Source organism: Streptomyces sp. NPDC059897 (assembly GCF_042730865.1).
GTDB lineage: Bacteria > Actinomycetota > Actinomycetes > Streptomycetales > Streptomycetaceae > Streptomyces.
Genome location: NZ_JBHWKQ010000040.1, coordinates 1 through 51,930, shown reverse-complemented (window position 1 = coordinate 51,930; position 51,930 = coordinate 1). Strand labels below are relative to the sequence as shown.

The window sequence follows — 51,930 nt, the reverse complement described above, 5'->3', positions numbered from 1 at the left end:
GGGGGGGGGGGGCCGGGGGCGGCGGGGCGGGGGGGGGGGGGGGGGGGGGCCCCCCCCCCCCCCCCCCCCCCCACCGCCCTCCGAACCCTTCGAGCGTTGGGGGGGTGAGCTGGTACCCCCCACAAACCCGACCTGCCACGACTGCCGCGCAGACGGTCTCCTGGAACCGCGCCCCGGCCGAGACACCACCGGCCGTAGCGCCTCCCTTCTCCCGTCCCTCACCGATCGGATATGAGGTCACTCCATGGAACGTCGCAAAGCGCTCGGCCTGATCGCCGGTGGCGGTGCTGCCGCCGCCGCGTCCTTCACGGCGCTGCCCGCCTTCGGCGAGGAGACCGGCCGCAGCACCGGCGCCACGAGGCGGGGCACCACCGCGGCCAAGGGCGGCCACACCTTCGCGCTGGACAGGAACGTCGAGCGCACCCCGGTACGGTTCAAGAACCGGTACGGCATCACGGTCGCCGCGGACCTCTACGTGCCGAAGAACGCCAGGGGCAGGCTGCCCGCCCTGGCGCTCAGCGGCCCGTTCGGCGCCGTCAAGGAGCAGTCCTCGGGGCTCTACGCCAACGAGTTCGCCCGCCGCGGCTACGCGGCCCTCGCCTTCGACCCGTCCTTCACCGGGGAGAGCGGCGGCACGGTGCGCGACGTGGCCTCGCCCGACGTCTTCACCGAGGACTTCAGCGCCGCCGTCGACTTCCTCGGCCTGCAACGGACCGTCGACCGCGAACGGATCGGCGTGCAGGCCGTCTGCGGCCTGAGCGGCATGGCGCTCACCGCCGCGGCCGCGGACAGCCGCATCAAGGCGGTCGCCACGGCCTCGATGTACGACATGTCGCGCAGCATGTCCCGCGGCCACGAGGACTCCTACACACGTGAGCAGCGCCAGAAGGTCGTCGACCACCTCAGCCGGCAGCGCTGGACCGACGCCGAGAAGGGCACCTTCGCCCGGGGGTCCCACGAGGTCCCCTTCGACGAGAACGGCGAAGTCGCCCCCTCGAACCGCGTCCTGCCCAAGACCCTCCCCGCCGACGCCGACCCGATCACGAAGATCTTCTTCGACTACTACCGCACCGAACGCGGCTACCACCCGCGCTCGATCAACTCGACCACCGCGTGGACGGCGACCACACCCATGTCGTTCTTCGCCTTCGAGCAGCTGACGAACATCGACATGCTGGCGCCTCGCAAGGCCCTCCTGGTGGCCGGCGCCGAAGCACACTCCCTCTATTACTCCCAGGACGTCCAGAAGAAGGCCCCCGACAGCATCGACCTCGCGGTCGTACCTGGCGCGGACCACGTCGACCTGTACGACCGCAAGGACCTCATCCCGTTCGACAAGCTCGACGCGTTCTTCACCAAGGAACTCGCGTAGCCGGGGAGTTCGGGCGGGGGCTGCTTCAGGGGTAGGCCCGCGTGGGTCAGCCGGCCGTCCGGTGGAGCGTCGTCCGGCCCAGGCGGGGCTCCGCGCGGGACGCGAGGACCTTGATGCGTACGCGGCTCGCGGTGACGGGGGTGTCCAGCGGCAGGATTCGCTGATAGCCGATGGTGGTACCGGTGGCGATCTGCTTCCAGGCCCCGCCGATCTCCGCCTCGACGGCGAACTTCTCCACCCGTTGCCCGTGCTCGATGTCCTCGCGGACCGCGACCCGGTCGAAGGTGGTCGTCCCGTCGGCGTTCGGGGCGACCGGCGCGCCGTACACCTTCCGGACCCGTTGACCGAACGCCGTCAGCTCGGCGACATCCGCTGCGTCGATCGTCCCGGCCTTCGAGGGCGGCACGTTGAGCAGCAGCGTCGCGTTGCGTCCGACGCTCTTCTCGTACAGGTCGAAGAGCTGCGCCGCCGTCTTCGGCTTCTGGTCCGGGTGGTGGAACCAGCCCGGCCGGTTGGAGACGTCGGCCTCCGCGGGGAACCAGGACAGGTGGGTCACGCCGGACTCGGTGAGCCGGGCCCGGGAGCCGATGTCGTCGACGGTCGCGCCGTGCGGCAGCAGCCACTCACCGTGGAACGTCCGCGGGTCGGCGGTCGTCGGAATGACACTCCACTCGGTCTCGCGGGCGACCCCGCTCTCGTTGCCGACCCAGCGCACGCCCGCCGGGCCGCCGAAGACGACGGTGTCCGGCGACAGCGCGTCGATGACGCGGAACCACTCCTCGAAGCGGTACTCCTGGGTGATCCCGGCGTCGGCCCACGGGTTGGCGCCGTCGAGCCAGAACTCGTCCAACGGCCCGTATTCGGTGAACAGTTCGTAGACCAGGTTCAGGTAGTAGGCGTCGTAGTCGTTGACGTGCACGGTGAACGTGGGAAGCTCGCCCGACCGCACCGCGTCGGCCCGGTCGTCGCCCTCCACGAGGGTGGGAATGGTGTGCTTCTTGACGGCGCTGCCGTTGCCGAACCGTCCGAGGCCGCCGGGCGCGCGGTCACCGTCGTCGACCGCGGTCTGCTCCACCGAGGTCAGCTTCCCGCCCTCGGCCTGCTTCTTCCGCAGCGACTCGATCCACGTGGCGTGCCATGCGTGCGGCAGCTCGCCGCCGTCTGAGGGCGAGAGGTAGATCCCGACGCGCATCCCTTGAGCGCGGGCCGCGTCCACGTACGTGCGGACGATGTTCGGCTGCCCGGGGCTCTTGAGGATCGAATGCGGTGTGTACCGGCTGGGGAACAGCGTGAACCCGTCGTGATGCTTGGCGGTGATCATCGCGAGCTCGGCGCCCATGGCCTTGTACGTGCGGATCCACTGGTCGGCGTCGACAGCGGTCGGCGCGAACGTCGCCGGGTCCTCGGCGCCCGACCCCCACTCGCGGTCGGTGAACGTGTTCATCCCGAAGTGCGTGAACGCCGTGATCTCCCGCCGCTGCCACGCCAACTGCCCTTTCCTGGGCACGACGTTCGCCGCCTTGGCGACGATCTGCTCCGGGGTGTCGTCCCCGCCGACCGGGATGATCGACGCGGTACGGACCCGGGCCCTGCTCCCGGCCGACTCCCCCACCGGCGCGGCAGCGGCCGCGTACGCGCCGGTGCCGCCGAGGGCGGCGATCGCGGGGACGGCGCCCAGGGCACCGAGGATCTGACGACGAGACGGCATCAATCACTCCTACAGGCACATTCGCTCGGATTTCTCTTCGCTGCGCTTCTGTGGATCATGACGCAGTAACAAGTTTTCGGTAAGAGCTGTGACGGCAGTGATCCCATGCGCTCCGCGACGGGCCTGAGCCCCGCCGCGATTCAGCCTCGACGCCCTGGGCACTCCTACTCATCGGCGCGTTTCCGCGCCTCCCGTTCACGCTGCGTCACGACGCGCTCCGAGTGGCCGATCGTGGCGTGACGTCGCAAGGTGAGAGGAAGGCCCGGCTCTGATCTCCGTGATCCCCAGTGTGGTGAGCACCGCATGACGACACATCCCACGGCGGGAGACACGGCACCGCTGCCCCGCCGACGCCGTCTGCTGGCACCGCGGGGCGTGTACAAGCCCTGCGAGGACACCGGGCTGCTGCTGCGGGCCCTCGGCCACGAAGCCGTCGCCCCGTACACCGCCGTGCTCGACCTGGGCACCGGATCGGGCGCGCTGGCCCTCGCCGCCGCGCGGCACGGAGCGCGGGTGACCGCGGTCGACATCTCGTGGCGGGCGGTGTGGACCACCCGCCTGAACGCCCTGCTCGACCGCGCCACCGTCACCGTCCGCCACGGCGACCTCGGAGCGGTACCGGACCTCGGCGCCTACGATCTGGCCCTGAGCAATCCGCCCTATGTGCCCTCCCCCGGGACGCTGCCGCCGCGTGGTGCCGCGCGGGCGTGGGACGGCGGGCTCCGCGGCCGCAGGGTCGTCGACCGTGTCTGCGTCGCCGCGGCACGGGCCCTGCGCCCCGGCGGCACCCTGCTGATGGTCCACTCCACGCTGTGCGGCGAGGACGAAACCCTGGAGCACCTTGCCGGACTCGGCATGAAGGCGGCGGTGGTCGACCGGGCCTTCGTGCCCTTCGGCCCGGTGGTGCGGGCACATCACAGCTGGCTCTGCGCCCAAGGTCTGCTCGACAGAGAAGCAACGAAGGAAGAGTTGGTGGTCATCCGTGCCGAACTCGTCTGAGCCTCCGCGTCGCATCAGGATCGACCGCGAGGGGCCCCTCCTCGTGGAGGGACCCGTCGAGGTGACCGACGGCGACGGCGCGGTGCACGAGTCCGACCGTTTTCAGGTCGCGATCTGCACCTGCCGACGCAGCCGCACCTTCCCCTGGTGCGACACGAGCCACCGCCGCAAAGCCTCCAAGGGAGAGGAGACATGACACCTACGCCGCGCCTGGAACCCTCGTCACGTCCTCCGGAGTCGGAGTCGCACACCCGGCAGCCCGAAATCCCCTCCCCCCGAGGCGACTTGTCCAGCCAGGTGATCGCCGCGCTGCGCGACGGCACCCCTCCTGACGCCCTGGTGCCGCAGCAAGACGCGATCACCACCGTCGAGCCGTACGGCGAAGATCTCCAGCTCGCCCTGTACGTGCTCTACGAGCTCCACTACCGGGGGTTTCACGGGGTTGATCCGGAACTGGAGTGGGACCCGGGCCTGCTCGCTCTGCGGCGCCTGCTCGAGCAACGGTTCCTCACCGCGCTGCGCACCGACGCGGCGCCACACACCGACGCCGCCCAGGCGCTGGCCGACCTGCAGATCGAACCCGTCGGCCACCAGGACTCCAGCGTGAGCCACCACCTCGAACGCGACGGCGACACACGGCAGTTCCGGGAGTATGCCGCCCTGCGCTCCCTGTACCACCTCAAGGAGGCCGACCCGCACGCCTGGGTCATCCCGCGCCTGACCGGACGGGCGAAGGCCGCGATGGTGGCCATCGAGTACGACGAGTTCGGGGCCGGCCGGGCCGAGGACATTCATGCCGGTCTGTTCGCCGCCCTGATGAAGGACCTTGGCCTGGAGACCGCTTATGGGCACTATCTCGACGCCGCCCCCGCGGCCGCCCTCGCGACGGTCAACCTCATGTCGCTGTTCGGCCTGCACCGCAGCCTGCGCGGCGCCCTGGTGGGCCACTTCGCGACGGTCGAGATCACGTCGTCGCCCGGCTCGCGGCGACTGGCCAACGCCCTGCGGCGGCTGGGCGCCGGACCGGCGGCCCAGCGGTTCTACGACGAGCACGTGGAAGCCGACGCGGTACACGAACAGGTGGTCCGCCACGAGGTCGTCGACGGCCTGCTCGCCGTCGACCCCTCCCTCGACGGTGACGTCGCCTTCGGCGTGAGCGGCACCGGATTCCTCGAAGAACGCCTCGGTGAACACCTGTTGGCGCGCTGGCGCCGGGGCGAGAGCGCACTGCTGCGCCCCCTGCCGCCGGACCCGGACGACACACCGCCGCAAGGAGGTACACCGTGAGTACGCATGCCGCCGTCTTCGACGTGGACGGCACCCTCGTGGACACCAATCACGTGCACACCGTGTGCTGGTGGGAGGCGCTGCGCCAGGCGGGTCACCGCGTCTCCATGACCGCCGTGCACGGCGCCATCGGGCTCGGCTCGTCCGACCTGTTGGAGCATCTGCTGGGCGCGGACCGGGACCGGGACGAGGACTCCGCGATCAGCGCGGCACACAAGGCCCTGTACGGCACCTGGCACGAGCACCTCGCCCCCTTCGACGGGGCCCGCGATCTGCTGCGGCGCCTGCACGCGGACGGCCGGCCCGTCGTCCTCGCCACCTCGGCGAGCGGGCCCGAACTCAAGGCCCTCAGGGCGGCGATCGACGCTGACGAGGCGATCACCGCCACCGCGAGCGCCGACGACGTGGACGCCGGCAAGCCCGCGCCCGACCCGGTGCACCACGCCCTGGAGTTGGTGGGTGCCCCGGCCGAGGGCAGCGTCTTCGTCGGGGACTCGGTCTGGGACATGCGGGCGGGGCGCCGCGCGGGTGTCGTCCCCATCGCCGTACTGAGCGGCGGAGTGTGCCGCGCCGAACTGGAGGACGCGGGCGCCGCGGAGGTGTACGCCGACACGGCCGACCTGCTGCGGAACCTCGACAGCAGCGCGCTCGGACGCGGCTGAGCCCCGGGAGGATCGCCGCCCGCTCAGAGGTGGTCGCGCGGCACGGACTCGTTCCACGTCCGGGAGAAGACACGTCGCCGCCCCTCGAAGGCGTCGAGCGTCGCCGACAGGTGGAACTCCTCCTCGTCGCAGGTGAGTTCCGTGCTGGTGACGATCTCCGTGTCCCAGTCGCCGCGGCAAAAACGCATCGTCCAGGTGGACTCGCCGGTCGCCGATGTGAAGTCGTCGGCCACGGCGCCGTAGCGCTCGACCGCACGGCGTCCCACGTCCAGGTCGATGTCGTCGAAGCGGATCGTCCCGGTGTCCTTGACGACCTCCAGGGCCCACCCGTACGTGACGAGTTCGCGTCGCACCTCCCATCGCTGCTCCGGCGGTGTGAGCTGAGTGGTGGAGAGCGCCGGGGTCCCCTCCGGATGGCCGAACGGTTCGGAGTGCGTGTCGCCCAGGGGCCGGGGCGGACGCACCGGCAGGGACAGGCTGCTGCTGCCCTCGTGAACGCCGACCAGCGCCGGCCGGGGCGGTGGCCAGGCCAGCGGCCAGTACGAGGTGGACAGGGACAGGCGGATGCGGTGCCCGGCGGGGAACGCCTGGGCGACGCTGTTGAGGTGCACACTGGCGCGGTAGGGGCGGCCGGGCTCCAGTGCCTCGGGGTCGTCGCCGCCGTTGCGCCGGGTCAGGTTGAGCAGTCCGTACGTGACGCGTGTCGCGCGTCCGTCGGGTGCCACGTCGGAGAGGCGGGCCGCGAGCATGGTGACCGGTTCGTCGGCCGACACGTCCAGGTCCACCCGGGGCGAGCCGAGGATCTCCACCGTCTCGGGCAGCGGCTCCGTCTCGAAGACGAGGGAGCCGCCGTCCTCCTCGCGCTGGTCGTAGGGCAGGTCGGGCGGGGCGTTGTAGGAGGCCCACTTCCCGCCGAACTGGCCCACGGACAGGGGTGATTGGATGGTCAGCACGCCGCGCGGGGCGCCGTCGTCGGGCTCCGGTGCGCCGATGCGGTGCCGGGTGAGCGGGTGGACGCGTTCCTGTACGTGGGGCGAGGGCCACGACGGCTCGGCGATCCAGCGTCCCGGCCGCTCGGCGTAGGAGGTGGAGGGGGGCACGCTCTCCTGCATCCAGGTGTGCAGCATGGGGCCGTCCATCACCCCGTTGTCCGCGCCCTTGAGCCAGTGGTCCCACCAGCGCACGAGTTCCTGCAAGTAGCCGATGGCGGGGCCCGGTTCACCGAGGTGGGGGAACTTGTGCGACCACGGTCCGATCAGTCCCTTGCGGGGCACGTCGAGGTGGGCGAGCAGGCGGGTGACGGCGTTCGAGTAGCCGTCGGCCCAGCCGCTGGAGGCCAGTACGGGGCACTGGACGGCCGCGTAGTCCTCGCAGACCGAGGCGTGCCGCCAGTAGTCGTCGCGGCGCTGGTGCCGCAGCCATTCGAGGACCCAGGGCTGCGCGCTCTCCAGGCGTTCGCGCCACATGTCGCGCCACCGGTCGCCGACCACCTCGGGGTCGGGTGGGCAGGTGGCGTAGGCGAACATGGTGCCCGCTTCGGCGAGGCTGTCGGAGAGCAGTGCCCCGCCCATGTAGTGCATGTCGTCGGCGTAGCGGTCGTCGGTGAAGGAGGCGATGGCGATCGCCTTGAGGGACGGCGGTCGGCGCGCGGCGACCTGGAGTGCGGCGAACGCTCCCCAGGAGATGCCCATCATGCCCGTGCCGCCGTCGCACCAGGGTTGCCGTGCGATCCAGGCGAGGACCTCTTCGGCGTCCCGCTGTTCGCGTTCCAGGTATTCGTCGGTCAGGACGCCTTCGGAGTCGCCGGTGCCGCGCAGATCGACGCGGACGCACGCGTATCCGTGTCCGGCGAGGTAGGGGTGGTGGACGGAGTCGCGTACGGAGGACAGGTCGCGCTTGCGGTAGGGGATGTACTCAAGGACCGCCGGTACCGGGTCCCCGTCGCTGGAGGCGGGGCGCCAGATGTGGGCGGAGAGGTGCACGCCGTCGGACATCGGAATGCGGACGTGGGCTTCCTCGCGGATCTTGTGCGGGAGGTCGGTCACGGTGCGCATAGAGGAGGTCGGGCCTCCTTCCTCGCGTGGGGGGCAGGGTGTGCGGTCGCTCAGGCCGGGTCGGGCTGTCGGTCGGGGGCAGGCGTGGTGTCCTCGAACGAGAGGTCCAGGGCGGCCACGCAGCGGTCGTACTTCTCGCGCAGTTCGTCCTCGCTGTCGCCCGCGGTGAAGATGTGCGCCAACTCGTAGCTGTAGCTGTCCTGTTGCGGCAGATCGGAGAGGCGCTGGCACTGGCTGGGCGCCACGTCGATACGGACGCCCGGCAGTTCACTTTCGATCCGGTCCAGTTGCTCGCGGCTGGGCACGTCGCTCACCACGCCGTCGGCGAACCAGCGGTGGTACCACTTGGCGGCCATCGCGTAGCGGCCCTCGCCGTGCGGCATCCGCGGGTCCTCGCCGCGGGCCAGGGCGAGCATGCAGTGGTGGTTGGGCACACCGTCGACGAAGTGGAACAGCTCGGCGTGCGACTGGGAGTGGCGCGGGTTGATCTCCAGGATGCGGACGTCCTGCGTGCCCGGGTCGTAGAAGAACTCGATGGAGAAGGTCGCCCCCTCCATGCCGATGCGGCGCATCACCTTCGCGGAGACATCGTGCAGGCGGCCGATCACCGGCTGCGGGAGCATGGACGGGTACTGGTGGCGCAGGAACGAGGGGCTGCCCGGGTAGTTGATGGAGTCGAGGACGCCGTAGACGGTCACCTCGCCCTGGTGCACGTAGCCCTCCACCGCCACCTGGATCCCGGTGAGGCGCTCCTCGGCGAGGCAGACGAGGCTTCCGACGTCGGCCATCTCGGGCGACAGTTCCACCTGTTCCATGACGGACTCGAAGGGGCGGCCGATGCGGCCGATGCCCTCGCGGATCTCCTGCACGGCGGCGCGGAAGCTCTCCCGGTCCTTGACGCCGAAGGCCAGTTCGGAGGAGTACGAGAGGGCGGGCTTGAGCCACACCGGGTAGGTGAGCCCGTCGGGGAGTTCGGGCTCGGCCGCGTCGAGATCCACGCGGCCGAACGCGGGCACCGCCTCCGGGGCCGCCGAGCGCTGCTCCAGGCGGCTCCAGTACTTGTGCTCGCATTTGACGACCGAGGCGAGATCGGTGGCGCGGGTGCCGTACTCGCGGGCGAGGATCGGCACCATGGTGGAGACCGGGAAGTCCCAGTAGCCGGTGATCGCGTCGATCGTGCCGTCGAAGGCGTCGAGCACGCGGCGGGCGCGGTCGAGCAGATCGGGCACCGAGACTTCTCCGCCCTGCAGTTCTTCGACGGTCAGGAGACCGTGGAACCGGCATGCGCGGCCGGCGCCGGCCGCGCGCAGTGTCGGCAGGTTCGCCTCGTCCATGCCGATGACGAAGATGTCCTCGCTCACAAGTACTCCTTCGGGGCGGGGGATTCACGACCCGGCACCGGGTGCCCCTGAGGAGTTGTGCCTATGCATGGCGGGCGTGTCCCTCGCCCGCACGGGGCAAGTCATGTCGATACGAGCATCGGGCGGCGGAAAATGGTCTATTTGGGCCGTGGTGTCCCAAGCGCCCCGCGCCCGAGCGTGGCATGCACGCACGCCTGTGAGGTACCCGTCCGCGGGACGTCCCACCGACCACACGGACCCGTGAGAGCAGGAGAACGTCATGGCCGTTGCCGAGTACAGCCTCGTCGCCGTCGACTGCCCCGATCCCGCCGCGCTCGCCGGCTTCTACGCCGCGCTGCTCGGCGGCGAGATCAAGCACGACAACGACGACTGGTACGACCTGTACGTCCCCGGCGGCCACCGCATCGCCTTCCAGCGGGCTCCCGGCCACCGCCCGCCCCGCTGGCCGCACGCCGAGGACAACTCGCAGCAGCTGCACCTGGACTTCGACGTCACGGACATGGCCGCGGCGGAGTCCGAGGCGCTGGCGCTCGGCGCGATGCCGCTGGACCTCGACGACGAGGACGGCCGGCGCGGTTTCCGGGTGTACGCGGACCCGGCCGGGCACCCGTTCTGCCTGTGTCGCGCCTGATCCGCGGCGCGGAGTTCGCCGCCTGGTGGCTCGGCCTCACCGCCCTGTGGCTGGTGCTCGTCACCTCGGTCGACCTGCTGACGTCGGTCGTCGGGGTGTGCTGCGCGGCGGCCGGCGCCTGGGCCGCGACCGCGGCGCGGCGCGCGGCGGGCTCCCGGTGAACGGGTGGCTCGGGTGCGCCGCCGCGTTCCTCGGCATCGGGGGGCCGCTGGTGCTGTGGGGTGTGGTCTCCGGTTCGACGGACCGGCGGATCCTCGCACAGAACGCGGGCGGCACCGTGGTCGCGCTGGCCCTGCTGCTCATGGCGCAGGGGTACGCCCGTCCCTCCTACGTCGACCTCGCGCTGGTCCTGGCGCTGCTCGGGCCCGCGGGAACGCTGGTGTGCGTGCGTCTGCTGGCCGACGACCTGGGGCCGGGAGCGCCGCGCGGTTCGACGGTGGTCACGTACGCGTGTGTGGCGGCGAGCGCCGCCGTGACCGTCGCCGTGTGCGTGGCCGCGACGCCGGGCCGGTCGACCGTCAAGACGGCCGTCATCGGAGTGCTGGTCGCCGCCGGGAACGTGATCGCCTCCCGCAGCCTGTCGGTGGGAGTTGTGGACGAGGCGGACGCGGACGAATGAGGCGAGGTTCCGAAGTGAAGAGCGACCAGCCGGGAGTGAGGCGTCGTTGAACGACGAGGTGCTGATCGCCGTGTCGCTGCTGCTGGTCGCCGCGGCGACCACCGCGGCGGTCGTGGTGCGCGACCCGGCCCGGCAGGCCCTGGTCCTCGCCGTCCTCGGCCTGACACTCGCCGCGCTGTTCACCGTCCTCCAGGCGCCCGACGTGGCGCTGTCCCAGCTCGCCGTGGGCTCGGTCCTCACCCCGTTGCTCATCCTGCTGTCGGTGCGCAAGGTCCGGCGCCGCAAGCGGGCGGCGCCGGAGGAGAAGGAGAAGGGGGCGGGCCGATGAGTGTCCGGTTCCGGCTGTGGGTGCTCGGCGTCGGCGCCCTGGGGCTCGCCGCCCTGCTCACGGCCGCGTTCCTGGCGCTCCCCGAGTTCGGGACCTGGCATCCCTACGGGGAGCGGGCCACCGGGGCCGCGCTCGCCCGGCACACCGCGAACGCCGTCGCCTCGGTCAACTTCGACCAGCGGGCCTTCGACACCCTCGGGGAGGAGTCGATCCTGCTCACCGCGGTGCTCGGCACCGTCGTCCTGCTCCGGCAGACCCGCGACGAGGACCGCGTCCCGCCCCGTTCCGCGCGCGTCGATCCCTGGGTCGAGCGGTACGCCCTGGTCCTGCTGCCGATCGCCCTGGTGGTCGGCCTGTACGTCGTCTCCAGCGGGCAGCTCAGCCCCGGCGGCGGCTTCCAGGGCGGCGTCGTCGTGGCCACCTCGGTGCACCTCCTCTACATCGGCGCCGACTACCGGGCCCTGGAGCGGATCCGGCCCATCACCCCGTACGCGATCGGGGATGCGGTGGGTGAGGCGGCCTATCTGCTCGTCGGGGTGGCCGGGCTGATCGGCGGCGGGTCGTTCCTCGCCAACACCCTCCCGTACGGCACCTTCAACACGCTCGCCTCCGGAGGCATCGTGCCCCTGCTGAACTTCGCGGTCGGCATCGAAGTGGCCTGTGCGGTCGTGGTGCTGGTGAGCCGCTTCCTGGATCAGGCCGTCGAGATCACGGACGCGCCGCGCGGCGGCCGGGCGAAGCGGGGAGCCGAGTCATGAGCGTCCTCGCGTACCTCGTGTCCGGCTGGATCTTCCTGGTGGGCTGTTACGGGCTGGCCACCAGCCGGCATCTGGTGCACGCCGTCGGCTGCCTGGCGGTGTGTCAGTCGGCGACGTACGTGCTGCTGCTCGCCGTCGGATACCGGGCGGGCGGCACCGCTCCCGTGCACTCCGACCTGGAGCCGGGCACCCGCCCGCTGGTCGATCCCGTGGTCCAGGCCCTGGCGCTGACCGATGTCGTGGTGGGCGCGACGGTGACGGCGCTGCTGCTCGCCCTGGTCATCCAGGTGGCCAAGCGGCACGGCACCGCCGACCCCGACGAGCTGTCCGAGCTGCGCGGATGAGCCGGCTGCTGCCCCTCGTCGTGGTCCTGCCGCTGCTGGGCGGCGCGCTGCTCGTCGCGCTGGGCCGGGTGCTGCCGCGCGTCGCGGCCGACGCGATCGCCGCCGCCGTGGCCGTCGCGACGGCCGTGCTGGCGGCCGTCCTGCTCGGGCACGCGGCGCCGGGCGCCGTGGAGTGGGTGGGCGGCTGGGAGCCGGTGCAGGGCCGGAGCGTGGGCATCGTGCTGAGCGGCGACGCGCCGGGCACGGGGCTCGCCACGCTCGTCTCGCTGCTGACCGTCGCCGTCCTCGTCTACTCCTGGCGGTACTTCGACGAGGTGCCGCACGGCACGGCGGCCTTGTTCTGCGAGGTCTCCCCCGGCCTGGCCGCCGAGCGCGGCCTGGAGCACGGGGGCTGGGCGACGGTCGTCACCGCGCGCAACGCCATCGAGGCGCGGGTCCTGGTCACCGACCGCATCAGGCCCCTGACCGTGCAGGGGCGCACGCTGCACCAGATCGGACTGCCCTTCCACTGGGGCCCGAACGGGACGGCCACCGGCGACGCCGCCAACGAACTCGTCGCCATCGCCCTCGACCCCAACGCGCACATCCAGGAGGACAAAGCCCTCACCGCCGACATCCGCCCAGGCCGCCGCCCGCGCGGGGCCGATCTGCCCCGGCTCGTCGCCGAGTACCGGCGCCGCGCGGGCATCACCGAGACCACCGGAACGGAGCACCGCGCATGAGCGAGGAGCGGGTCGGCTTCTTCACCGACACATCCGTGTGCATCGGCTGCAAGGCCTGCGAAGTGGCCTGCAAAGAGTGGAACGCCATCCCCGAGAACGGCCTGACGCTGACCGGGATGTCGTACGACAACACACAGTCCCTCGGGGCCTCGACGTGGCGCCATGTCGCGTTCGTCGAGCAGCCGAGGGGCGGGGAGCCGCAGACATCGCAGCCGTCTCAGCCGCCGGGGACCGATCCGCCGCGGCCGGAGGGGCGGACCGAACTGCCGCTGGCGCAGGCGGAGTCCGCGGCCACCTCGCTGCCCGCGCCGCCCGCCGGGTCGACCGACGGGGCGCCGGAGATGCGCTGGCTCATGTCCTCGGACGTCTGCAAGCACTGCACGCACGCCGCGTGTCTCGACGTGTGCCCGACCGGCGCGCTCTTCAGGACCGAGTTCGGCACGGTGGTCGTCCAGGAGGACGTCTGCAACGGCTGCGGGTACTGCGTGCCCGCCTGCCCGTACGGCGTGATCGAGCAACGCCCAAGCGACGGGCGGGTGTTCAAGTGCACGCTGTGCTACGACCGGCTCGGCGCGGGCCAGGAACCCGCGTGCGCCAAGGCCTGCCCGACGGAGTCCATCCAGTTCGGACCGCTCGACGAACTGCGGGAGCGGGCGGCGCTGCGCGTCGACGAGCTGCACAAGGCGGGAGTGCCCGAGGCCCAGTTGTACGGCCACGACCCGGACGACGGCGCGGGCGGCGACGGCGCGTTCTTCCTGCTGCTGGACCGGCCCGAGGTGTACGGGCTGCCGCCGCCGGATCCGGTCGTCACCACCCGCGACCTTCCGGCCATGTGGAAGCACGCCGGAGCCGCCGCCCTGACACTGCTCGGCGGCGCGGCCCTCTCGTTCGCCGCCACGGGAAGGAGGCGGGCATGAGCAACACCGACGACCCGGACCGCTCCGACCGCCAGGGATCCGGCGGCCGACACGGACGCCGAGGCCGTCACGGCCGTCGCGGCCCGCGACGCGGTCGCCGTGGTGAGCAACTCATGGTCCCCGAGGCCGAGTTCAGCTCCTACTACGGCAAACCGGTCATCAAGGCCCCGTCGTGGGCGGCGCGCGACATCGCCGGATACTTCTTCCTCGGCGGGCTCGCCGGGGCCGGGTCCGTGCTCGCGGCAGGCGCACATGTGGCCGGCCGCGGACGCATGGCCACCGCGCTGAAGGTGTCCTCCCTCACCGCGGTCTCCCTGTCGGCGGCGGCGCTGGTGCACGACCTCGGGCGGCCCGGACGGTTCGTCAACATGCTGCGCGTCATCAAGCCGACGTCCCCGATGAGCGTCGGTTCGTGGCTGCTGAGCGCCTACGGCCCGGCCGCGGGTGTCGCGGTCACCGGCCGGCTCCCCCGCGCCGGCACCGCCGCGACCTGCACGGCGGCCGCGCTCGGCCCGGCGATCGCCGCCTACACCGGCGTCCTGGCCGCCGACACCGCCGTACCGGCGTGGCACGGCGTCCACCGCGAACTGCCGTACCTGTTCACGGCGTCCGCCACCGCCGCGGCCGCCGGGATGGCGCTGGTGACCGCGCCGACGCGCGAGAACGGACCGGCGCGCCGCGCGGCCGTCCTCGCCGCGGGCGCAGACGCGTACCTCATGAGGGCGGCGGAACAGCGCCTGGGCATCGTCGCGGAGACCTGGCGCGACGGTCGGGCGGGACGCCTGCTGCGCGCCTCGCGCGCCCTGGTGGCCTGCGGCGCCGCCACCGGCGCGCTCCTGGGACACCACCGGTCCGCCGCCACACTCTCAGGACTGGCGCTGCTGGGCGGCTCGGCCTGCACCCGCTTCGGTGTCTTCGCCGCCGGCGTCGCATCCGCCGAAGACCCCAAGTACACCGTGGTCCCGCAGCGGGAGCGGGCCCACCAGGATGCCTGAACCGGAGGAACACATGACACCGCGCACCCCCACCCGCGCCCGCTCGTGGCGGCACTGGCGGCGCGGCCGCGACCAGCCGGTACCGCTGCGCACCACGGACCCCGAGGACGCCAACCGCCGGTTCCTGCTCTACGGCGTGCTCCCGCTGTGGGTGGTGCCCGCGGTCGCCGACTGGGCGATGCACCGCAGGACCCGGATCGAAAAGACCAGCGGCGCCAAGGAGTCCGCGGTGCACGCCCTGATGATGACCGAGGCCGACATCCCCGTCACCATGGGACTGCTCGCCCGCGTCAACCCGTTGGTCCTCACCGTCATGGGCGGCGCGGCGCTCGCCCACTCGGCGACCGCCCTGTGGGACGTCACCCTCGCCACCGGCGAGCGGGAGATCCGCCCCGTGGAGCAGCACATCCACAGCTTCCTGGAGGTGCTCCCGCTGACGGCGATGGCGTTCACCGCGTGCCTGCACTCCGACGAGGTGCACGCGACGCTGCGCGGCGGCCGCGGCCGCGAGGACTGGCGGCTGCGCCCCAAGGACCGTCCGCTGTCCGCCGGTTACCTCGCCGCCCTGGCCGCGGTCATCGGCGCCGGTGTGGCCCTGCCGTACGCCGAGGAGATGCGCCGCTGCCTGCGAGCCCGAGGTGCAGCCGCATGTTGAGGCTCGGAATCACCGTCCTCGGTGTCACGGACATCCCCCGCGCCGTCTCCTTCTGGACCCAGGCGTTGGACCTCGTCGCCACCGAGGAATGGCAGAGCGAAACGTGGCGCACCCTCAACCACGCCGACGGCTCCGGCCGCGCGCTCGGCCTGCTGCGCAGCGACTCCCCGGCCGAGCCCCGCCCCCGCCTCCACCTGGACCTCTTCACGGACACCAGAGAGGAACAACAGGCGGAGGTCGAACGCCTGGTGTCACTCGGAGCCCAACGGGTCGACTGGCCCCTGTACCCACCGTCCCCCGACTTCACCGTCCTCGCCGACCCGGACGACAACCTGCTCTGCGTGGTCGACCTGAGCCATGCGCCCAGCGGGGGCGGCCTTTCGCCCTGACGGGCCGCGAGGCCCTGCCGGTCAGGACGAAGGGTTCAACCGTTCCGGCCGCCACTCCCGCCTGATCAACCCGTACACCCACGAGTCCGACACCTCGCCGTTCACGACGCAGTCCTCCCGCAACGTCCCCTCACGCACGAACCCGACCTTCTCCAGCACACGCGCCGAGCCCGCGTTGCGTGTGTCGGCCTCGGCCTGGACCCGATTCAGGTCCAGCGTGTCGAACGCCCACCGCAGCAAGGCGTGCGCGGCCTCCGTCGCGTAGCCGTGCCCCCACATCGCGGCGTCGAGGCAGTAGCCCAACGACGCGCTGCGGTACACCGGGTTCCATTCGTTCAGACCGCACCAGCCGACGAAGGAACCGTCCGACACACGGTCGATGGCCACCCGCGCCCCGGTGCCTTCCTCCGCCAACTCCCGGCACTTCGCGATGAATCGCTCGGCGCGGGCCGGTTCGTCCCACGCCGGGGAGTCCCAGTAGCGCATCACGTGGGCACTGCTGTGCAGCGCGAAGAGGCGGTCCGCGTCGGCGCCGGTGAAGGGGCGCAGTCGGAGGCGAGCGGTGTGCAACGTGGGTGTGGGCAGAGTCATGCGCTCATCTTGCGACCGCAGGGGGCGGGCAGGACACCGAATATCGACTCCGCCGCAGGTGCCGTCCCCGCGGAGTTAGCACAGCTGTCCACAAAGGCCCCGAGAAGGGCGCACTGAGACACCTCCGCGACCTTTTGCACACCAAACACCCACACTCGCCTGACAAACTGCGCCGGACATCGCCGTCTCGGCGGACAGTTCATCAAATAGCGAGGGTCTTACACATGCGCAAGGCGCGTATCGCACTGACGGCCGCTCTGGTCACCACGCTCGGCCTCGGGCTCACGGCCTGCGGCGGCGACACCGAGGACGGAGCGACGGAGAAGGAGTCGCCGACGGCGTCGGTGCCCGCGCCTGACACGCAGAGCCCCAGCGCCGACGGCGACACGAGCGAGGGCGGCGACGCCCAGCCCGCGGGCGACGTCACCGCGCCGGGCAGCAAGCTCAAGGTCGGCGACAAGGCGGTCCTGCCGTTCGAGTACGCCAAGAAGAAGGGCACCCTCGCCATCACCGTCACGGCCATCGACAAGGGCACCGAGGCCGACATGTCGCAGTTCGGCGCGCGGGCGAAGGGCCTGACGCCCTACTTCATCAAGATGAAGGTGGAGAACGTGGGAGACACCGACCTCTCCCGCGCATACGTGCAGCTGCGGGGCCTCCTCGCCAACGGCCAGAGCACCGGCGTCTCGCTGATCGGCGACATCCCCGGCAAGTGCGACAAGGAGTCCGCGCCCGCCGAGTTCGGCAAGGGCGGGTCGTTCGAGACCTGCTCGCTCGCCGCGTCGCGCAGCGGCGACGTCACGGGCGCCGAGTTCGACGAGGGCGACGCGTACAGCGACAAGCCGGCCGTCTGGTCCGCCGCCTGATCCACCCCGACACCCCGCGCCCAACGCGCCGCGCAGAGCGGCCCGTTGGGCGCGCGGCGCGGTCCAGAGGCTCATTGGTGTCTCGCGGTTGCCGCTCGGCGAAGCGCAGTGAGCCTCGGGTCAGGGGGCAGCCTCGGACACACCCCCGGCCCACGGGCCCTCGAAGTCGGCCGCGGTGAGGGTGAGTCCGGTCAGCACCCGCACGGCGAGTACGAGGCCGCCTTCGGGCTCGTCGGTGTCCGCCGCTTCGCCGGTCGGCACACAGGCATCGGATGCGTCGAAGCCGACCGCCGTGGGGGCGCCGATGACCGGGTGGCCGGTGTCCACGCCGCCCGTGGGACCGTCGAAGTAGCCGCCGGACAGGTCGAGAACGCCGAGCACGACACCGTCGTGGGCGATGATGGCCGTTTTCGTGTCAGGGTCCCGGTAGGCGCTGACAGCGGTGCGGCCGTCGGCGGCGAGGGCGCGCAGGACATCGTCGTCGCAGCCGATCCCGCTCTCGAACTCGACCGCGAGCGTCCAGCCGCCCGGCATCTCCCGGCCGAGGACAATAACCCCCTGGAGGACGTCCGCGGCTTCGTTCACGCTCCCAATCCCGGGGACAGGAGCGGCGACGCCCATGAGGTGGAGGGTCTCGGCGAGCGAGCGGGCGGCAAAGGTCACACACCACCCTTCGCCGAATGTCTCGTCCAGGTCCACGGTGCAAGGCCCTCCTGATCGCGGGTCCGCGGCCGGCCACTGTGTCCGGTGTGTCCGGATGGCCGAGTCCAAAGGGTAGGTGCGCCCAGGCCACGACGTTGTCGGCGGCTCCCCGGTTCGTTGCGCGGGCCCGGTCGGCCATGCTTGGCTCGCCCGATGAACCTTCTGTTGACGGCGGCCGGCCTGCGAAACGAGACCCAGCGGGAAGCACTGCGGGACATGCTGGGCAAGCCGTTCGGATCGGCGAACGTCGTGTACGTTCCCACGGCGTCCGTCGCCGAGTCCGGAGACCACGGGTGGTCCGTAGCGGACCTGAACCGGCTGCACGCCCTCGGCTGGCGGGAGTTCGACATCCTGGAGCTGAACGGCCTGCCCCAGCAGATGGTGCTCGACCGGCTGCTCCACGCCGACGTCATCTACGTCGCGGGCGGCAACCACTACCACCTCGCGCGCAGCATCACCGGCAACGGCCTGGCAGACGGCTTCCTGGAAGCACTGCAGAGCCGGGTCTATGTCGGATTCAGCGCCGGATCCATGATCTTCAGCCGCCATCTCACCGGCCACTCTGCCGACGTCATCGGGGACACCGCGGACCTCCACGCGCTCGGCGCGACGACCGTGGAGCCGCCGTTCGGCCTCTTCGACTGGTACCTCAAGCCCCACCTCGACTCACCGGACTTCCCCGAACGGGGCGACGCCTGGGCCGAACACATCGCCGCGCGGGCGGACTTCCCGATCTACTTCATCGACGACGAGACGGCCGTCCGCGTCAGGGACGGCAAGGTGGACGTCGTCTCCGAGGGCCGGTGGCGGTTCCAGCCGTGACCCAATACCGCATGCGGTGAGCTGAACCCACGGGCCGGCCCACGCCTCGGCCCCCTACCGCCAGGCCCGCCGCATCTGCTCGAACCGCCGCGGCAACGGGAACCCGTCCTCCCCGACATGACGGGCGTTCAACCGGCCGACCAGCCGGTCCCACGACTGCTGCATGCCTCGCGGGTGAATCGGCATCCCCACGTGATACAGGGTGCCGTCCGGCTTGTGCGCGGCTCGCACCGTGACGAACAACGCCCGCACCCGGTCGCCCTCGATCGGCCCGTGCATCACCCGCTCCCGGGCCTCCAGCCACCAGCCGAGCACCGTCAACGAGGCGTCGTCCAGCGGATACGTACGCAGATACCGCGAACCGGCCGCGGGCCCCGGCCGCGCGTGCCACACCCCGACCGTGCCCGCCCCCGGGTCGACATCGTCGACGGTGATCTGCTGCAACTCCCCCACCCGCGCCCGCCCGCCGGTCGCCCGGGCCAGCGTGAGCACACACGCCAGCCTCACCTGCTCCGGCCCCGCACGCCCGCGATCGGCCTCGTCCACGACGAGACGCCACACCCTCTCAGCCGTCTCGAACCGGACCGGAGGGTGCGTCGGGTTCGGAGTCGATGGCACGACCGGAAGCCTAATCCCGCCGACTGACAACCGGGACCACGCGCCGCCGGTCGCGGCAGGCGCGAAGCGTCTCGTGCCTGTTTTACGTACCCCTGTTTTACGTACCCGGCAATGCCGCCTCTGAGGACAGTTCGACCCCCAACTCCCGCCCACATGTGGCAGTGTCAGAAGCCAGGTTCCGATCACCGTGGAGGGCCGTGGCAGCGCAGAACCGATCCGAGTACGAAGCGTCGCTCGAGCTGGGTACCTCCTTGGCCAACAAGGGCCGCTTCCACGACGCGGTCGAACCGTTGCTGCGGGCCGCCGCGCTCGGCGTGACCGCGGCGCAGCGCCGGGCGGCGGCGACCGCTCTGTTGCGGCTCGGCATGGGGCTCGGTGAGCGGCATGGATTCGTCGACGCGCTGCGCGTCGACCGTCGGGCGGCAGTCCTCTTCGCCGAACTCGGGGACGAGGACGCGGAGTTGCAGTGCCGCTTCCTCATGGGCGTCTGCGACTGGCAGCTCAACGCGTTCGAGAGCGCGATCCAGACCTTCGAAACCATCGCGGGGAGCGCGGCCCAGAAGAGTGCGGACAGGGACGTGTTCAGGCCCCTGGCCGTGCTGAGCATCACCTGCGTCCTGGTCGACCATCTGCGCCAGTACCGGCGGGCGATCCCGTACGCGACCGAAGCCGCGCGGCTGTACCGCTCGGCGGGCAACGACGAGCAGGCCGCCCATGCGCTCAGGCATCTGGACGAGGCGCGGCGCGGGGGGAATGTGTAATGGACCGGTTCGCTCTCTACTACCCGCACATCCACGTCCGGGACGACGACTGGCTCAAGTACGCCGCCCTGTACTGGCCCAAGATGGCCCGGATCCGGCCGCCGGGCTATCCGCTCCAGGACTCCCCCGCCGCGCAGGAACTCCACGCCGCACGCTGGCTGTTCGACCTGGAACCGCCCGCCTGGGCGGCCGACGAGGTCGCCGAGCCGTTCCTGGAACTGCTCCACGAACACGGCGCCGCCCTCCGGGACCGCTGCGGCCTCGACCGGATCGAGACGTGGGGCATGCCGGTCGGCGACGCCGCGTTCGGCAACACGGGCGCGTTCTCGGCGGGCGGCCCGGAGTGCGACGAGGACGATCCGGCCTGGCTCAACCCGCGATTCGGGTACGTCCACACCAGCCGGATCAGCGGGCAGCTCCTCGACTCGGCCGTCGACCAGGGGCTTGCTCTCGTCCGCGCCGGCCGCGGCGGGACCTGGGTGGCGATGCACCCCGAGCTGGCCACCGTCCACTCGCTCGCGCTGGCCGAGCAGATGGCCGCCGAGAACTGCCTGCACCCGATCACCGATCAGGCGCTGCCGCACGCCGCCATGTCCGGCTGGACCTTCGAGCGGCTCGCGGCGACGCTCCTCGACGACCTCCCGGCGGAGGATGCCGTGGCGCGGCCCGCGCCCGAGGAGGCGTTCGCGTTCCTGGCGTTCGCGACGGTCATCCCCGCGGACCTGCGGAACGTACCGATCGAGAAGATCCTCGACATCCGCGCCGAGTTCGGCTCGGAACTCGACGCGTTCCGGGAGTTCACGGCCGAGCGGGTCGAGGAGCTCGGCGCCATCGAGGACGTACGGGACGCGCGGCTGTACCAGGAGTACCTGCACACCGAGGTCGACCGCGAGGTCCGCGCGCGGCTCGCCGAGCTGGACGAACTCCTGCGCGGCGCAGGCTTCGAAACCGCCCGGGCCCTGGCCAATGTCAGGTCGGTGACCCTGCCACCACTGGCCGCCCTCGCGGCGGACGCCGTCGGTGTCACCCCGGCCGTGACCGTCCCCGCCGTGGTCGCCGGCTGCGTCGTCGGAGCACCGCTCCAGTGGCGCCGGAAGCGCCGCGAGCTCACGCAGGAGTCACCGGTCGGCTACCTGTTCCAGCTCCGGCGGGCCCTCGGTCCCGACACACTGATCGCCAAACTGCGAAGGGCATGGCCGCTGTGACGGACGACGCCTCGTTCACGGACGACACTTCGCTCTCGGCCGACACCTCGCTCTCGGCCGACGCCTCGTTCTCGGATGCCTTTCACGAAGCGTTTCCGGAACTCGAAGCCGACGACAGCAGCCCCCTGCTCGTGTCCGAGTCAGAAGCCGACCCGGAGGTCGTCGCCCGTGCGGACGTGCAGACCCGGCGCCTCGCCGAGTGTCTGATCGGCGAAGCCCCCTCCGACTGGCGGCGGATCAGCGCGGTGTTCGCCCTGACGCTGCGGACCGAGACCGCGTACGTCCGCCACTCGACCGACCGGGCCTCCCTCAACGCCGCGCCGAGCTCCGACGTCCTCCGGCTCGCCCGCGAGCTGCGCCGCACCACCGCACGGCTGCCGCGCGGCCCCTGGTGGCGCATGACACTCGACCTGTACGTCGACGGTGGCATCGAAGTCGACTTCGACCACGGCGACGAGCCGTTCCCCGACGAGCACCTGTTCGCCCCCAAGGACTACCGGGCCGACCTCAAGGCCTTCGACTGGCCGGCGGAGAAGCTGCCCACCTGGTTGTCCGCGTACGTCAGCCACGGCGGCCGACAACTGCGCGGTCCGCGCGAGGCCGCGGCGCCGGTCGACACGCACGGCGCCCGGTCCGCGCGAGGTGTCTCGCCGAAGGAATTGCCCGGTCTCACCGAGACCTGGGCGCGCTGGGCCGTGCTGTCGGCGGCCTTCGTCGCGGTGGGGTCGGAGTGGGGGCCGCGGATGCAACCGTCCCGCGCGCGATTCGACGGTGCGACGCGCAGCGGCTCGACGCTGTGGATGCTCCCGGGCGACCGCGCCGTCCTCTCCGGTGGTGTCTGGGACGCGTCCGCCCTGGCCGATGCGTACGGTGGCGACGCGCCGCTCCCCGAGCTGTTCGCGGGTGCGCCGGCCTGGGTCGCCGATCCGCTCCTCGACCGGCGGGCCGAGGTGGGTCAACTGTCCTTCTGCTATTGGTGGGAGAGCGGGCGCTGGCTGCGGGGCGAGTCACCGAAGGCGGCGGAGCTCGCGACCGCGATACCCGGTGTCTGGACGGGCACGACGGTCGCCAATGTCATGTCGAGCCTGATCCCGCACTTCACGCACGACACCGAGACGGCCGCGCTGCGCCTGATCACCGCCGCCGAAGGGGGTTTCGCCGAACGCGGCATGCTGGCCGAGGTGTTCGGGACCGACGAGGACATCGACATCGACATCGACGGCGCGTATCACCAGCTCATGATGGCTGGCGTCACACGCCGCACCGACCTGCCGCGGTTGCCCCGCCACCAGGCGATCGCGAGCGTGGCCCGCTATATGCGCGCCCATGACATGGACAGCCCCGACTACCGGATCGCGGACCTCGTGGCCGACCGGGTGGACTGCGGCTGGCAGGTCTTCGCGCCGGTCCCCGACGGCGAGTTGCGGATCGGCCGCGGGATCTTCTTCGTCGCGGACGACGAGGTCCTGGAGGTCACCGACACCCAGAGCTCGTACCCGCACCAGTACGCGGAGGAGTTCGCGCACCGGTACCGCGAGCGCTGGGGTCTGTGAGCAGCGCAGGTCATTCACGCAGACACCACGCCACGTCACATCAGGCCCGCGGTGTCGCCAGCTCCCAGTCGAGCGTCCAAAAACGTACGCGCCCGTCGCTTCCTCCCGACACCGCGTACGCACCGTCGGGCGTCAGGGCGAGCTGCCCCAGTTGTCCGGGCTGCGCCTCCACCGTCCGCAGGCAGGTGGCGGCCGCCAGGTCCCACAGTCGCATCTCCTCGCCGTCGTGGCTCGAGAGCAGGAAGCGGCCGTCCGGGGTGAAGTGCATCCGCCGCGCGTTGCCGCTCTGGCCTTCAAGTACCGCTGTGCAGGCGCCGGTTGCGGTGTCCCACACGCGGATCGACAGATCGTCGTAGCCGCCCGCGGAGGCCACCCGGCTGCCGTCCGCGCTCATCGTGACGGCCATGACCCAACTCGAGTGGCCGCGCAGTACGGCATCGCAGCGGCCGGTGCCGAGGTCCCACAGGCGGACCGTGCCGTCGCTCGCGCCCGTGGCGGCGATCCGGTCGCCGGGACCGATCCACACCGCCCGGGGCATTCCCGTATGGCCCTCGAGTTTTCGCACGAGGGTGCCGGTCTCCAGGTCCCACAGCCGCAGCCGCCGGTCGCTGCCGTCGCCTCCGACGAGTGCGCGGCGCCCGTCGGCGGTGAACCGGGCCGCGTCGGGGCTCATGCCCACGGGGATCATCCAGCTGAGCGAATCGTTCAGGTCGGTGCCGATGAGCCGGGCGTCGGAGATGGAGCAGCGTTCCGCGCCGCTCGCGGTCGACCAGGCCTTGGCCCATCCGTTGCGGCCCCACGCCATCACGGTGTCGCCGTCGGGGCTGAGTTGCACCCTGTCGATGCCGTCGACGGGGCCGCTGCGCACGCTGTCCGCCGGCACGGGGACGGTCCGCAGGAGCGCGCCCGTGGCCGGGGCCCAGAGCCGGATCTCGATGGCTCCGCTGGTGGCCATGACAGCCCCGTTCGCGCTGATGTCGAGCGAACCGATGCCCGTGTGGTGCGCCGTGAAACCGCGGGCGAGCCAGACCGCGCGGATGCCGGTGCGGTCCAGTGACCGGCTGAGGCCTCGCCAGGCGGCCATCACACCGGAGGCGCGTTCGTACCCGGGGACCGCGCGTGCCTCCCTGAGCGCGTCGAGCGCGGAGGCACGGTCGCCCGCCGCCTCCCGGGCCGCCGCCGTCTCCAGCAGCCCCTTCACCTTCTCCTCCAACAGGTTCAGCACGCCGTGTCTGCGGGGCCAGCTCACCTGGAACGGAACGGCCGGGGAGTCGGGCATCCGCCACAGCCGCACGGTGTTGTCGTGCGACGCGGACAGCGCGAAGCGGTCGCCCGCTCCCCACCGGACGTGGCCCACCGCGCCTTGATGGCCGCGGAACGTGCGCACGCATCTGCCGGTGTTCAGGTCCCACAGGCGGACCGCGCCGTCGTGGGCGCCGACCAGGAGTTTCGTGGCGTCGGCGCTGAGCGCGAGCGCCCCGCCGGGCGTGCGTACGCTCCGAACCCGCCGCGCTGTTCGCAGATTCCAGATGTCGATGACCTGGTTGTGGCCGGCGATGGCCGCGACGCCGTTCTCGGTGTCGAAGCACACGGCCTGCTGATTGATGCCGTCCCCGGCTAGCACCTGCTCGCATCGCCCGGTGCGCAGGTCCCAGAGACGGGCGACGCAGTCCGCGTACCCGGCCACGAGGACCCAGCGGCCGTCGGGGCTGAGCTCGGCCTTCGAGAACTGCCCGATCGGGCCGTGCAGCCTGTGGCGGACCTGGCGCCTGCGCAGGTCCCAGGCCACGAGGTCGACGCCGTCCACACCGTCCTTCCAGACGGCTTCCGTGGCGACGGCGAGGCCCTCCCGCGGGCTGACGGCCGCCCAGTCGAAGGCCCTCGCCGACCTTATGGTCCGCAGGCAGCTGCCGTCGGACAGGTCCCAGACGCGCATGACCGTGCTGTACTCGACGGAGGCGCAGTACCGGCCGTCGGGGGTGATGCGGACCGACCGGAGCTTGGCCGTGTGGCCGCGCAGCGTGCGCAGGCAGCGGCCCGTGCGGACGTCCCACACGCGGACGTGTTCGTCGACGCCGCCGGTGACGGCGGTCCTCCCGTCCGCGGACACATCGATGCCGAGCGTCGAATGGCGCTCTTCGCCGGAGGGCGGGTTCCAGGGGACCTCGGTGCTCCCGACGCAGTCCGCGTCCGGCACGGCCGCGGAGCCGAGCGCGTCCAGCGCCTCGCCCACGTCCCGTATCCCGGGCCGCTCGCGGTCGACGCGCTCGAGCAGCGGCCGGGCGGTGGCGAGCTCGCCCCGCTCGAGGTGGACGAGGCCGAGCGCGTGCCGTGCCGGCCAGTCGTCGTCGGTGTCGATGCGGACGGCGTCGAGGTCGGCGACCAGCTCTTCGTCGGTGATCTCGCCGCCGCGCCAACGCCACAGCCCGGAGTTCAGGGTCGCCTCGGCGTGCTGCGGGTCGGCCGCGAGCGCCGCGTCGAAGGCGGCGCCGACCTCGTCGTCGCGGTCGAGGTCGAGCAGCGACAGCGCCCGGTTGTTGAGCTCGTCGGCGCGCAGGTCGGCGGCCTTCGGCTCCAGGCGCCGGTACCGCTCCCCGGTGAATTCCCGGTAGATCGCGGCCAGTTCCTCGGCGACGGCGGCCATCGAGCCCGGCCGCTTCCCGGGCTCCGGGTCGAGGCAGCGCTCCAGCAGCTCGGCCAAGCCCGGTGGCAGGGGCGGCAGGCCGGGCCCGTACGACTCGATGCCGTGCCGCTCCCTGAGCGTGTCGTTCGCGAACGGGCCGCGGCCCCACCGCGGTCCGCCGGTGAACATCTCGAGGACCGTGACACCAAGGCTGAAGACGTCCGTCCGCTTCCCGACGGGCCGGTTCGACAGCTGCTCGGGCGAGGCGTACGCGGGCGTCCTCCCACCCGCAGAGACCTGCACGCTGACACCATGCGACGGCCTCCCGTCGTCCTCGACAACGATCGGCCGACTGCGCGCGAGACCGAAGTCGGTGACCTTGGCGACGAGGTCACCGCCCTGCGCGTCGAGCAGTACGTTGGCGGGCTTGACGTCCCGGTGCACCAGGCCCGCGGCGTGCGCGTGCCCCACGCCCCAGGCCATCTGGACGGCCAGGTCCACGATGCGCGCCACGGCCGCCTCCGGCCCACCCTCGTACAGGCGGCGATCGGCGATCCAGTCGTGCAGGCTGCCGTCACCCACGTACTCGGAGAAGATGTAGGGCACACCATCGACGGCGCGCACATAGTGACACCCGCAGATGTTCGGATGCAGCCCGAGCGCCACCCACGCCTCGGCCTCACTGACGAACCGCTCACGCTGCTCATCGGTCGCGAACGCCTCGGGCTTCGGCGTCTTGACCGCCAGGTCGATCCCCCACTGCCGATGCAGAACGCGCAGCACGCGCCCCATCCCACCCTCACCGGCGACCGCCTTCACCTCATAGCGGTCGTCGAACACCTCCTGGGCTGCCCTGTCCCCCATGCACAACACGCCTTCGTCGGATCGACTGCATCGTGGTGCCCATTAGAGACCGGGCGGGGGAGGTACGTACGGTCAACGGGCCCATCGGCGCCGCTTGGTACGACATGGCCGGGAGCCTCGGTCAGGGCTGACCGCGTGGCACCGTCCGGTCCGACTCCGGAGTGGAGCCGGACCGGACCAAATACCGGGCGAGTTCAGACCGGGACCGGACCTCGAGTTTCCGGTACACCCGGGTCAGATGGGCCTCCACGGTCTTGCGTGACACGAAGAGCGCCGCCGCGGCCTCGCCGTTGCTCAGGCCGTCGCCGACAGCCAGCGCCACTTGCAGTTCCTGCGCGGTCAGCCGGTCGATGTGCGACGCCGGTGCCCGGGTGTCGACGGACCGGTGGCCGGCCGCGGCCAGTTCGGCCTCCGCGCGCGCCCTCCAGGGAGCCGCGCCGAGCCCCGCGAACGCCAACTGGGCGCAGAGCAGCAGCGCACGTGCCGTGGTGGGGCGACGGAAGCGACGCAGGACTTCTCCGCAGACCAACTGCGTGCGGGCGAACTCGAAGGTCATCTCCACTCCCGTGTGGATGCGTTCGGCCCTCGTGAGCCAGGCCTGCGCCTCGTCCGCGGACTCGGAGAGCATGATCCGGCAGTGCGCGTGCGCGGCCTTCGGCCAGGCGAGTCCGGTGGCCCGGGCCCGGTCCTCGGCCCAGTCGGCGAGCCGTGCCGTCCCGTCCCGGTCTCCGATGCGCAGGTATGCCTCGGCGAGTTCGGTCAGGAAGGGCAGCAGGTTGGGGTTGCCGAGGCCGGTCTCCCGCGCAAGGGACAAGGACCGTTCCAAGTGGCCGACGGCCACCTCGGGTTCTCCCCCGGCGAGCGCCGCGGAGCCCAGCGCCCCCTGAGCGAACACCTCGAGCCCGCGGACCTCGCCGCAGTGTCGCGCATACGCCGCGATGCGCTCCTCGCAGCTCGCCCGGTCGCCCCGCAGCCCGTCGAGTCGCGCCATCAGGATGAGCGCGTACCCGGTCATCGCCCGGTGCCCGAGTTCCTGTGCCCAGCGCAGCGCCTCGGTTCCCGCGGCCCGCGCCAACGGCCAGCGGCTCCACGACGCGATCTCGCACCTGCCGATCAGGGCGTAGGGCAGCAGCGCGGGGACGCCCTCGCGCCTGGCCCGGTCGATCACCGTGTCCAGCACCGCCGTCGCGGCCTCGCGCTCGTCGACCCAGGAGAGCGCCTGGCCGATCTGCACGGCCAACTGCTGTTCCTCCACCGGCCAGTTGTCGTGCAGGCCCGCCTGTCCGGCCAGCAGCAGCACGCGGCTCTCGGGAATCCGGCCGGCGACGGCCTGGGCGCAGCCGTGCATCACGTTGGCCAGGTGCCGGGACGGCGTCGTGCCAGAGGCGGGATCCACCTCCGCCTGAAGCTGGTCGGCCAGGGCGGCGGACCGCTCGGAGGCGTCGAGCGCCAGCGCTATCCGGCCGTCCATCATCGCGGGCAGGGTAGCCGCGCCGAACAGCGCGCATGCCCTCGAGCGGTCTGCCGGCGCGACAGCCTCGGCCGCGGTCAGCAGAGCACGGTGGGCGCTTGCCGGGTCACCCAGCCAGCCGCGGGCCTGGCCGCGCAGCAGCTCGATGTCGGCCGTGAGCAGTGTGTCCCTGCTCCACCTCAGGGCGTGTTCGCACCAGTCGACGGCGTCGCGGGAGGCACCTCCGTAGAACGCGTCCCGTGCCGCGTTGAGCCATCGCACCGCACGGTCTGCGGGCGCGGGGGACAGCTCGGCGGAGCGGTGCCAGGCGTGCGCCGCCGCGTCGAGCGCGCCGCGGCGCCGGGAGTGTTCGGCCGCCTCCACGAGGGCCGCGGCGACGGTCTCGTCGGGCCCCGCGGAGGCGGCGGCGAGGTACCACGTCCGGAGTTCCCCGGACGAGTACTCCGCCAGGGTCCGGTACGCGTGCAACCGCTGAGCCACCGGGCAGTGCCGGAATACCAGCGGCCTGAGCACGGGGTGCCGCAGGTCGTAGCCGTCTCCCCGTGGTGTGATCAGCCCGCGTTCCTCGGCCTCGTCGAGGGTGTCGAGCGGCAGCCCGTCCGCGGTCAGCGCGCGCTCCAGCAGGGTGAAGTCGGGGACGTGGCAGGCCGCTACGTACAGGAGGGCCGCGCGGGTCTCCCGGGGCAGCGCACGCATCCGTCCCCACCAGGCCCGTTCCACCAACGGTCCTGGGGTCTCCCAGGCTCGTTCCGACAGTTCGGCGCCGCGCCGGTGCGCGTCCGCGAACGCGGCGGCGTACTCGACGAGAACCAGCGGGTTCCCCATGCTGAGCCGGATCAGCCGCGTGGCCGACGGGTCCGCCGTGTCCACGCCGTCGCGTTCCAGGATCCGTCGGCAGTCGGCCTCGTCGAGTGGTGCGATCGTGAGCAGTGGGACGCCTTCCCACGTGGCCTCGTCGTCGGGGCCCGATCGCAGCGCCATCACCAGGGCCACGCGTTCCATGGCGAGACGGCGCGCGACGAACTGGAGGGTCCGCCGCGACGACGGGTCCGACCAGTGCAGGTCGTCCACCAGCAGCACGAGCGGCTCGCGCTCACCGGCGGCGGCCAGCAGCCCCAGCGTGCCGGCGCAGACGGCGTACGGGTTCGGTGCCTCGCCCTCCGCCAACGCGAAGCACGTTTCGAGCGCCCTTCGCTGGGTCGGCGGCAGCTCGGTGAAGCAGGACCGCAGCGGCAGCAGCAGATCCGCGAGCACTGTGTAGGGCAGCACGGCCTCCGATTCGACGCCCCGTGCGCGCAGCACCCTGCGGCGGGCCAGCCGGGCCACGTGGTCGAGCAGGGCGCTCTTGCCGATGCCGGGCTCACCCCTCAACAGCAGCGCGGCGCCCCGGTCGGGCAGCGACTCCAACAGCCCCGCCAGCAGGTCGCATTCCCGCTCGCGGCCGACGAGTGACCGCATGCCCTCCTCCTGTGCGAGCGGCCCTTCGCGGTACCCGGTGCGCAGCGTCGGCTCACTCATGATTCTCCCCCGTAGGCGCGCCGCCACGGCCGTGCGCCGCCAGACCAGCATGCTCCGCCGACGAAGGTCACCGGGATTCACCGGTGGCCGTTCGTCCCGCGCTACGTCTTCCGGCGGACTCCCGTGTCCCGCACGGACAGTGGGGACTTCCCCGATGCGCCGGAGCGCACAGGCGGGGTCGTCTGTCGGGCAGATGCGCGCGTTGCGCGCGAGGAGGCCACCGTGTCTGCCCGAAGCCGTCCGGAGATCGTCGAACTCGGTGCGACCGTGTCGCCCGAGCAGGCGCGTGCCCTGGGGATCTGGGATGCGGTCGGGGGTGGCGGCCTTGACCGGAGGGTCTGGTTCTGCGAACTGTCCGGGGAAGTGCCCGGGCGGCTGCCGCTGGTGGACCGCGGGGTCGTCCTGCGGCTGCGGGAGACGGGGGCCCGGCCCGCCGAGGTCACGGTGTGCCTGTGCCCGTGCCGTCCCTCCAAGCTGACATCCGCGTGGGACACGCCGCGGGACACGGGAAGCCAGTGCCTCGACCTCGTCTCCGACTGGCGCGGCGAAGGCCGGCGCCTGTCCGCCTCCCTCACCACCCGTTATCCCGCGGGGGCGGTGGCCCGCGTCCTGGCCGGGAAGGTCTCGCCTGAGCAGCTGTTCACGGCGGCGCAGAAGGGCTTTCTGGCCGACTGCGCCGACCGCCCCGTCCCGCTCGGACGGTTGGCGGTGCACGGTCCGGTCCACACCCGGTGGTGGCCGGCTCGCGTGTGGTGCGGCATACCGCTCGACGTCGAGCGATGGATGGTGACCGCGGCCTCGGGAGTCCGCCTGGACCTCGTGGAGCTCTCGCGGCGCGTCGAGCGCCAAGGCGCGGAGATAGCTCAACTCGCCCTGGAGAGCGCTCTGCGTCGACGCGGCGTCGATCCGGCGGAACCGGGCCAGGGGCCGGGCATCGGCCGCGTCCTCGAACTGCTCACCGGGACATCGCAGGAATCGTAGGGAGTTCCCGGATGCCGATGCGGGGCCGGGAGAGGTCCGCTGGATGCGGGTCCCGACACACCTGGTGCGGGCCCGTCATGGTCCTCGGAAGGCGCCCCTGCAATGAGTGAGTTCATCGACCGGCAGCTGGTACGGCTCAGTGATCCGGCCCTGCTCGTGGAACTGGTGGATCCGCCCGGTGACACCGGCCACCCGCGGGTGCGTGAACTCCTCGACGCGGTGTACGCGATGGAGTTCGCCACGGTCCGTGGCGTGTCCGACGTCGCCGTGCGGCACCTGGAGTTCCAGCGCCCGGTCTTCGCTCCCGTGCGCACCTCGGGCCGGTGGGGCGGCAGCGCCCCGCCCTACAGCAGCACCGATGTCGCACTCGAACAGCACGATCCGTCCGCACCGCTCTGGGTCGACCTGGCCGCCGACCTCGGCCTCAGGCTGCTCCTGGAGGTGGACGACGGGAAGGTCGAGTCGATCCTCACCCACGAGGTCACCGGATTCACGACGTTGAACGAATTCCGCAGCCGTTTCCGCTTTCTCGACCTCGACGCGTTCATGGCCGAGCACGGCATCACGACGGTGTCCGAGTTGCGTGCCGCGTTCCACTGTCTGATCACCGAGATCCGTCTGCGGATGCCTCCGCCGTTCGACCCCGACGACCCGGCGAACAGCCGGCGTTACGAACTCAAGCTGGCGATGCTCATCCGGGACACGGTGGATGTGGCCGCCGCGCTGCGTGACGCCAAGTTGGTGCGCACGGCCCTGGAACGGACCGTGCTCGACAAGACCCCTGCGGACGGGACGGACGAGGTCGAGGTGCGGACACCGTACGCACTGGTGGTGCTCTTTCCCGCGGCGTCCTTGCCGGGGCCACCTCTGACGCAGGCGGCTCTGGTGACGCTCTTCAGAGCGGAAGGAATGCTCGCCCTTTTCATCTAGCAGCACTGCCCATCGAAGCAACGAACGAGGGTGAGGGAAGCCTCCGATGACCGTTCGCTATATCCGGGTCAATCCCGTCGCCGACCTCTTCGCGCCGGCCGTACGCGCCTACGGAAACATCGCCGTCGTGGGACAGGTGACCCCGCCGTCCGCCGCACCCGCCGCTCTGACGGCCGCCGCCGCGGCCGGGAGCGGACTCGACGTCGGCACCTATCGGTACGTGGCGTCCTTCGTGACTGCCGCGGGCGAGTCCGACGTCAGCACCGAGGTGGCTGTGACCACCGCCCCAGGCAGCCAGCGCGTCGCCCTCACCGCCATACCCGTCGGCGCGGCCGGCACCGTCGCGCGCAAGCTGTATCGCACGACGTTGGGCGGCGGGACGGGCGCGCTGAAGCTGCTGACGACGATCGACGATGCCACGACCACCACGTACACCGACGCGACACCGGACTCCTCGCTGGGCGAGAGCCCGCTGCTGCGACCCCACACACCGGTCGCCTTCACCGACTCCATCGAGGCACGCCGCCGGGCCCCCGGTGCCCTCGGCCGCGCCATCGCCCTGGCCTTCGACCAGAGCCCCGGGCCCACGCTGGTGTACGGGGTACGAACCGCTGCGAGTCCCGACTGGGCGGCTGCCCTCGACGCCGTGGCGCCGATCGACGCGCAGTTCGTCGTACTCGCCGACACCCCCCTCGATGCCACCAGCGGTGCGCCACCCGCCGGTTCGAACTCCGACGGCGGAGCGATCCACCAGCTGGCCACCCACGTCAGCGGCATCTCCGGCACCGGTGGCGACGGCAAGGAACGGATGGGGGTGGCCATGCTGACGAGGGGCGCGACCGACCCGGGACTCGTCAGCGGCAAGCTGGCCCACGAACGGATGGTGTACGTCGCGCACAAGAGCGACGAGGACGCGGCCGCCGCGGTGGCCGGGGTGATCGCGGGCTACGAACCGCACATCTCGCTGCTGCTCAAGCCGGTGAACATCACCAGCGCCTCCTTCGCACCGGCCGAGATCGCGGCGCTCAACGGCAGCGAGACCTTCGCCGGCGGCCCCGCGGGAAGCGGGGTCAACTGGCTGGTCGATCCCGCGCTGATCCCGGGCCGCGGCGTGTATCTGGGCGAGGGGTACACCGGAAACCCCGGCGGCAAGAAGTACATCGACATCGTGCGCACCGTCGACGACGTGTCCTTCCGCCTCAAGGCCCAACTGATCAAGGCGGTCGGCACGGTGCGCATCAGCCGGTCGGGGCTGCGCGCCGTGCAGGCGCAGATGGAGGCGGTGCTCGCACCCCTCGTACAGGCGGAGGTGATCGAGGGGTTCGACATCACCATCCCCCTCGTCACCCTGCTCGACAAGGAGCCCGACACGTTGATCGCGGCGGAGCGCACCCAGATCGACAACGCGCAGAGCCAGCGGGTGCTCGAGATCCTCGTCGCCGTCGACTACGCCGGGGCGCTCCACCGGCTGTCCATCACGCTGAAGTTCGTCTAGAGGAGCGAGAACCATGGCCGACTGGAACACGCGCCTCGAGGTCAAACTGGGTGATCGCACCATCACGCCGATCTCGAACTTCACCCCCACCTTCAACGTGCCGCACACCGTGATCCACAGCCTGGAGCAGGACGGCACCGGCTATGTGCGTCAGCCCTTCACGTTCACCTTCACCATGACCGTGCCGGCGATCGCCCAGACGGTCGCCGATCTCACCGAACTCGCCGTGAACGGAACGGAGTTCGCGATCAGCGTGGCCGAGAAACGTGGGACCGACTGGTCGTTCAAGTCGCTGAAGTTCGCGCGCTGCATGGTGACATCGGCCTCGCCGAGCACCGTCGTCATCGACGGTGTGCCTCAAGCCAATTTCTCCTGCACGGCCCTGACCGTCTCCGTGGAGGACTGAGCCATGGCCGAGGATGTCCCCGCGCAGCCCATAGCGGGCAGCACGCCCCCGCTCGTGGCGTCGGCCGCCGTCAGCGGCCCGGTGGTCCACTACAGCTTCCCCGTCGAGGTCGAGGTCGTCTGCGACATGGACGACGCGGCCATCGCCCGGATCACCGCGCGCGTCCTCGCCGAGCTCGACCGTGAACTCGCGAGGCGGCAATGAGCTCGAACCGTCCGGTGCTCGTCGGGACCGTCCAGCTGTTCCACGTGCAGAGCATGACGCTGAATCAGGGCTACAGGATCGAACGGATCATGGGCAGCCGCTGGTCGCAGGCGACTCAGCCGTCCGTCAAGACCCTTGCCATCGAGGCCGTCCTCATCGGCCCCGACCGATTGCGGGTCAAGAAGGAACTCGAGGCGATGGCCCTGGTCAGCCGCGCCCTCGCGGCCGCCGCCGCGCCGCGTCTCGCCGTGAGCGGCATTCCGGTCGTCTCGGGCCTGACCGTCAGCCTCGACATGCAGATCACCGACCTGCGCATCACTCAGAGCGCGAACCGGAAGGAGACCCTCGACGTGGCGCTGAGCCTGCAGCACGTGCCCCGCTCCAACCTCTCCGCTCTGGTGGGCGAGTTGGCGGACATCGCCCTGGCGGCAGGCACCCCGACCGCGACAGCTCTCCCGCCGCCGAGCCCGGTGCCGCGCGCCCCCGGGCCACCCCTGCCACCGCTTCAACCGCTGCCGTCCGTACAGGAGTCCCCATGAGCGAGCCCCGCTTCCTGCGGCTGCCGATCGACCCGGACGAGGGCTTTCCGCAGTCGTTCCGGCTCGCCTGGCAGGGCCACACCTATGTTTTCGGCTTCCAGGTCAATATCGCCGAGGAGGTCCTTCCGGCCGCCGACACTCCGCAGGGGTTGCGCGCCGCGGTGACGCTGCCCAGGGACGGCGCCTTCCTCGTGCTGACGGTCGACCGGGAGAGCGCGGCGGGTGGCGTCACGCTGCTGCGGCGCAAGGTGATCCCCGGCATGGTCCACCAGGCGGGCGAACTCGCCGTTGTCGTACACACCTCCCGGATCGCCCTCGGCAATCTGCAGGGCTTCGGCCAGTACGGATCAGAAATCGTGGCGGGGGTGGCAGCGCGATGAACCTGGTGCTGTGGCATCACATCGAGATCGCGGACGTGCCGGCGCTCCCCCAGGCCCCGGACGTGCCGGACGGGGTGTCCGCGCCCACCGGCCCGCCCCTCACGGTGACGAACGACATCTACGCGGGCGGGCTCGTGCTCGACGCCGCCGTGCGCGTCACCATGGGCGAGGGAGCGACCGCCGACACCTTCTCGCTGACCCTCACGGGACTTCCCGCGCCGAGCATCGCCGGGCTCCGCTCGCGCCACCTCTCCGGCGGCCTGCGGGCGACGGTCTGCCTCGGCTACTTCGACGAACCTGCCACCCGGCTCGGCTCCCGCCCCGTCATGACCGGCCGGGTCACGTCGGTGTCCACGGGGATCGACGCGGCGGGGACGAGCCGGACCGTGATCGAGGGGCAGGAGGAGGGCGGGTACCGGCTGCGCAACACCCCGGCCAGGCTGGACCGTTCGACCGAGACGCCCCGGATCGACCTGGTCACGGAACTGCTGCGCGCGGCAGGTGTGGCTCTCGCCGACGGCTCCACCCTCCCCGGGTCCGTGCCGGGGATCGGCATCCGGGCCGGCTCCACGCTGGGCCCGTTGCAGGAACTGGCCGACGCTGCCGACGTACCCCTCGTGGTCCGGGACGGGTCGGTGCTGCTCGGCGCCGCCGTCGGGCGGGAACCGGCCCCCGTGCCGATCGATCCGGAGCTGAATCTCGTCTCCCGCGTCGATGCGCAGAGCGAGGGCGTCGAGCTGCCGCAGCCCGACGGAGCCACACCGCAGGGGCAGGCGACCCCGCCGGTACATACCGGGCTCGACGTCGTCGTGCTCGGCCACCCGGGTCTGCGCGCGGGGCAGCAGGTGACGCTCACCGGTCTCGACGACGTTCCGGCCGGGCCGCTGCGGATCGCCCGGGTCACCCACGCGTACGGCGCGGCCACCGGCTACACCTGCGCACTCACGCTGACCGCGATCGCGCCGGGGCGCCGGGCCCGGGCCACCGGGGGTGTCGAGGGTGTCGTGGACCGCTGGCAGGACGCCCTGGCCCGCAGCCGCTCCGACCATCCTGCCCTGGACATCGGGCAGGTCACCGCGTACACCCCGGGCAAGGACGGCAGGCATCTGGCCGATCTGCACTACGGCCAGGAACCGGGGCTCGGCGTGATCGCGCCGAGCGTCACTTCCCCGGTCGTGACCGACGTGGAGCTGCACGGAAAACCGGTCGCCGCCCCGTTCGCCTTCCACAAGGTCGGCCTGGTGACCCCTGTCTATCCCGGGATGCGGGCCGTGCTCGCGCACAACCGCGGCATGGTCGACGACGCGGTGGTCAGCGGCTGGCTCTGGTCGCAGCAGCCCCGCCACGAGCCGCCGGCGAACGAGCCCGGCGACCACTGGCTCGCCCTGCCCACCGAACTCGGCCCCGACGGGCTGCCCACGGGAAAGGGCGTCAACGACCTGACCGACGCCAGGGGGTGTCGCGTCGTCCAGGCGCGTGCGCTGCGGGTGCAGGTCGGCGGGGAGCGGCTGCCGGACGTCGGCGTCCGCCCTGCGGTGCCGTCCGACGACACCGTGACCATCGAGCACCACACCGGCACCACCATCCGGATCTCCGACTCGGGCGAGATCACTGTCAGCACCGACCAGAAGACCCTCACGCTGACCAACGGTCAGGTCTCGGTGCGGCTCGACGGCGCGAAGGTGGCGGTGTCCTGATGCCCGCCGTGCTGACCACCGCGTCGCGGCTCGTGTGCGTGCACGGCGGAGAACTCGTCGTACGGGCGTCCACCGGTGCACTGACCGCGGGCGGGTCGCCGGTTCTCGTGCTGGCCGATCTGCTTGCCGCGACGGTCTCCGCCACCTGTTCGAACACCGACGTCGCCAAGAACCAGAAGCCCTGCACCATGGTCACGTCCGTGCTCTCAGGGGCCAGCACCACGCTCGCCGTGGGAGGCCGGGCGGTGGCGCTGGAGACGGCCCGCGGCCTCACCGACGGCCTTCCGACCGCGCCGGTGATGTGGCGGGTCGACAGCGCAGGCCAGCACGTCCTGGAGGCGACATGAGTGCCCCGCCCGGCGGCCCCGGACCTGCGACGGGGTACGGGTACGGCTCCAGTCTGCTGCTGGAGGACGGCGATCTGGTGCTGTCCGGTGGCACGTTGGCGCAGGTGCACGAGATGGCGAACCTGAGGCAGGCGCTGAGCCTGCGGCTGCTCACGCCGTACGGCACCGACCGGGTCCACTCCACGTACGGCCTCGATGTGCGAGGCGCGTTCACGGAGGGGCACGGCCGCCGGACGGTGCGGGAGGTCGTCCGCCTCGAGGTGGTGCGGACGCTGGCCACCGACCCGCGGGTGCGGGAGGTCATGAGCGTGCTCTTCAATGACGACCCGGAGTTCGTCGCGCAGGTGCGGGCAGCGGGCGGACGGCCGGCCGGTCGCCACGACCGGAGCCGGCGTCTCGTCGTGGAGGTGGCGACGGTGTCGGACACGACGGTGACCCTGGAAGTGGAGCTCTGAGTGATGCACGAGTTCGGCGTGACCGAAGACGGCTTTGTCCTCAAGGGGTTCGACGCCGTCCTCGGCGACGCCATGGAACGGGCCCGCCAGATGTGGGCCACTCTCGGCCTGAAGCCGGATCTCAGCCCCACCAGTCCGCTGACGAAGGTGCTCGAGGCCGCCGCACACGAGGACGCCGAGTTGTGGAAGCGACTGGAGGACTTCTACTACAGCGCCTTCGTCGCCACCGCCACGGGCGACAGCCTCGATCTGCTCGGCGACGACGTCGGTCTGACGCGGCGCAACCTGTTCGCCACCGGAAAGGTCACCCTGACACTGTCCGGGGGCCTGCCCGGACGCACGTACACCGTGCCCGAAGGCACCGTGGTACTGGCTCCGGGGCCGGGGCAGGCGTTCGCGACCATGGAGGCGGCGGACCTCACCGCGACGGCGGTCGCCCGGAAGGTCGCTGTGCGGGCCTTCACCCGCGGCGCCGTGGGCGATGTCCCCGCGGGCTCCGTCACCGAGATCGACCCCGCGTACCGCGCGGTCCTGCTGGCCGACCTCGGTCCCGCCGACGTGGGCGTGGCCAATGAGGAGAGCTTTTCCGGCGGCGCTGCCCGCGAGGACGACAGCACGTACCGCGGACGTCAGTTGGGGGTGTCCCGGACCCTGTGGACCGCCGAGGCCGCCCGCCAGACGGTGCTCGACGTCGACGGGGTCATCGACGTGTTGCTCTCCGATCCGCTCGGCGGAGTCGACGTGTCACAGAGCTTCTTCGACGAATTCGACTTCGGGGAGCGGTTGTTCAGCGCGGAGCGGCGGATCGGCGAGCCCTACACCTTCGACCTCGTCGTGGCCCATGAGTTCCGCTGGCCGTGGCGGACGACCGAGAAGGTGCCGGGGGTGTACGAGCGCATCCTGGAGGAGCTCGACCGCGTACGGCCCGCCGGTGTGCACCCGAACGTCATCGAGGCCGACCACATCGATGTCGGCGTACGGGCCCGTGTGATCGTCGAACGCGGCTCCGACGAGGCGGCGTTGAGCGCGGCCGTCCGCGCCCGGCTCGCCGCCGCGCTGGACGATCTGCGCCTCGGTGGCGACGTGCTGTACAGCGGGGCCGTTCGGGCCGTCGTCGAGGTCCCGGGCGTGCTCGATGTCCAGCGGCTGCATCTGCGCAGGCATCCGCCGGCGTTCGGCCGGATCACGTTCGGCGACGTGGCGCACCAGACGGCCGTGATGGACGCCGCGGTCGGACAGAACCTGGTGATGAAGCCGACGGAACTGCCGGTGTTCCGCACGGATGCGGCCCTGCACGACCTCGAGCTGGTGACGCCGTGACCCTGCCCGCGGCGCTGGACGCCGCCGCCGTCGCCCTGGGGGCGGAGGCCCGGATGGCGCGCCTGCTCACCGCGCCGTTCGCGTCGGGCGCCGAGGTACTGCGGCTGTCGCTCGTCCCGGTCGTGGGCGCATCGCATTCCGCCGAGGTCTCCGACTACGACTTCGCCGGCCATCTCGCGACGTCCGGCCGGGCGCCCACACCGTCGTACGTCGTGCGCACCCTGCGCGACCTGGGCCATGACACCCGGGTGAGGGTCCGGGTGACCGATCCCGCGCTGCCCGGCGGGAGGGCGGACGCGGTGGTGGACTTCCGGGCCGGTCGGCTCGCGGGCGAGTCCGTGCCGCTGGTGCTGCCGGCCGGGGCGTCCGGCGCGGCCCGCCTCGCGCGGATCACGGTGACCCGGCGCAGCGGCACGCGCTTCGTGGCGGCGCCGGACTCCGCGGCGCAGGGGTGGGCGATCAGCGCGCTGCTCGGCAACACGGCGCGGCTGTTGTGGGTTCTGGGTGGTGAGCGCGATGCCCTGCGCCGCCACATCGCCCGCACCGCCCGGCAGCGGCGGCTGGCCACCGCGCACGGTGCGAGCCTCGACCTCATCGGCACGGACCTCGCCGTCCCCCGGTTCCCGCCGCTGCCCCACGCGGTGGACGACCACACCGTGGCGCTCTACCACCTCGGTGACGCGGCGGGGTCGGCACCCGCCGCCGAGGATGCCACCGGCCGCTTCCCCGGTCGCACCGCGCACCACGCGGCCGCCTCGGGCGCCGTCGTCCTGGGCGTTCCCGGCCGGTACGGCACAGCCGCCGCCTTCTCCGGGACCGGCGCGCTGACCGTCCCGTCCGACCCGGCCCTCGACGTCCCGGCGGACCGCGACCTGACCGCCGAGTGCTTCGTCAGGCCCGACCTCACGGCCTCCCCCGCGCCCGACGCACGAGTACTGGCCCGCTGCGACGCGGCGGGGCTCGGCTGGTCGATCGAGGTCGGAGAGTTCGGCCGGGGCCCGGCCCGCAGCGTCCGCGCCCGGGTCTTCGACGGCGGCACCGAACTGATCCTGCACGGCGATCAACCGCTGCCCACGGACCGGTTCACGCACCTCGCCCTGGTCCTCGACCGCTCCGCCGCGGCCTGCGCGCTGTGGGTGGGCGGCGTCCGGGCGGATCTGCGGGACACCGGGCCGCTCGGCGCACTCGCCCCTGCGGCCCCCTTGACGATCGGCCCCGGGTCCGGGACCTCGCTGTGGGCCACCGTGGACGAGGTGCGGATCAGCCGGGTGGCGCGCCGGGACTTCTCCCCGGTGCTCGGCGAGAGCGATGAGCACTACCGGCGACGGCTGCGGATCTTCCAACGCTGGACGCTGCCCACTCGGGTCTCGCTCGCCGGAGTCCTCAACGAGGCCGTCGGCACGATCGACGGCGTCGAGAACCCGATCGTCGTCGACGACTCCGACGGCCCGATGACCCGCGGCCATCTCCTCGTGCGCGTCGTGCCTTCCGCCCTCGCCCCGGGCGAGAGCATCGACGCGGCCGGCCACAGGGACGCCGAGGAGAGCGAGTTGTACGGCGACGCCGACGACTTGCACATCCCGCCGGTCCTGCTCCTGCGCCACGACCGGCCACGGATCGACTACGCCCCGGCTGCGGACGGCGATCCGCATCTGATGCAGCCACCGATCGCGCGGGCGCTCGACCGGCTCACCGATCTGGTGACGTTCGCCCTCCCTCTTCGCCTGCGGGTGTCCGGCGCCTGGCTGCCCGGCGCGGGGGACGCCCGTGCCGCCGGCCGGGGCGTGGTCCTCACGCATCCCGCCGTCGCCGCCCCGAAACTCGCGGCCCTCGCGCACCGGGCGGGCTTCGCTCTGGTCGAACTCGTACCGCAGGCAAGGGGAAAGGCCGCTGCCGTGTACGCGTCGTGCGCGCCGGGCACCCCGGTCGAGCTCGCCGGGCCCGGACCCGCTCGCCCGGGCGAGGAGGGGCCGTCGGTGGAGATCGGTGGCACGCTCCGCCTGAGCACGTCACCGGCCCTGCCTGCCGACACGGAAGTGCACTGGTCGGCAGCTCGTGGCGGGGGCCCCGGCGGGCTCCGGGTGACGCCTTCGGCGACAGCGGGTCTGGCCACCGTGGAAGGGCTGCGTGCGGGCGTGGTCACGGTGAGCCTGGACATCGTCCACGAGGGTTTCGCCGCAACCGCTTCGGTGCCGGTACGGGTGCTGCCCCCGACGGTCCCGTTCGGTACATCGATCGCGTCCGACGGCTCCCTCGATCCGGGACGGGAGGCGGCAGGGCAGCCGGCCGAGCGGTTCGATCCGAGGCTGCTCGTCGAGGTCTCCGACGCCCGGGCCGTCTTCGCCGATGCCGACGCCCGCCGGATGCAGCGTGGCGTGGGGCGTCGCCTCCGGGCTCTGCTCGACGCGCTCGACGGCACACCCGGTCGGCTGACCGTGCTCTCGGCCTACGTTCCGGTGGCTCCCGGCGCCGCGCCCACGCTGGCCTCGCAGGGCCGCGAACTCCTGCTGCGGCACCCCGGTCCGAGCCTCGGCCGGCTCGCCGCGCTGGCGCACGGCGCCGGGTTCAGTCGCGTCGCCGTCGTCGGCGGGGCCGTCGAAGTGCTGCACCGCGCCGAGGACTTGATCGCCGTAGGCGGCGCCGCCCTGGTGGAGGAGGGCGACCGTGTCGACCTGCGGGTGCTCCCCGACCCGGCCGACGTCTCCGCCACGACCCGGCTGAGCTGGGCCAGCGGCCCGCTCGCGCCCACGCGGGGGCAGGCGGACGTGACGACCACCTCGCTGCCCTCGGTGCAGCTCGTCGGGCGGCGCGCCGGGTGGGTGTGGGTGCAGGCGACGCTGCGTGAGGCGGGGGCGGACGGACCGTACGCGATGCGGGTCCGCCTCAGCTCCTCCGTACCGCCGAACTCCACCGTCACCCGCGACCAGTACGACCTGATCATGAACGTGGTCCGTGCCCTGCACCCGCTCGGCGTCGAGGTCCTGACCCGCGACATCCGCCCGGCCGTGGTCGAACTGGCCGGCAACTCGTCGGTCGACCCCGAGTACACGTACCCGAAGTTCCGCCAGCACCGCCCTGTTCCGCGCTCGCGAAAGGACGCCGACGATGGCCAACGTCTCCTTCAGCCCGACGTTCAGGCACACCGACTGGGTCGACCACAGGGACCGGGTGCAGGCGGGTAGCCCCAACGGGTTCAATGCCCGGTTCCGAGCTCTGGAGAAGGACCTCACCACGTTGTCGACCGTGGTGGCCGACGTGGACACCGCGCTCGACGAACTGGGCGCGGGCCCGGCCCCGACTCAGCACACCCTGTCCCTGTCGCCGGCACTGGCCCCTGGCATGGACGGCGGTGCCTGGGTCCACGACGCCTCGGGCCACGCCGCGCGGACCGGGGGCCTGACTCGGCTGGCCGGAGTGCAGTCGGTGTCCGTGCCGCACGGCGCCCGCCTCGTCTCCCTGCGGGCGCTCGGCCAGAACGCCAGCGTCGCCGGCCGCATCCAGATCACGCTGCTGCGCTGCCGACTGCTCTCCGTGGGGTCCGTGGCAGAGCGGATCGCGGGGATTCTCGGCGACACCGACCCGTTCGACCGCACCGAGTCGGCGGACGCCAGCTTCTCCCTGGTCGACACCACGGCGTTCCGCTACTTCATCTACGCGCTGCTCAAGGACTCCGGCGCGGGCGACACCGTCACTCTCTCCGGCTTCCAGATCGTCTACACCCTCTGACCGTTGCCCACCGTCCCGGCCGGCATGTTCAAGGAGCTCCCATGGCCATATCAGGCAACCTCTACATCAGCACCGACTACGGCTCGACGCCCCAGACGGACAAGGGCCAGCGTCCCTACAGCGGCACCGTCGCCCAGTGGAACAACGCCAGCATGTGGCTGGCCGGCGGGCCGAGCCAGACCCAGACCAGCGTCGGCGTCCCCACGGACGTCAAGGTCAGGGTCAGCAACAAGAGCAGCACCTCGGTGGTGCCCGGCGTGACGGTCGATGTGTATGTGATGAACCCGTTCATCGGGAACGGCCGCCTCACTCCGGGCGCGGCCATCAAGCACCTCGTCAGCAAGGAATTGGAGGTTCCCGCCGCTCCGTTCACGGCCGTCTTCAACTGTGAGGAAGTGACGGGGGGCCGTTGGACGCCGACCCAGGGCGACTTCGACAACCTGGTCAAGAACAACGGGCACCCTTGCCTGATCGCGAACGTGTGGGCGAACGACGACGGACGCGAACTCAACGCGGGCGACGACTTTCAGGTGCTCCAGGACCAGCACCAGGGCCAACGGAACATCGCGCTGCTCGCCATGTCGATCCGGGGCGAGGACTCCCAGGAGACCCAGGAGTTCCTCATCATGCCGGCGCGCGGCGACACCGAGGTCACCGTCGAGCCCGCCGAACCGAGGACGGCCCTCGACGCCGGGGAGCGCTGGCTGCTGCTCTCGCACCGGGACATCTCCTTGGACCACGACAAGCGCCGTCTCGTCCTGCACCGGCGCGGCAAGCAGTATCCGCTCTTCCTCTCCGACACCGCCCTGCAAGCACAGCTCTCCGTGGAGGGCTTCGCCGACTTCGACGGCCGACTGCCCGCATTCCCGGAGGCGCTGCCCGCCGGGATCCGCATCGACATGTCCCGTGAGCGCAACGTGGGCGCGCTGCATGTGTTCGACATCGTGCAGCGCGACCGGCAGGGCCTGGCGCTCGGTGCGCTGCGCATGGTCACCGTCGTCACCCGGTGAGCCCGCAAGCCCGCCGTGGACCCCCGGGTCACCGTCCCGATCCGGCTGCGCCTCGACGCGAAGGCGGCGGCGGACGGCTCCGCCCTGCCCCCACTGCGCGCCGCGCTCGCCCGAGCCCTGCGGAAAGCGACCGCCGTCGCTCCGGTCGGCGCGGTGGAGGCGCCGACGTTCCGGTGGCACGGCGCCGGCCTCCCCCGGCTCACCGAGGGAGCCCGGGAGGGCTTCGAGCGCGAACTCAGCGCGCTCTTCGCGGAGTTGTGCCCGACGCCCACCGTCCCCGTCGAGGCCACGACGATGCCCATGGTGTGGCTGCTCGAGGCAATGTCGGTGCGCGAGGCCGCCCGCCGTCTGTACGGGCTCCCGCACGCCTGGGAACGGCTGATCTATTGGTACAACCGCGATCTCTGGGCCGACCGACAGGCCCCGGGCTCCGACTTCCGCCCCGCCCCCGACGGCGACCTGCTCCGGCCGGGACAGCGCCTGCGCGTCGAACCGTCGCTCCTGCGCGAGCCACTGCGGACCCAGGTACTGGCCGCCACCAAGGTCCGCTCGGTGGAGGAACGGACGGCCGCCGCCGACGCCCACCTCGTCGCCGAGGTCGTCGGTCCCGTGCCCCGGGGCAGCACCGTCCGCATCGGCCTGCGACTGCCGGACGACGTGTATCCCGTGCGGGTCGCATGGGAGCTGCGCCCCGACAGAACGTACCGGGCCCTGCACTGGCTCGGATCGGCCGGCACGGTGTCGGGACCCACGGGTGTGCTGACCGGGCCGGAGAACGCCCCGCCGCACATCTGGGACCTGCACGCGGAGGTCGCGGGCGGCCACCTCGTGGTGTGCCGCCTCTACATCGGAGACACCTTGTGGCAGGAGGTGTACCTGCCGCTCCTCGTTCTCAACGCGCAGGACCTGGCGTGGCTCCTGCTGCGCTCTGCGGCCGATCCCCCCAAGACACTTCAAGTACTCCGGGACACCCAACAAGAGCCCTCTGTAGGCAAGTTGGCCGAGCCGGCAGAGGATCAACGAGCGTTCGGCGCGCCACGTATCACCGCCGAACCGGACGAAGCCGTGACCACCGGCAGCACCGTCCGGTACCGGCTCGCATGGCCCGTCGAACACCACCTGCACAGCGAGGACACACTCGTGCACTGGTCGGTGCGTGCCCTGGACCCGGCAGGCCCCGGAGAATGGACGGACCCCGCGAAACGTGCCCGGGACGCCATCGACTGGGGCTGGTGGGCCACCTGGGTCGACCCGCGCGAGCGCAGGGCACCGACCGGTCAGCTGCGCCTTCACCCGTCCTGGGCGGTGACATGGGCCAAGGGCGGGAACTACGAGATCAGCTGCCAGATCCTGATCCGGGGCGTCGAAGCGGCCCGGCACCGCCAGCGGGTCCTGGTGGTGCCCGGCTCCCGGCCTCAATCGGGCCCGCCCACCCCGCGCGCCGCGGTGGAGGAGGCCGAAGCCCGGCGGGCCTTCATCGACAAGACCCTGGACCAGGGCGAGACGGTACCGCTGCACGCCGTCTGGGTGGCGGAGTCCGAGGAACCGGCCGCCGTCCCACTGAACCTCTACGCGACCGCGGCACCGCCCGCACCGGGCTCGGACGTGCGCCTACGGATCTGGGACCATTCACCGGGCGGCAAACGCCGGGTGTACGAGGGGGCGGGACGAACGGCGTCGGAGGCCCTCGACGGCGCGCTGCGGGATCTGGCAACGGTGCCGTACCCCAAGGGCAGCCTCCTCCTGGAGACGGACGGGTTCAGCCTGGCGGGCGAGCGGTTCCCGGCCCGTAGCGTGCTGATCCCCACCGACGGTGGCGCGCGCCTCGCGGACTTCCTCTCGCAGTTCTCCACCTTCCTCTTCGTCACGGGCGCCCTCCTGGCCGTCGCCGGACTCCCCTATCTCGGGGGCCCGTTGATGGTGGCGTCGCAGCTCGGCACCGCGGGGTCCGCCGCGGTCCGGATGAGCGACCGATACGTCCACGGCGATCTGACGGCGGACTGGCAGACCGGCGCGGATGTCCTCGATGTCGCGGGCGGCGCGACCGGCGTCCTGCGGAAAATCACTCGGGCCGGAGCCCTCCAGTTCGTGACCGACGTGGACGGAGTCGTCGGACGGATCCAGTTCGTCGCCGAACAGGCCACCCTGGCCGACCGTCTCGGCAGGGCCGTCGACTCCGGGGACCGGCGGCAGATCGCCGCCGTACTCGTCGAGGCGGCGCGCAGCCAGGCCTTTCGCAGGCTGGGCGGCATGGCCGAACGCGCCGTCGAGCAGGGTGCGCGGGACCCGCACCGCCCCGGGGGCGACGAGGTCGGCTCGGACCGGGCGCACGAGACCGATCGTCCCGTCGAGGCGCCCCGGACGGATGCCCTTCCCACCGCTGTCCACCCGGCCGTCGACCGTCCGGCGCGCCCCGACTTCCTCGACGCGCTCCCAGCCGAACTGCGCGGCTCCGTGCGCGTAGTGGAAGACGGCAGGACCGTGGCCGTGCGCTACACCCTGGACGTGTTCGGCCTGCCGTCCACGATCGAGATCCATGCCGGGCCGGACGCCACCGCCGAGGACGCCCGAAGTCATCTGCCCACCCTGCGCATGCTCCAGCGGTACCAGGGGCTCGGCGGCCCGCTGAGGATCCTCGCCGAGCGCTCCACCTCGCTGTGGCGCGACGAGGCAGCGCCGATGCACTTCACCCGGGCCTGGGACGCGCGGGCCGAGATCCCCAAGCTGACGTCGGAGATCGCGGGCGAGCTGGCCCGGGCAGGAGACGATCCGCACGGAGAGGCCCGTCGACGTATCGCCGACCTCGAACTGCAGCTCGCCGAGCACCGGTGGACCCTCGCCGGACTGGACTCCGGCCCGGGCGGCGTCATCGCTGCCAGGGACCGCCGTGGCAAGCGCCGCACCACGCGCAGCGCCCCGCGCGTGACGCCGGACGTCCGGACGCGGATAGCGGCGGAGCTGGCCGCCCTTGAGGAGATCAGCAGGGGGATCCGCAAGGACACCATGAGGACCGACGCGCGCATTACGGCGGCCCGCAAGAAGCTTGCCGACGCTGAACGACGCGGCGCGCGCGGCGCGGAACTCGAATCCCTGAAGGCTGCCCGGCGGGAACTCGTCGAGGAACGGACCTTCCTGAGCCGGGAACAGACGGGCAATCAACTGGCCCAGTCGTACTGGCGTGGTGCCGAAAGACGCGCCGCCCTCGACCGATATCCCTGGTTCCGCGCCCGCACCCCGAGCCGTGCGGTCAGCAAGGCGGTGGTGGACGCGGCCAAGGCGGTCGACCCCGACGACCCGGTCATCGACGCCCTGGGCAATCGCCCCACGGACGCCGACCCGCTGACCGCCGAACACATCGTGTCGGTGAAGGAGATCGTCCTCATGGAGGACTTCGTTCTGCTCACCGACGAGGCCGCCCTGGAGATCCTCGACCTCCGTGAAAACCTCGTCGCGATGCGGAAGTCGACCAACTCGGCACGCCGCGACACCCCCTGGGACGAGTGGCAGGGCTGGACGAAGCACACCAAGGACCGCGCCAAACGCGACCTGCTCGTCGCGGATGAGGCACGCCTACGGAAGGTGATCGCAGATGAGATCCGCAAGGCACTGCATCGGCAGCTCGGCCGGCTCTGACCCGCCGCCACGCGTTAAGTCCCGAGGCCCGCCGGCCCCTCCAGCGCCTGCAACATCCCGGCGGGCCGCCGGTCGTTGCCCCAGCTGCGTTCGATGTAGCCGGTGATCCGTGCGATGTCCTCGGCGGGGACCCGCTCCGGTTCGCCGTGTTCGAGGGGGTCGGCGTGGAAGATGTAGAGGCGGGAGGCGAACTGGTCGAACGGCAGGGAGGCCTCGCCGAACCGTTCGCCGTTGCCCGCGGTGGAGACGACGACGCCGTCGCCCCAGTCCTGGCCGCTGTCGTTGTTCGGGTTGAAGAAGTACACGCGCATGACGTCCTGCGGGTCCGGTGCGACCCGCAGGATCGTGATGGCGTGCCAGCCGACGTAGCGGGCCGCGCTGTCGGTGACGGCGACGCCGGCCGGCTGCGGGTGGATCAGTGGCTGCTCGCCGTTGTAGGCGGGGTGGTAGCAGGCGTGGAACTGGCGCAGGAACTCGTCGAGGTCGACCAGGTTCCCGGTCGCCACGTCTACGTTGATGTGGAACCCGCGGGGCGTCCACCAGCCGTGGAACTCGGGGTTGACCCATCGGTGCGGGTCTCCCGGCCGGCCGACACAGTGACGCCCCATCTCGGCGTAGATCCGGTCCAGGTGCGGCACCACGATCAGCGATACGGGGTCCAGGTCCATCGGCAGCGTGGTCGCCACGCCGGTTCCGCTGTCCTTCGACGAGATCGGCTGCCCCTCGAAGTGCATGAGCACCTCGTCGTCGCGGGCGGCCCAGACCACCATTTGCAGCAGGTAGTCCGGGTCGTTGTAGGACCACATCGACAGCGCGCGGGCCGACTGGCAGGTGGGGTTGTCGCCCTGGCCGACGCCGAGCGGCTGGCCCAGCATCGAGAGCACCCCGGCGGTCAGCCGCGCCCGCGGCTCCACGTCCTCGCCGAAGACCGCCGTCAGACGCTCCCGCGCGGCCGGGGCGAGTTCGAGCGACAGCTGGCGCCACAGCGCGGGCACCAGCGGCGGCTCGTAGAGGATGCCGCGGTCGAGCAGCAGCGCGAGACCGTAGAGGGACTGCGCGGTCTGCGGGTGCACGGCCACTTCGATCAGCCGGTGCACCAGTTGGCTGTAGCGCAGCAGGCAGTTGCGGCCGGTGTCGGAGAGGCCGAGCGCCTCACCGACGAGGTAGTCGCTCTCGTGCAGCAGGAACCGGAGCAGTTCCGCGTGGTACGGCGACACCAGGCCGGTGTCGTGCATCGCCCGCGCGAACCCCGACGCCTCGTACTGCAGGCCGCCGGCGTCCATCGCCTCGAGGCGGGAGCGGAAGACCTCCATGCCCGGGTCGTCCCGGCATGCCTCGGTGGTTCCGAACAGGCTCGTGATGAGCCGGTCGATGCCCTGCCCCGCCGACACACCGAGATCGACGTCCGGGTCGCCCCGGTAGACCGCGATCCGGGTGATCAGGGCCTGCACGGCCTCGACCTGGATCGGGCGCTGGCGCAGGATCCGCCAGATCTCGTCGACCAGGTTGTCCAGGACGCTGTCATAGCCGATCTCCTCGGCGAGGTGGCGGAACAGGTCCCGGATGAGCTGGGCGGTGCGGCCCTGCTGGGCCCGCTCCGCCTCGCTGGGCGCGCTGAACAGCAGTTCCAGGTTGGTCGCCAGGACCTGGGAGAGGAACTGGCGGGCGTCATCGGCCGGCAGCGTCGGGTGCGCGTATTCGCCGCGGGCGACCGCGAGCATCCGCAGCTCGCTGGTCGCCTCCATGACGACGGTGTCCGCGTCCGCGCTGTGCAGGCCGGGTCCTGCCAGCACCGGAATGAGGATCTCCGGTGACGCCCAGTCCGTGCCCTGGAAGAGCCCGGCGTCCTCGATGGCCTGTGCCCTGTCCTGGATGGCCGCGGCGCCGCCCGGCTGCCTGAGCACCCGCCGCAGTGCTTCCAGGACCCGCCGCAGCTTCGTGTGCTTGCCGAAGTCGCGGGTGTCGGCCATGGCCTGGATGGCGTCGTCGAGTGAGGCCACGCGCTTGTCCAGCGTCGTGGCCGCACCGTTGACGTCGACGGTCGGTTTCAAAGGGATTCCCTCGGGTTGGCCTCCTACGTTCACGGGGTCGTCAGACGTAGAAGTCGAGCTCTTCCTGCTTCTTCAACAGATCGCGCATGCGGTAGGGGTCGTCACCGAAGAAGTACACCAGACCCCAGTGGGTGCCGAACGCGGTCCTCTTGGTGACGGTCTCCTCGAGCGGTGTCGAGAGGTCGTGCGACTCGTAGTAGTCGTCGTCCTCGGTCTCCTCGGGGATCTCGAGCTCGCTGACGACACGGCGGCGCGGGTAGACACCGAAGCAGCCGGCCACTCCGGACGCGTCGACGACCTCGCGCGGGAAGAAGGCGTCGATCTCCTCCTCGGTCGTCTTCGGGTCGAACGCCAGAACAAGCGCATGGTAGGCGTTGAAGCCGTATGCCCGCTCAAGCAGCTCGAACACCTTGAAGCCCGGCGGCCGGTAGGCGACCTCGCCGAAGTACATCTCGCCGTCGCTGGTGACGAAGTACTCCGGGTGCACGAAGCCGAACTCGATGTCGAACGTCTTGATGAGCTTCTCGATCTGCGCCGTGATCTGCGGGCGGTAGCGCTCCAGTTCCGGGGTGGCCGGCACGAACACCGAGTAGCCCAGCGTGACGTACTCGGAGATGTTGAGGAACTTGATCTTCCCGTTGTGCACCCATGCCTCGACCGCGAACTCCCAGCCGTCGAGGTGGGACTCCATGAGGACCGGGAACTCCTCCTCCGGGATCGAGTCGATCTCGTCCGGGGTGCGGATGACGCGGTGCCCAAGGCATCCCGCCTTGTCGAACGCCTTGAGGTGGATCGGGTCGTTCGGGTCCCCGTCCAGCTTGAGCAGGGTCTGGTTGACGCGCTTGAGGAAGCGGATCACGTCGTCCCGGTCGTGGGCCTCCTCGAAGATTCCGACCCGGATGCCGCCGAGTTGGGCGCGGCGCTTCATCAGCGCCTTGTCGCGCAGCAGCATGGCCTGACCGTACAGACGCGGGTTGCCGAGGAGGACGGAGTTGATCGCCCCCGCCCATTCGACGGTCTCCTCGTACAGCGGGATCGCGACGTCGACGCCCTCGTTCTGAAGGGTCTCGGCGATCTCCATGGAGCGGTCGTTGAGCCGTTCGAAGTTCCACGGCACGTAGGGGATGTCGTGCTCGACGCAGTACTCCTCGGCCCACTCCGGGGCCACGACGACGTATCTGCGATCGAACCGGTCAAGGGCTTCCACAGCGTTGAGACTCCAGCCAAGAAGCGCTACGTAGCCCTTGTCCGGGTTCCTGGTGACCGGTTCGCGCTGCGGCATAGACAGTTTTCTCCTTCGGCGCGTGCGCGTGCGCCCATTGACGGTGTGAATGAGTCGCCTGCCCGACGATCCGATGCACAAACTCCGGGCGTGATCTCGCCCGGCGGGCCCCAACCCCCGGTGTGTGCTCGGGACTTGGGCGCACCCTCCTGGTAGGTGACCGCGGGTCTCCGTTCACTCGCCCCGGCGTTGTGCGGCGAGCGGTGCGATGCGGCCGTGGACGCGGAAACGGCCGACGGCGCTGCTCGCGGAGGGCTCCAGATGGACCGCCACGGGCCCGGCGAAGGTGTAGCCGGACTCTGCGGCGTGGCGGCGCACCTGAACGGCGAGGTGGCGGCCCAACTCGCCGCCGTGCGCGGTGAGTTGCTGGTGGACCGGCGGGGGCAGTTCGACGACGAAGCGGTTGGGGACCAGTACCCGTTGCCTGCCCAGGATCAGCGCCTGCTCGTCGCACCGCCTGCGCAGTATCGACACCACCTCGCCCTGCTTGCGCCGAGGCGGCAGCAGCAGCCTCCACAGGGCATTCGTCCAGCGTTCCATTGTCTGTTCCACGTCGTCCACCACTCTCATCACGCTCGGCTGCCCGCCCTCGTACGCAGGACACTCGTCCGATGGAGTGGCACGCCGCCGGGTCCTCGTACGCGAGTACGAGCCGCATTTCGGGACGCGTGAGACCGGCGTGCGGGTGGTAGACGGACTTCCATCCCCGCGTCGCGGCAGACACATTGCCGGGGCGCAGGCGCAAGCGCTGACGGGCGGAACCCTGTCCGGAAAGGATGTGTGAGACCCATGCTGGAGGAAGACCGGTCGATCGTTCATGATGTGTCGCTCGCGGCGGCCGTGGGACGCCGCGCCCTGCCGATGAGACTGTGCACGGCCTTCGCCGAATCGCTGGGCGCGCAGCACGTGACCATGTCCCTGCTTCCGAGCCTTGAGCAGTGGCAGCTGCTGTACGCCAGTGACGAATACGCGCTGCGTGCCGAGGCAGCCCAGTTCTCCCATGCGGAGGGGCCCTCGGTCGACGCCGCGCTGGCGACGCGGACCGTATGCGTCCCCGACGTCCACGGTCACGTCCGTCGTGCGCGTCTGCGGCGGAGCTGGACCGAAGATCTCCCCGCGCTCCGGCACGTTCTGGCGCTGCCGCTGCACCGGCAGCGCCAACGGCTCGGCGTGCTCTGTCTGTACTACACCCACTCCGCCCCGCCGGCCCCGGCACACATCGCGGAGGCCGAACAGGCCACCGCCATCGCCCGCGAGGAAATCCTGCGCTGGCGACCCGTGCACGCCGACGCAGGCGGCCCCGAGCCGGTGTGGGCCACCGACACCCGCGCGGCGCGCTGGGAACGCGTGCACCGGGCCGCCGGTTACGTCGCCGCGCGCGAGGACTGCCCGGTCGGCGAGGCACTGACCTGGTTGCGGGTCACCGCCCTGCGCAGGCATCAGTCGCTGCTCGACACCTGCGACCACATCCTGCAGCCCGCCGGTGCGCGGGCGGGCGTGCCCCGGCAGGCCACCCTCATCCGCTGAGCCCTCGTCCCCCACGCAAGGAGAGTCCACCCTCGTCCCCCACACAAGGAGGGTCCAAGAGTGCACACGCAGCAGACACGTGCCGACAGCGACACTCACGAACAGGTGACACTGCGCAAGCGACCGGAGGCCGCCGCCGACGCCCGGCTGATGGCACGCCGCTTCCTGAACCGGCTGCGGCCCACCGTGGCCGAGCAGGACGCCGCGAGTGTCGAACTCGTCGTCTCCGAACTCGTCACCAACACCGTCCGCCACGCACGCGGCAGCCGCTGTTCGCTGGGGCTGCGGGCCGGCGCGGACAGCATCGTGATCGCGGTGAGCGACGCCGATCGGCGGCCGCCCCGGGAACGGTCCCCCGACATGGTGAACGGCACCGGTGGCTTCGGCTGGCCCATGGTCCGCCACCTGTCCCGTTCGGTCACGGTGACCGCGGGTCCCAGCGGCAAGACGATCCGCGCGACCTTGCCCCGAGGCGACGGCCGCGTGAGCGAGTAGCCGCGCGCCCGCGTGGAGGCCCGATCCCCCCGAGGTCCGACCCGGGTCGTCCTATGC

General features: G+C 71.6%; 48 protein-coding genes and 1 pseudogene. 38 read left to right on the top strand and 11 right to left on the bottom strand.

Annotated features, from left to right (window positions below; translation table 11 throughout):
* Nucleotides 1–244: 244 nt before the first annotated feature.
* Entirely contained in the window at nucleotides 245–1,372 is a 1,128-nt protein-coding gene (locus ACFV9W_RS31625) for an alpha/beta hydrolase (protein ID WP_385767821.1), read from the top strand.
* A 46-nt stretch (nucleotides 1,373–1,418) separates the two neighbouring features.
* On the opposite strand, the gene ACFV9W_RS31620 is transcribed toward ACFV9W_RS31625, so the two are convergent.
* Entirely contained in the window at nucleotides 1,419–3,080 is a 1,662-nt protein-coding gene (locus ACFV9W_RS31620; protein WP_385767819.1) for an alpha-L-fucosidase, read from the bottom strand.
* Nucleotides 3,081–3,383: 303 nt separating this feature from the next.
* Between ACFV9W_RS31620 and ACFV9W_RS31615 the strand changes: the two genes are divergently transcribed.
* From ACFV9W_RS31615 to ACFV9W_RS31600, 4 genes are read left to right on the top strand one after another with little or no spacing between them, the layout of a single operon-like run.
* Nucleotides 3,384–4,079 (top strand): HemK2/MTQ2 family protein methyltransferase, encoded by a 696-nt coding sequence (locus tag ACFV9W_RS31615; protein WP_385767816.1) that lies wholly within the window; start codon nucleotides 3,384–3,386, stop codon nucleotides 4,077–4,079.
* Nucleotides 4,063–4,275: a CDGSH iron-sulfur domain-containing protein gene (locus ACFV9W_RS31610; protein WP_385767813.1), complete on the top strand. Its 213-nt coding sequence runs from the start codon at nucleotides 4,063–4,065 to the stop codon at nucleotides 4,273–4,275. The genes ACFV9W_RS31615 and ACFV9W_RS31610 overlap by 17 nt, the downstream gene beginning before the upstream one ends.
* Nucleotides 4,272–5,366 (top strand): iron-containing redox enzyme family protein, encoded by a 1,095-nt coding sequence (locus ACFV9W_RS31605; protein WP_385767810.1) that lies wholly within the window; start codon nucleotides 4,272–4,274, stop codon nucleotides 5,364–5,366. Before ACFV9W_RS31610 ends, ACFV9W_RS31605 begins: the two co-directional genes overlap by 4 nt.
* Complete coding sequence (locus tag ACFV9W_RS31600) at nucleotides 5,363–6,028, top strand: HAD family hydrolase (protein ID WP_385767807.1); 666 nt, start codon at nucleotides 5,363–5,365, stop codon at nucleotides 6,026–6,028. Before ACFV9W_RS31605 ends, ACFV9W_RS31600 begins: the two co-directional genes overlap by 4 nt.
* Before the next feature lie 23 nt (nucleotides 6,029–6,051).
* On the opposite strand, the gene ACFV9W_RS31595 is transcribed toward ACFV9W_RS31600, so the two are convergent.
* Nucleotides 6,052–8,082: a CocE/NonD family hydrolase gene (locus ACFV9W_RS31595; protein WP_385767805.1), complete on the bottom strand. Its 2,031-nt coding sequence runs from the start codon at nucleotides 8,080–8,082 to the stop codon at nucleotides 6,052–6,054.
* Between the two features lie 50 nt (nucleotides 8,083–8,132).
* A complete protein-coding gene (locus ACFV9W_RS31590; protein WP_385767864.1) occupies nucleotides 8,133–9,416 on the bottom strand; it encodes an acetyl-CoA carboxylase biotin carboxylase subunit family protein in 1,284 nt (427 codons plus the stop codon).
* A 286-nt stretch (nucleotides 9,417–9,702) separates the two neighbouring features.
* Between ACFV9W_RS31590 and ACFV9W_RS31585 the strand changes: the two genes are divergently transcribed.
* The 11 genes and pseudogenes from ACFV9W_RS31585 to ACFV9W_RS31535 all read left to right on the top strand — a co-directional run bounded on the left by ACFV9W_RS31585 (nucleotide 9,703) and on the right by ACFV9W_RS31535 (nucleotide 15,801).
* Nucleotides 9,703–10,074, top strand: coding sequence for a VOC family protein (locus tag ACFV9W_RS31585; protein WP_385767803.1), 372 nt, complete (start codon nucleotides 9,703–9,705; stop codon nucleotides 10,072–10,074).
* Nucleotides 10,062–10,235, top strand: a complete 174-nt coding sequence (locus ACFV9W_RS31580; protein WP_385767801.1) for a hypothetical protein — start codon at nucleotides 10,062–10,064, stop codon at nucleotides 10,233–10,235. The genes ACFV9W_RS31585 and ACFV9W_RS31580 overlap by 13 nt, the downstream gene beginning before the upstream one ends.
* Nucleotides 10,232–10,693: a monovalent cation/H+ antiporter complex subunit F gene (locus tag ACFV9W_RS31575; RefSeq protein ID WP_385767798.1), complete on the top strand. Its 462-nt coding sequence runs from the start codon at nucleotides 10,232–10,234 to the stop codon at nucleotides 10,691–10,693. Before ACFV9W_RS31580 ends, ACFV9W_RS31575 begins: the two co-directional genes overlap by 4 nt.
* Nucleotides 10,694–10,739: 46 nt before the next feature.
* Nucleotides 10,740–11,021, top strand: a complete 282-nt coding sequence (locus ACFV9W_RS31570) for a DUF4040 domain-containing protein (RefSeq protein ID WP_385767795.1) — start codon at nucleotides 10,740–10,742, stop codon at nucleotides 11,019–11,021.
* The gene (locus ACFV9W_RS31565) at nucleotides 11,018–11,779 is read left to right on the top strand and encodes an MnhB domain-containing protein (protein WP_385767793.1); all 762 of its coding nucleotides are present in this window, start codon (nucleotides 11,018–11,020) and stop codon (nucleotides 11,777–11,779) included. The genes ACFV9W_RS31570 and ACFV9W_RS31565 overlap by 4 nt, the downstream gene beginning before the upstream one ends.
* The gene (locus ACFV9W_RS31560; RefSeq protein ID WP_385767790.1) at nucleotides 11,776–12,123 is read left to right on the top strand and encodes a sodium:proton antiporter; all 348 of its coding nucleotides are present in this window, start codon (nucleotides 11,776–11,778) and stop codon (nucleotides 12,121–12,123) included. The genes ACFV9W_RS31565 and ACFV9W_RS31560 overlap by 4 nt, the downstream gene beginning before the upstream one ends.
* A 338-nt stretch (nucleotides 12,124–12,461) precedes the next feature.
* Nucleotides 12,462–12,845, top strand: a pseudogene (locus tag ACFV9W_RS31555) (molybdopterin dinucleotide binding domain-containing protein); the annotation flags it as partial.
* Complete coding sequence (locus tag ACFV9W_RS31550; protein ID WP_385767787.1) at nucleotides 12,842–13,762, top strand: 4Fe-4S dicluster domain-containing protein; 921 nt, start codon at nucleotides 12,842–12,844, stop codon at nucleotides 13,760–13,762. The pseudogene ACFV9W_RS31555 and the gene ACFV9W_RS31550, both read left to right, overlap by 4 nt.
* Nucleotides 13,759–14,757 carry an NrfD/PsrC family molybdoenzyme membrane anchor subunit gene (gene nrfD / locus ACFV9W_RS31545; RefSeq protein ID WP_385767784.1) on the top strand — a complete coding sequence of 333 codons (999 nt, stop codon included), beginning with the start codon at nucleotides 13,759–13,761 and terminating at the stop codon, nucleotides 14,755–14,757. The genes ACFV9W_RS31550 and nrfD overlap by 4 nt, the downstream gene beginning before the upstream one ends.
* A gap of 13 nt (nucleotides 14,758–14,770) precedes the next feature.
* Nucleotides 14,771–15,412, top strand: a complete 642-nt coding sequence (locus ACFV9W_RS31540; RefSeq protein WP_385767782.1) for a diguanylate cyclase — start codon at nucleotides 14,771–14,773, stop codon at nucleotides 15,410–15,412.
* Nucleotides 15,406–15,801, top strand: a complete 396-nt coding sequence (locus ACFV9W_RS31535; RefSeq protein WP_385767779.1) for a VOC family protein — start codon at nucleotides 15,406–15,408, stop codon at nucleotides 15,799–15,801. The genes ACFV9W_RS31540 and ACFV9W_RS31535 overlap by 7 nt, the downstream gene beginning before the upstream one ends.
* A 21-nt stretch (nucleotides 15,802–15,822) precedes the next feature.
* On the opposite strand, the gene ACFV9W_RS31530 is transcribed toward ACFV9W_RS31535, so the two are convergent.
* Entirely contained in the window at nucleotides 15,823–16,392 is a 570-nt protein-coding gene (locus ACFV9W_RS31530; RefSeq protein WP_385767776.1) for a GNAT family N-acetyltransferase, read from the bottom strand.
* A gap of 224 nt (nucleotides 16,393–16,616) precedes the next feature.
* Between ACFV9W_RS31530 and ACFV9W_RS31525 the strand changes: the two genes are divergently transcribed.
* A complete protein-coding gene (locus ACFV9W_RS31525) occupies nucleotides 16,617–17,258 on the top strand; it encodes a hypothetical protein (RefSeq protein WP_385767774.1) in 642 nt (213 codons plus the stop codon).
* Nucleotides 17,259–17,378: 120 nt separating this feature from the next.
* On the opposite strand, the gene ACFV9W_RS31520 is transcribed toward ACFV9W_RS31525, so the two are convergent.
* Entirely contained in the window at nucleotides 17,379–17,843 is a 465-nt protein-coding gene (locus ACFV9W_RS31520; RefSeq protein WP_385767771.1) for a DUF6461 domain-containing protein, read from the bottom strand.
* A 270-nt stretch (nucleotides 17,844–18,113) separates the two neighbouring features.
* On the opposite strand from ACFV9W_RS31520, the gene ACFV9W_RS31515 reads away from it, so the two are divergent.
* Entirely contained in the window at nucleotides 18,114–18,782 is a 669-nt protein-coding gene (locus ACFV9W_RS31515) for a Type 1 glutamine amidotransferase-like domain-containing protein (RefSeq protein WP_385767768.1), read from the top strand.
* Nucleotides 18,783–18,836: 54 nt separating this feature from the next.
* Here ACFV9W_RS31515 and ACFV9W_RS31510 read toward each other — a convergent pair whose 3' ends face one another.
* Nucleotides 18,837–19,274, bottom strand: coding sequence for a hypothetical protein (locus ACFV9W_RS31510; protein WP_385767765.1), 438 nt, complete (start codon nucleotides 19,272–19,274; stop codon nucleotides 18,837–18,839).
* Nucleotides 19,275–19,597: 323 nt separating this feature from the next.
* Between ACFV9W_RS31510 and ACFV9W_RS31505 the strand changes: the two genes are divergently transcribed.
* From ACFV9W_RS31505 to ACFV9W_RS31495, 3 genes are read left to right on the top strand one after another with little or no spacing between them, the layout of a single operon-like run.
* Complete coding sequence (locus ACFV9W_RS31505) at nucleotides 19,598–20,161, top strand: hypothetical protein (protein WP_385767762.1); 564 nt, start codon at nucleotides 19,598–19,600, stop codon at nucleotides 20,159–20,161.
* A complete protein-coding gene (locus ACFV9W_RS31500) occupies nucleotides 20,161–21,366 on the top strand; it encodes a DUF6236 family protein (protein ID WP_385767759.1) in 1,206 nt (401 codons plus the stop codon). Before ACFV9W_RS31505 ends, ACFV9W_RS31500 begins: the two co-directional genes overlap by 1 nt.
* Complete coding sequence (locus ACFV9W_RS31495; RefSeq protein ID WP_385767756.1) at nucleotides 21,354–22,919, top strand: hypothetical protein; 1,566 nt, start codon at nucleotides 21,354–21,356, stop codon at nucleotides 22,917–22,919. The genes ACFV9W_RS31500 and ACFV9W_RS31495 overlap by 13 nt, the downstream gene beginning before the upstream one ends.
* A 40-nt stretch (nucleotides 22,920–22,959) precedes the next feature.
* On the opposite strand, the gene ACFV9W_RS31490 is transcribed toward ACFV9W_RS31495, so the two are convergent.
* On the bottom strand, nucleotides 22,960–26,406 hold the full coding sequence (locus ACFV9W_RS31490; RefSeq protein WP_385767753.1) for a WD40 repeat domain-containing serine/threonine protein kinase: 3,447 nt from the start codon (nucleotides 26,404–26,406) through the stop codon (nucleotides 22,960–22,962).
* A gap of 121 nt (nucleotides 26,407–26,527) precedes the next feature.
* Nucleotides 26,528–29,395: an AAA family ATPase gene (locus ACFV9W_RS31485; RefSeq protein WP_385767751.1), complete on the bottom strand. Its 2,868-nt coding sequence runs from the start codon at nucleotides 29,393–29,395 to the stop codon at nucleotides 26,528–26,530.
* Between the two features lie 222 nt (nucleotides 29,396–29,617).
* Here ACFV9W_RS31485 and ACFV9W_RS31480 point away from each other — a divergent pair, with 222 nt between their 5' ends.
* From ACFV9W_RS31480 to ACFV9W_RS31410, 15 genes are all read left to right on the top strand, one after another.
* The gene (locus tag ACFV9W_RS31480; RefSeq protein WP_385767748.1) at nucleotides 29,618–30,376 is read left to right on the top strand and encodes a hypothetical protein; all 759 of its coding nucleotides are present in this window, start codon (nucleotides 29,618–29,620) and stop codon (nucleotides 30,374–30,376) included.
* A 102-nt stretch (nucleotides 30,377–30,478) separates the two neighbouring features.
* Complete coding sequence (locus tag ACFV9W_RS31475; protein WP_385767745.1) at nucleotides 30,479–31,306, top strand: hypothetical protein; 828 nt, start codon at nucleotides 30,479–30,481, stop codon at nucleotides 31,304–31,306.
* 46 nt (nucleotides 31,307–31,352) lie between these two features.
* On the top strand, nucleotides 31,353–32,801 hold the full coding sequence (locus tag ACFV9W_RS31470) for a hypothetical protein (RefSeq protein ID WP_385767743.1): 1,449 nt from the start codon (nucleotides 31,353–31,355) through the stop codon (nucleotides 32,799–32,801).
* Nucleotides 32,802–32,814: 13 nt separating this feature from the next.
* Nucleotides 32,815–33,207: a hypothetical protein gene (locus ACFV9W_RS31465; protein WP_385767740.1), complete on the top strand. Its 393-nt coding sequence runs from the start codon at nucleotides 32,815–32,817 to the stop codon at nucleotides 33,205–33,207.
* A 3-nt stretch (nucleotides 33,208–33,210) separates the two neighbouring features.
* On the top strand, nucleotides 33,211–33,411 hold the full coding sequence (locus tag ACFV9W_RS31460; RefSeq protein ID WP_385767737.1) for a hypothetical protein: 201 nt from the start codon (nucleotides 33,211–33,213) through the stop codon (nucleotides 33,409–33,411).
* Nucleotides 33,408–33,950 (top strand): hypothetical protein, encoded by a 543-nt coding sequence (locus tag ACFV9W_RS31455; protein WP_385767735.1) that lies wholly within the window; start codon nucleotides 33,408–33,410, stop codon nucleotides 33,948–33,950. The genes ACFV9W_RS31460 and ACFV9W_RS31455 overlap by 4 nt, the downstream gene beginning before the upstream one ends.
* Nucleotides 33,947–34,330, top strand: coding sequence for a hypothetical protein (locus tag ACFV9W_RS31450; RefSeq protein ID WP_385767732.1), 384 nt, complete (start codon nucleotides 33,947–33,949; stop codon nucleotides 34,328–34,330). Before ACFV9W_RS31455 ends, ACFV9W_RS31450 begins: the two co-directional genes overlap by 4 nt.
* Entirely contained in the window at nucleotides 34,327–36,027 is a 1,701-nt protein-coding gene (locus ACFV9W_RS31445; RefSeq protein ID WP_385767729.1) for a hypothetical protein, read from the top strand. Before ACFV9W_RS31450 ends, ACFV9W_RS31445 begins: the two co-directional genes overlap by 4 nt.
* On the top strand, nucleotides 36,027–36,374 hold the full coding sequence (locus ACFV9W_RS31440; protein ID WP_385767726.1) for a hypothetical protein: 348 nt from the start codon (nucleotides 36,027–36,029) through the stop codon (nucleotides 36,372–36,374). Before ACFV9W_RS31445 ends, ACFV9W_RS31440 begins: the two co-directional genes overlap by 1 nt.
* Nucleotides 36,371–36,829, top strand: coding sequence for a hypothetical protein (locus tag ACFV9W_RS31435; protein WP_385767723.1), 459 nt, complete (start codon nucleotides 36,371–36,373; stop codon nucleotides 36,827–36,829). Before ACFV9W_RS31440 ends, ACFV9W_RS31435 begins: the two co-directional genes overlap by 4 nt.
* Nucleotides 36,830–36,832: 3 nt before the next feature.
* The gene (locus ACFV9W_RS31430) at nucleotides 36,833–38,149 is read left to right on the top strand and encodes a baseplate J/gp47 family protein (protein ID WP_385767720.1); all 1,317 of its coding nucleotides are present in this window, start codon (nucleotides 36,833–36,835) and stop codon (nucleotides 38,147–38,149) included.
* Complete coding sequence (locus ACFV9W_RS31425) at nucleotides 38,146–41,331, top strand: LamG-like jellyroll fold domain-containing protein (protein WP_385767717.1); 3,186 nt, start codon at nucleotides 38,146–38,148, stop codon at nucleotides 41,329–41,331. Before ACFV9W_RS31430 ends, ACFV9W_RS31425 begins: the two co-directional genes overlap by 4 nt.
* Nucleotides 41,255–41,875: a hypothetical protein gene (locus ACFV9W_RS31420; protein ID WP_385767714.1), complete on the top strand. Its 621-nt coding sequence runs from the start codon at nucleotides 41,255–41,257 to the stop codon at nucleotides 41,873–41,875. Before ACFV9W_RS31425 ends, ACFV9W_RS31420 begins: the two co-directional genes overlap by 77 nt.
* 41 nt (nucleotides 41,876–41,916) lie before the next feature.
* A complete protein-coding gene (locus tag ACFV9W_RS31415) occupies nucleotides 41,917–42,885 on the top strand; it encodes a hypothetical protein (protein ID WP_385767711.1) in 969 nt (322 codons plus the stop codon).
* A gap of 15 nt (nucleotides 42,886–42,900) precedes the next feature.
* A complete protein-coding gene (locus ACFV9W_RS31410) occupies nucleotides 42,901–46,518 on the top strand; it encodes a hypothetical protein (RefSeq protein ID WP_385767709.1) in 3,618 nt (1,205 codons plus the stop codon).
* 14 nt (nucleotides 46,519–46,532) lie between these two features.
* Here ACFV9W_RS31410 and ACFV9W_RS31405 read toward each other — a convergent pair whose 3' ends face one another.
* The 3 genes from ACFV9W_RS31405 to ACFV9W_RS31395 all read right to left on the bottom strand — a co-directional run bounded on the left by ACFV9W_RS31405 (nucleotide 46,533) and on the right by ACFV9W_RS31395 (nucleotide 50,403).
* Nucleotides 46,533–48,569, bottom strand: coding sequence for a hypothetical protein (locus tag ACFV9W_RS31405; RefSeq protein WP_385767706.1), 2,037 nt, complete (start codon nucleotides 48,567–48,569; stop codon nucleotides 46,533–46,535).
* 40 nt (nucleotides 48,570–48,609) lie between these two features.
* Nucleotides 48,610–49,851, bottom strand: coding sequence for an acetyl-CoA carboxylase biotin carboxylase subunit family protein (locus tag ACFV9W_RS31400; protein ID WP_385767704.1), 1,242 nt, complete (start codon nucleotides 49,849–49,851; stop codon nucleotides 48,610–48,612).
* Nucleotides 49,852–50,025: 174 nt separating this feature from the next.
* Complete coding sequence (locus tag ACFV9W_RS31395; protein WP_385767702.1) at nucleotides 50,026–50,403, bottom strand: DUF3662 domain-containing protein; 378 nt, start codon at nucleotides 50,401–50,403, stop codon at nucleotides 50,026–50,028.
* A gap of 237 nt (nucleotides 50,404–50,640) precedes the next feature.
* Here ACFV9W_RS31395 and ACFV9W_RS31390 point away from each other — a divergent pair, with 237 nt between their 5' ends.
* Nucleotides 50,641–51,378: a GAF domain-containing protein gene (locus ACFV9W_RS31390; protein ID WP_385767700.1), complete on the top strand. Its 738-nt coding sequence runs from the start codon at nucleotides 50,641–50,643 to the stop codon at nucleotides 51,376–51,378.
* A gap of 60 nt (nucleotides 51,379–51,438) precedes the next feature.
* A complete protein-coding gene (locus tag ACFV9W_RS31385) occupies nucleotides 51,439–51,873 on the top strand; it encodes an ATP-binding protein (RefSeq protein WP_385767697.1) in 435 nt (144 codons plus the stop codon).
* The last annotated feature ends 57 nt before the right edge of the window (nucleotides 51,874–51,930 follow it).

Excerpts from the sequence above, each read along its gene's own strand:
- ACFV9W_RS31530 (WP_385767776.1), bottom strand. The coding sequence starts at position 16,392 with ATGACTCTGCCCACACCCACGTTGCACACCGCTCGCCTCCGACTGCGC.
- ACFV9W_RS31605 (WP_385767810.1), top strand. The coding sequence starts at position 4,272 with ATGACACCTACGCCGCGCCTGGAACCCTCGTCACGTCCTCCGGAGTCG.
- ACFV9W_RS31460 (WP_385767737.1), top strand. The coding sequence starts at position 33,211 with ATGGCCGAGGATGTCCCCGCGCAGCCCATAGCGGGCAGCACGCCCCCG.
- ACFV9W_RS31445 (WP_385767729.1), top strand. The coding sequence starts at position 34,327 with ATGAACCTGGTGCTGTGGCATCACATCGAGATCGCGGACGTGCCGGCG.
- ACFV9W_RS31450 (WP_385767732.1), top strand. The coding sequence starts at position 33,947 with ATGAGCGAGCCCCGCTTCCTGCGGCTGCCGATCGACCCGGACGAGGGC.
- ACFV9W_RS31515 (WP_385767768.1), top strand. The coding sequence starts at position 18,114 with ATGAACCTTCTGTTGACGGCGGCCGGCCTGCGAAACGAGACCCAGCGG.
- ACFV9W_RS31585 (WP_385767803.1), top strand. The coding sequence starts at position 9,703 with ATGGCCGTTGCCGAGTACAGCCTCGTCGCCGTCGACTGCCCCGATCCC.
- nrfD (WP_385767784.1), top strand. The coding sequence starts at position 13,759 with ATGAGCAACACCGACGACCCGGACCGCTCCGACCGCCAGGGATCCGGC.
- ACFV9W_RS31625 (WP_385767821.1), top strand. The coding sequence starts at position 245 with ATGGAACGTCGCAAAGCGCTCGGCCTGATCGCCGGTGGCGGTGCTGCC.
- ACFV9W_RS31525 (WP_385767774.1), top strand. The coding sequence starts at position 16,617 with ATGCGCAAGGCGCGTATCGCACTGACGGCCGCTCTGGTCACCACGCTC.
- ACFV9W_RS31595 (WP_385767805.1), bottom strand. The coding sequence starts at position 8,082 with ATGCGCACCGTGACCGACCTCCCGCACAAGATCCGCGAGGAAGCCCAC.
- ACFV9W_RS31430 (WP_385767720.1), top strand. The coding sequence starts at position 36,833 with ATGCACGAGTTCGGCGTGACCGAAGACGGCTTTGTCCTCAAGGGGTTC.
- ACFV9W_RS31390 (WP_385767700.1), top strand. The coding sequence starts at position 50,641 with ATGCTGGAGGAAGACCGGTCGATCGTTCATGATGTGTCGCTCGCGGCG.
- ACFV9W_RS31420 (WP_385767714.1), top strand. The coding sequence starts at position 41,255 with ATGGCCAACGTCTCCTTCAGCCCGACGTTCAGGCACACCGACTGGGTC.
- ACFV9W_RS31470 (WP_385767743.1), top strand. The coding sequence starts at position 31,353 with ATGACCGTTCGCTATATCCGGGTCAATCCCGTCGCCGACCTCTTCGCG.
- ACFV9W_RS31415 (WP_385767711.1), top strand. The coding sequence starts at position 41,917 with ATGGCCATATCAGGCAACCTCTACATCAGCACCGACTACGGCTCGACG.
- ACFV9W_RS31565 (WP_385767793.1), top strand. The coding sequence starts at position 11,018 with ATGAGTGTCCGGTTCCGGCTGTGGGTGCTCGGCGTCGGCGCCCTGGGG.
- ACFV9W_RS31475 (WP_385767745.1), top strand. The coding sequence starts at position 30,479 with ATGAGTGAGTTCATCGACCGGCAGCTGGTACGGCTCAGTGATCCGGCC.
- ACFV9W_RS31590 (WP_385767864.1), bottom strand. The coding sequence starts at position 9,416 with ATGGACGAGGCGAACCTGCCGACACTGCGCGCGGCCGGCGCCGGCCGC.
- ACFV9W_RS31435 (WP_385767723.1), top strand. The coding sequence starts at position 36,371 with ATGAGTGCCCCGCCCGGCGGCCCCGGACCTGCGACGGGGTACGGGTAC.
- ACFV9W_RS31540 (WP_385767782.1), top strand. The coding sequence starts at position 14,771 with ATGACACCGCGCACCCCCACCCGCGCCCGCTCGTGGCGGCACTGGCGG.
- ACFV9W_RS31440 (WP_385767726.1), top strand. The coding sequence starts at position 36,027 with ATGCCCGCCGTGCTGACCACCGCGTCGCGGCTCGTGTGCGTGCACGGC.
- ACFV9W_RS31490 (WP_385767753.1), bottom strand. The coding sequence starts at position 26,406 with ATGGGGGACAGGGCAGCCCAGGAGGTGTTCGACGACCGCTATGAGGTG.
- ACFV9W_RS31465 (WP_385767740.1), top strand. The coding sequence starts at position 32,815 with ATGGCCGACTGGAACACGCGCCTCGAGGTCAAACTGGGTGATCGCACC.
- ACFV9W_RS31400 (WP_385767704.1), bottom strand. The coding sequence starts at position 49,851 with ATGCCGCAGCGCGAACCGGTCACCAGGAACCCGGACAAGGGCTACGTA.
- ACFV9W_RS31620 (WP_385767819.1), bottom strand. The coding sequence starts at position 3,080 with ATGCCGTCTCGTCGTCAGATCCTCGGTGCCCTGGGCGCCGTCCCCGCG.
- ACFV9W_RS31455 (WP_385767735.1), top strand. The coding sequence starts at position 33,408 with ATGAGCTCGAACCGTCCGGTGCTCGTCGGGACCGTCCAGCTGTTCCAC.
- ACFV9W_RS31500 (WP_385767759.1), top strand. The coding sequence starts at position 20,161 with ATGGACCGGTTCGCTCTCTACTACCCGCACATCCACGTCCGGGACGAC.
- ACFV9W_RS31535 (WP_385767779.1), top strand. The coding sequence starts at position 15,406 with ATGTTGAGGCTCGGAATCACCGTCCTCGGTGTCACGGACATCCCCCGC.
- ACFV9W_RS31485 (WP_385767751.1), bottom strand. The coding sequence starts at position 29,395 with ATGAGTGAGCCGACGCTGCGCACCGGGTACCGCGAAGGGCCGCTCGCA.
- ACFV9W_RS31550 (WP_385767787.1), top strand. The coding sequence starts at position 12,842 with ATGAGCGAGGAGCGGGTCGGCTTCTTCACCGACACATCCGTGTGCATC.
- ACFV9W_RS31615 (WP_385767816.1), top strand. The coding sequence starts at position 3,384 with ATGACGACACATCCCACGGCGGGAGACACGGCACCGCTGCCCCGCCGA.
- ACFV9W_RS31560 (WP_385767790.1), top strand. The coding sequence starts at position 11,776 with ATGAGCGTCCTCGCGTACCTCGTGTCCGGCTGGATCTTCCTGGTGGGC.
- ACFV9W_RS31495 (WP_385767756.1), top strand. The coding sequence starts at position 21,354 with ATGGCCGCTGTGACGGACGACGCCTCGTTCACGGACGACACTTCGCTC.